Source organism: Helicobacter fennelliae (assembly GCF_900451005.1).
GTDB lineage: Bacteria > Campylobacterota > Campylobacteria > Campylobacterales > Helicobacteraceae > Helicobacter_B > Helicobacter_B fennelliae.
On the sequence record NZ_UGIB01000001.1, the window covers coordinates 919,741 to 977,411 of the forward strand.

Here is a 57,671-nt window from a genome sequence, read left to right on the forward strand (position 1 = left end):
TGCCCTTTCTTCAAGTGTCAAGATTCTATTATTAAGCTCTTTAATTTTTGGTAATTGTGTATTGACATACCATTCTCTTGCGTCTTTATTATTTAAAGATTCTCTAGCTATGCCTTGCATTTCTCTACTTTCTTTTTTCACATACCTATTGCCCTGTATTTCTGATATAAATTTTGTGCCTTTTATTACCAGACCTCTGCCAATCGCTGCTCCAAACCCCACAATATACCCACTTACATCAACAAGCCCCTCCTCTTTGTATTCAATAGGTGCATAGATATGTAGCGTATTGCCCACCTTATGATTGGGATTCTCTATATAGGCATAAATCCTTATTGTTTGATTGAGCCATTCTTGTTTTAGATTTAATATTATTTCTTCTCCTTTAAGTTCATAGTCATCTTTGTTTTTAAGTATCTGAAATGCTACATTATCTTTTACAGGTTGGGATTCATTTGGATTGCCTATGATAATACCCCACTTCGTCTCTTTCTTTTGCTCTTTATAAGCTTGTTTTTGTTTATTGCTTTGTTTATCTTTGTTTGGGATAGTGTCTTGGTTATAGTAAGCTTTGAGATAAATTTGTAAATGATTGATTGCTTGTAGTGCTTCTTGTTCTGCAAATGTATTATTGTCTATATTGTATGTTCTTTTTGGTAGGCATATTGTATTTGCCCTATTATCCTCACAAGTATTTTGTATTTGTTCTCTTATTTCTACATATACATTGCTTACTAAAAGTTTCTCTTGATAGTGAAATTCTAAGGTATGATATTTTCCTCTATGTGCCTCTCTAATACAAAAAGAATCTGTTTTTGGTTTAGAGTGATAATGAGAATGTTGTATCTCTACTTTAAAAGCGTGGCAATCTTTAAGATTCTCTATATCATCTAAAATAACTTCCCCATTTGCACTCTCTTGATTATAGAGAATCTTATCACTTCTTCTTTCAATTATTTTTATAGTAGCATTGTGTATAGGATTATAATACACATCTCTTATTTGTATTTTTATAGGTTCAGAATTAAGCTTTGACATTACAATATCCTATTCATTCCTTTTTCCTTTCCCCTCACTCCGCTTTAATCTCCCCACCTTTAACTATAAGTCCTTTAGAATCTATGACTACTTCTACTCCACCAGCTTTAATAATGATAGAGTTGCCTTTTGCGACAATAGAGGTATCTTTAACTTGAATAGTCGCTTCAGTATTAGCATTAAGAGTATAATTAGAATCTGCTATCATTGTTACATTATCAGCAACCATTATAGCAGCAGTTTCAGATTCTAAACTTAAAGATTGTGGTGAGGATAGATGAATATTTTCATTGGAGTGGATAGCTATTTCGCCTTGTGTTTGGATATTAAGTTTTTGATTGATACTTATATCGCTATCTCCCTCCACCACCTCCCTCTTATTCCCCCCTACATTCCTATTCTCATCTTGCTTAATACTTGTATTGAGGTTTGCTTGTATCTCTACACTCTTATCCTCTCCTACATACTCACTACTATCCTTAGCTACTCTAAGTTTATTACTTGCTCCTACATTTAAAGTATGACTTAATCCTACAATGGTATCTTTAGATAAAGCCACATTTGTATTATATTCTCCTCCAATACTTACAATCTTTGCTAAATCTATGGTTTGCGTATGAATCTTTTTAATCCTTTCATTATATGCTCCCTCTACTATGGAATCTTTATTATTCTGTATCTTTTGAGTGAAGTTATGTTTAATGAGTTCTTCATAATCTCTTTGTGCTTGAAGATAGATTTGTTCTTTCTCTTTTATATTAGAGAGCGTGATTTCATTTAATCCAGATTCTACTATAGAAGAGTTTGTATCCTCTGTCTCTTTTGTATTATTAAGAGTTCTTGCACTTAAACTTGTTTGATGAGCATTTAAAGGCAAAGGAGGCAAGGCAGGATTACTTTGGTTATACAGACTAGCACTGATATAAGGCTTATCTATATCCTCATCAAAGAAACTTACAATCACTTCATCTCCCACTCTTGGAGTATGATACAAACCTGAACTTATACTTGCAATAGGAGAGCTTACTCTAAGATAAGGAGAGTAATGATAAGAGTAGGCTTTCATTTGTGAATTGTTACTATCCACATCATTGTTTGTTGTATGATTTTCTTGTGAGTGTATATTCTCCTCTGTCTGTGTTGTATTGCTTAAAGTATCATTGGTTGTTTGTGTATGAGTGTTAGTATTTCCATTAATGTTTTGAAGAGTGCCTTGTGAATGGTTATTCTCTATATTTTTTCCTTGAACATTATTTTGTTCTTTCACTCTTGCATTATCTATAACCTCTTGAGAAGCAAAGCAATTTATTCGGACCTTTACTCTACCAAAGTTATCTGTATGAATAGTATTTCTTTCTCCATCTATATCCTCACTCTCTCCAATAACAACTCCTAAAGTGCTACTAGGAGCTTTAGGCTTACTCTTTAAAGAGGGAGTATAGCTAAAGGTAATAGGTAAAAGGGTGAGGGTATTACTATAAGAGTGAGATTTACCTAAAGAAGAAGGAGAAGAAAGAGATTCTAAAGCATTAGAAGTATTTTGAGTGAGGGGATTAAAGCTTTCATTCCCTTTGTTTATCTGCTCTGTATTCATTAAAGAAGTAACACTTTCTTTTAAATGTTTTGCATTCTCTTTTTTAATGGCATTATCATTAGAATTAAAGTTATTCTCTAATAAAGATTCATTAATAAGTTCTTGCTCCATTCCTATAATTATAAAATCTCTTAAACTCTCTTTGTTTTCTTTTAAACTTGAGGAGAAGTTTAAAGTAATACTTTCATTTAAAGCTAAATCATAGATATTACTCTGTGCATTGAGACTTTGTTCAATCACTCTTAATCTTTTTTCTTTTAAAGTAATGGGAGTTTTTAAATCACTGCTTTGAGTAAAGGAGGATTCATTGCTATAGTGATGCTCATTTATATGTAAAGAGTGTGTGAAATTATTCTGCTCTCCTTCTTGTAATAAGGAATCACTCTTTAGACTTAAACTTTCTAATGAAAAAGGATTGAGAGCATTCTGGCTACTTTGGCTAAAAGTATGAGCTCTTAAAGATTGAAGTTTAGAGACACTAGAGATACAAGGTTCATTTAAAGTGTTATTCACATTAGGATTAAAAGTAAGTTCTCTACTAGAGTGTCTTTGTGCGCTATCATAAAAGCATATACTCCCTCTCACATCACAAAAGTATATGCCATTATTATGGGCTAATCTTGTGATGAAGTCTAAATCACTCTCCTCATATTGAGAAATAAGTTCTAACTTTGGATAGTGTAAAGCAATCCCAGAGAAATCCAAAGGTTTGATTAAATCGTGTGTATAAAAGTTGAGTGTAGAATGTATGGCTTCTATAACACTCTTATTGGTATAGATTCTATTTGCTTTATTTAAAGACATTCTATAAAGAGAAGAGCAAAGAGTAAGCTTAAAGAAATGCTTATGATTTAAAGAGGGGGTAAGATTACCTCTATGAAACACATTTGCACTACTTTGAGTATTTAATCCTAGATACTCTACAAAGCAGAGTATGCCTTGATATTCTTTTATCCTCCCTAAAGAATCTAAAGATTCTTGAGAGTTTTTAGAATCTTTACTTGTTTGATTATGATGAGTGTCTTTGTTTTTATTCTTAGCACTCTTGATAGTATCTTTAAGAGATTCTAAAGTAGAGGGTAGGGCATTGTTTATAAAATCTAAAGTGTGAGAAGTAGAGTGTGATTGAGGATAGGGATTGCTGATTTTAAAGGTTGCTTGCTTGTTAATTAAAGCATTGGGGTGAAAGTTTAAAGTGCTCTCCTTATGTGGGAAAGAGTTAAAAGTGTTCCCTTGGTCTTTCCTTGAAGAGTTGAAAAAGTCTAAAGTAAAAGGATGCTCTTCTAAGCTTTCTATATATCCTTCACACTCAATTCTCCATAAGGATTCTAAACTCTCTTTAATATGGGCTTTAGTGATAGTAAAAGAGAGGGAATCTATACTCAGTTGTAGATAAGACATAGGGGTCCTTTAAATATGTTTTATCTCTATTACCCGAGCACTTTTGCTAAAGATTCTATAATCAAGTCCAAAGTGAAAGTTATTTTGGTAGTCTTGGTAATTTTGATTGATAATGTAGTATTTGTTTTGTTGTGCTGATTGTTTGATGGTAGTTTGCATTATCTACCCCCAAGACCAATTAATGAAGTGCCATAAAATAAAATAAAAAATGGACTAGCAATTACATTATCTACAAATATAATACAGAATATAAGAAATACAAAAAGAGATTCTAGAATATTCATTTTATGCTTAGAATCTGTGTTTAAAACAGGAAGTAAAGTTAGAGTAATTGTTGTTATCCCTGTGGCTGCAATATTTAGCAACAAAAGCCAATCCCACCCAAAATATAAAATCGCACAAGTTGTGCCTAATAAAATCGTAATAATCCATAGCATAAAAAATCGTTTTGAACAAAATATAGCATTGAAAAACTCTATTTTATTCAACATCCTGATAATAAAAGGCATAATGATAAAATAAAAAATCCAAGTAATGGCTAAAACTAAATTATCAAAATCAGATATTCCCTGCTTGAGCCACATATAAAGCAGCACCATTACAAAACCCCTAATTTCAAATTAACACAATTATTATGTTTTATCTCTATTACCCGAGCACTTTTGCTAAAGATTCTATAATCAAGTCCAAAGTGAAAGTTATTTTGGTAGTCTTGGTAATTTTGATTGATGATGTAGTATAGATTATGCTTTTTACTATATTCAATAGTCCTATTCATATCTTGTTCTATTCTTTGTGCGTCCATACTAGCAAATTTGGCAGTTATAAAATGTGGCAAGTCTTTGTATGCTTTATACATAAGATTATCTCGCCAATATTCCATTATTCATAATACTTTCTTTAAGCATTGCTCCAAGTATTACAAATGGAGAGCAAGCCATTATATCCACTAGCAATAATCCAATCAACAATGAAGTCATAACAAATATAATAATATTTTGTGTCAATCCAAAATGAATACCTGATGTGTTATTGCATAAATGAAATTTTAATAGCATTCCATAGATTTGCATTCCACCACCACTTATAAAAGCAAGTAAAAATAAAGGCATTGTATCTATATCCCTTTTGATGTATATAATATAATATAAGCATACAACTATTATTCCGCACACATATCCCGATAAAAAACTCTTGAGAGCAAATATTTCGTAGAAAAAAACTTTTTGATTTATGTATTTCAACACAGGAAACATAATAAAGAAATAAAATACCCACCCTATTAACAAGATAAGGTAATGTGGGTAGATATGAAAATAAACAAAACTCACAGCTCACCACCCTGAAAGATAATTGTCAAATCCTCATTTTTTAGAATCTCTATTACCTTAGCACTTTTACTAAAGATTCTATAATCTAGTCCGAATTTAAAATGAGTTTGGTAGTCTTGGTAATTTTGATTGATGATGTAGTATTTATCTTGTTGTGCTGATTGTTTCATAATACTTTGCATTTATCTAGCTCCAATACCAAAAAGTGGATTTACTGCATAAAAAAGGAGAAAGGGATTTAGCATAAATATATCTGCAAGTATAACACCACAAATACTCACACTTCCCACAAAAATACCTATCGTTTTACCAAGAGAATATCTTTTTTTATTTTTTTCTTTACAATATATGAGAATTAATACAAGTGGATTATAAAAAGCTCCTGCTAATAAGCTCCCTATAATAAATAGTATCAATACATAATCGATTGATAGCTTCAGAAGTACCACAAAGGCTAATACACAGACAGTGTAAGCTACTAATAAGCCAAATATAAACGCTGTGGAAGAAAGGATATAATGTATAGACTCTATTTTATTCCATCTTGCAATTAATAAGGGAAGAATAAAAGCATAAAAAAGCAATAATATCCATAGAATACATAGAATAATATTTTTATTTGCTTCAGAATACAGAGAAAATACATACATTGCCATTATCAAACCCCTAGTGTTATAGTGATTAAATGATTATTTTTTAGAATCTTAATCATTTTGGCACTCTTACTAAAGATTCTATAATCTAGCCCAAATTTAAAATGGGTTTGGTAATCTTGATAGTTTTGGTTGATGATGTAGTATTTGTTCATCATATATCCTTTATTAATTATATCTAACATTTCGTCCAAACTATCAATAAAGTCATGTTTCTTATATAAGCCCAAATGTTGCATAGCTTCATACTGATTAAACTTTACTTCATTATAATCCCACATACCCACAGGCTGATAGGACTGGTCGCTAAAATCAAAGCTATCATAGATATAGCAAAGCAAAGAATCTATACAGCATTCTAGTAGATTCTCTTGCTTTGTATTTCTTTGTATCGTAAAAGTATGCGGTAGATAATAGATGCTAAATTTCCCTGTGATAGCGTATAGGGCTATGGTGCTTTTAGCATAGGGGGTATTATCTAGGAGTTGGTTAAATTCTTGTTCAGATTTTCTCATTGTTTGAAAGCCTTTTACATAGTTGCTTAATGTCGCTCCCTCTTTCATATCCACCCCCATATACTTGGCAAAAGTCTCGTCTGTTAATGGATAGCTTTGTAGATGTAATCTAGCAAATTCGTGTGGCTGGCAATCTATGAGGAGTTTTACCTTTTGATTATTATAGATAAATGCTTTGCTGCTTTCTTTTGTGATATTTGTATCTATGGGGATAATACCAAAGCAATCTTTAAAAGCAAAGGTATCTTTGAGGCTATTTGCCCTCTCTTGCATTTTATCTAAAAGCATAACCACTTGAAAGGTTTGTTTTTGCACTGATGTATCACTAAAGACTTTTTGTATTTCTTGTGCTTGGTGTGTATTTTGTAAAAACTTCTTTACTTCAACCTTAAAATTGTCTGTAATGATATGCGTAGCTTTATCTTGCATATATATGCCATTATCATTTCTAACGCCTAAAATTTTAGATTCTAAATCCTTTATCATAGGGAATTGTAGATAAAGATTATCCCAATCTAGTTCAGCATAATACTCCATTGTGTCTTGTGCGTTTTGCTTAAAAGAAAGCTTTTGTATCTTTATCTCCTCAAAATCACTTAGAATCTCATATAAATCGTCATCATCAATGACTATGTCTTTGCTACTTGCATAACGTAATCCCTTATTTGCGGCAAATCTATCTTGCTTGACAAAATCGTTAGGATTTTTGGGATTATCATGCCAAAGTCTTTGAAGTAGATAGCTTGTGCCCCAACCTAGAATTTTAGCTTGAATGTTTAGAGTTTGCATTTCTTTTGTGAATTTTTGCTCGCCTTGTGTGAGACTTGTATCCTTTTGCATTCTTAATGTTTCTGCTAAAGTGCCATCAATTACTATTTGTGGATAATCGTCAGTATGTATTATCTGGCATACTTCCCAATGTGGATTATGTTTGTAGGCAAAGATAGCAATACTTTTGTTTTTCCATTCTTGTGTATCTGGTATAGCAAATCCTATACTTTCTGTTTGCAAAAGTTGTAAAATCTCATCATTAGATTGTATTGGTTCTGTAATCTTATCGGTAATAGGAATATTTGTAGGCACATAAGACCTAGCATTGCTAAATAAGATATACTTTACTCCCTCTACCTTACCTGTTTTTTGTATGTGTTGCTCCCCTCTATTAAGTATCTTGTATCCCCATTTAATCTCTTGAGGTTTTACCTTATTCTCATCATACTGAGCTTTAAGCATTACTCTATTGCCTGTTTTATAAAAATTTTTCTTTATTGAGTGTCTAATGTCTTGTAATAAAAATTCATCAGATTCTATAACAACCTTTTGCACTGCAAAATTGGATAATTTATGCTCAAATGTTGCATGGCATAAATGTCCATACTCATAACTTCTACATAGCCTCCTGTAATTATCCTTTGGTTTTGCTTGATAATCTTGGTGGCTTATTCTAATCTCAAAACTTTGTGTGTTTTCTTGCAGTTTTTCTTTACTATCAAACACAACTTCGCCATTTGCATTTGTTTTTTCATCAAGTTCAATATCATACTTAGTTTTATTTTTTATACCAATAAGTCTGACTTTTGCATTAACAATAGGATTATCTTGCATATCTCTAATGCGTATGCGTATAGTCTCTTTGCTATATTCTTGTGTGTTTTGTGTCTTTGACATATATTATTTCCTATTCACTCTTAACTTCTCCACCTTTTACCACTAAACCATTAGAATCTATGACTACTTCTACTCCACCAGCTTTGAGGATTATTGTATCACTTGTTGCGTAAATAGTGGTTTCATTAATCTTTAAATTAATAGTATTACCTGCATTGATAGAATAATCACTTGTTGCTTCTGATACAATATTATCAGCTATAAAAGTAGCATTTTCATCTGTTTCAAGTCCCATAGAAGCATTAGATGTAAATAAAAGATTCCCTTTAGTCCTAAGTGTAGTTTCATTAGTAGATTCTATATTGATACTATCTTCAACTTGCAAATGATATTCTTTACCTACCACCTCCCTCTTATTCCCCCCTACATTCCTATTCTCATCTTGCTTAATACTTGTATTGAGGTTTGCTTGTATCTCTACACTCTTATCCTCTCCTACATACTCACTACTATCCTTAGCTACTCTAAGTTTATTACTTGCTCCTACATTTAAAGTATGACTTAATCCTACAATGGTATCTTTAGATAAAGCCACATTTGTATTATATTCTCCTCCAATACTTACAATCTTTGCTAAATCTATGGTTTGCGTATGAATCTTTTTAATCCTTTCATTATATGCTCCCTCTACTATGGAATCTTTATTATTCTGTATCTTTTGAGTGAAGTTATGTTTAATGAGTTCTTCATAATCTCTTTGTGCTTGAAGATAGATTTGTTCTTTCTCTTTTATATTAGAGAGCGTGATTTCATTTAATCCAGATTCTACTATAGAAGAGTTTGTATCCTCTGTCTCTTTTGTATTATTAAGAGTTCTTGCACTTAAACTTGTTTGATGAGCATTTAAAGGCAAAGGAGGCAAGGCAGGATTACTTTGGTTATACAGACTAGCACTGATATAAGGCTTATCTATATCCTCATCAAAGAAACTTACAATCACTTCATCTCCCACTCTTGGAGTATGATACAAACCTGAACTTATACTTGCAATAGGAGAGCTTACTCTAAGATAAGGAGAGTAATGATAAGAGTAGGCTTTCATTTGTGAATTGTTACTATCCACATCATTGTTTGTTGTATGATTTTCTTGTGAGTGTATATTCTCCTCTGTCTGTGTTGTATTGCTTAAAGTATCATTGGTTGTTTGTGTATGAGTGTTAGTATTTCCATTAATGTTTTGAAGAGTGCCTTGTGAATGGTTATTCTCTATATTTTTTCCTTGAACATTATTTTGTTCTTTCACTCTTGCATTATCTATAACCTCTTGAGAAGCAAAGCAATTTATTCGGACCTTTACTCTACCAAAGTTATCTGTATGAATAGTATTTCTTTCTCCATCTATATCCTCACTCTCTCCAATAACAACTCCTAAAGTGCTACTAGGAGCTTTAGGCTTACTCTTTAAAGAGGGAGTATAGCTAAAGGTAATAGGTAAAAGGGTGAGGGTATTACTATAAGAGTGAGATTTACCTAAAGAAGAAGGAGAAGAAAGAGATTCTAAAGCATTAGAAGTATTTTGAGTGAGGGGATTAAAGCTTTCATTCCCTTTGTTTATCTGCTCTGTATTCATTAAAGAAGTAACACTTTCTTTTAAATGTTTTGCATTCTCTTTTTTAATGGCATTATCATTAGAATTAAAGTTATTCTCTAATAAAGATTCATTAATAAGTTCTTGCTCCATTCCTATAATTATAAAATCTCTTAAACTCTCTTTGTTTTCTTTTAAACTTGAGGAGAAGTTTAAAGTAATACTTTCATTTAAAGCTAAATCATAGATATTACTCTGTGCATTGAGACTTTGTTCAATCACTCTTAATCTTTTTTCTTTTAAAGTAATGGGAGTTTTTAAATCACTGCTTTGAGTAAAGGAGGATTCATTGCTATAGTGATGCTCATTTATATGTAAAGAGTGTGTGAAATTATTCTGCTCTCCTTCTTGTAATAAGGAATCACTCTTTAGACTTAAACTTTCTAATGAAAAAGGATTGAGAGCATTCTGGCTACTTTGGCTAAAAGTATGAGCTCTTAAAGATTGAAGTTTAGAGACACTAGAGATACAAGGTTCATTTAAAGTGTTATTCACATTAGGATTAAAAGTAAGTTCTCTACTAGAGTGTCTTTGTGCGCTATCATAAAAGCATATACTCCCTCTCACATCACAAAAGTATATGCCATTATTATGGGCTAATCTTGTGATGAAGTCTAAATCACTCTCCTCATATTGAGAAATAAGTTCTAACTTTGGATAGTGTAAAGCAATCCCAGAGAAATCCAAAGGTTTGATTAAATCGTGTGTATAAAAGTTGAGTGTAGAATGTATGGCTTCTATAACACTCTTATTGGTATAGATTCTATTTGCTTTATTTAAAGACATTCTATAAAGAGAAGAGCAAAGAGTAAGCTTAAAGAAATGCTTATGATTTAAAGAGGGGGTAAGATTACCTCTATGAAACACATTTGCACTACTTTGAGTATTTAATCCTAGATACTCTACAAAGCAGAGTATGCCTTGATATTCTTTTATCCTCCCTAAAGAATCTAAAGATTCTTGAGAGTTTTTAGAATCTTTACTTGTTTGATTATGATGAGTGTCTTTGTTTTTATTCTTAGCACTCTTGATAGTATCTTTAAGAGATTCTAAAGTAGAGGGTAGGGCATTGTTTATAAAATCTAAAGTGTGAGAAGTAGAGTGTGATTGAGGATAGGGATTGCTGATTTTAAAGGTTGCTTGCTTGTTAATTAAAGCATTGGGGTGAAAGTTTAAAGTGCTCTCCTTATGTGGGAAAGAGTTAAAAGTGTTCCCTTGGTCTTTCCTTGAAGAGTTGAAAAAGTCTAAAGTAAAAGGATGCTCTTCTAAGCTTTCTATATATCCTTCACACTCAATTCTCCATAAGGATTCTAAACTCTCTTTAATATGGGCTTTAGTGATAGTAAAAGAGAGGGAATCTATACTCAGTTGTAGATAAGACATAAGGGTCCTTTAAAAGAGAAATACTACTAAGAATATTGGCTTTACTTTTAGGGAGAGGTAAGGCATAGATAATCCTTAGTAACCTTTTAGGTTTTGATTAATAGTGTTTGGGTTGCCAATCACTAGAAGTATCATCAGTAGATTCTATCTCACCTTTTTCTACAAGCATATTAAGCACATCGCAGAGGTCTTGCATAATTTTTTCTAGTGTTTTATTTTCCGTATTGTCTGGGTTTTCTATAAACTTGGCTCGTATAGTATTTTCCCCTGTTATGACGTCCCATATCCATACATAAGGTTTATCATTGATTGTAAAATTCCAAATGCTCACATCAGGACCCAAAAGATAATCTTCATTTAATACAACATTGTAATGTTTGTATTGTGCCAATGCTTTAATACAAAAAGGACAAACTTCTTCTTCACAATAGAAATTCTCTATTGTGAAATCTAAATGATTAACTCTTTTCCAAAGATACTTTGAATAGGAAATCCTTTTCGTTTCTTTAGTTTTATCCATTATCTTTCTCCTTATCCAATTAAACATAACAATTCATTATTGTGGTTTGATACCAAACTTGCTATTAACATCAGGATTAGTGCGTTGTGAAGCCTCAATGGTATAATTATAAATATCCTCCATTTTTGTCAATCCTTTTCTTTTTTTCACATATTCTATCCATTCCTCCCAAGTTTTGTTTTTTCTGTCATTTTCAAGTTCTTCTGCTTTTTTCCTATCTTTCATAGCGTCTCTTGTGTCCTTTCTAGCTTGATTGCGAAAATTAAAATGAAATCTTGCTCTTTCTTCAAGTGTTATAATTTTATCGCCCAATTCTTTGATTTTTGGTAGTTGCGTATTAACATACCATTCTCTTGCTTCTTTATTGTTCAAAGATTCTCTAGCAATTCCTTGAGATTCTCTATTTTCTCTGCGTACATATCTATTACCCTGCAATTCTGAAGCAAATTTTACACCCTTGATTATTGCATTCCTTCCCACAACCCCTACAATCCCTATTACATACCCACTTACATCAACAAGCCCCTCCTCTTTGTATTCAATAGGTGCATAGATATGTAGCGTATTGCCCACCTTATGATTGGGATTCTCTATATAGGCATAAATCCTTATTGTTTGATTGAGCCATTCTTGTTTTAGATTTAATATTATTTCTTCTCCTTTAAGTTCATAGTCATCTTTGTTTTTAAGTATCTGAAATGCTACATTATCTTTTACAGGTTGGGATTCATTTGGATTGCCTATGATAATACCCCACTTCGTCTCTTTCTTTTGCTCTTTATAAGCTTGTTTTTGTTTATTGCTTTGTTTATCTTTGTTTGGGATAGTGTCTTGGTTATAGTAAGCTTTGAGATAAATTTGTAAATGATTGATTGCTTGTAGTGCTTCTTGTTCTGCAAATGTATTATTGTCTATATTGTATGTTCTTTTTGGTAGGCATATTGTATTTGCCCTATTATCCTCACAAGTATTTTGTATTTGTTCTCTTATTTCTACATATACATTGCTTACTAAAAGTTTCTCTTGATAGTGAAATTCTAAGGTATGATATTTTCCTCTATGTGCCTCTCTAATACAAAAAGAATCTGTTTTTGGTTTAGAGTGATAATGAGAATGTTGTATCTCTACTTTAAAAGCGTGGCAATCTTTAAGATTCTCTATATCATCTAAAATAACTTCCCCATTTGCACTCTCTTGATTATAGAGAATCTTATCACTTCTTCTTTCAATTATTTTTATAGTAGCATTGTGTATAGGATTATAATACACATCTCTTATTTGTATTTTTATAGGTTCAGAATTAAGCTTTGACATTACAATATCCTATTCATTCCTTTTTCCTTTCCCCTCACTCCGCTTTAATCTCCCCACCTTTAACTATAAGTCCTTTAGAATCTATGACTACTTCTACTCCACCAGCTTTAATAATGATAGAGTTGCCTTTTGCGACAATAGAGGTATCTTTAACTTGAATAGTCGCTTCAGTATTAGCATTAAGAGTATAATTAGAATCTGCTATCATTGTTACATTATCAGCAACCATTATAGCAGCAGTTTCAGATTCTAAACTTAAAGATTGTGGTGAGGATAGATGAATATTTTCATTGGAGTGGATAGCTATTTCGCCTTGTGTTTGGATATTAAGTTTTTTATTAATGACTATATCATTATCCCCCTCTATGATTGTCTCACTATTGCCTTTAATAATCATCTGTGAATCTTTCTCAATAGTAGTGTTGTTATTCCCCCCTATCTCTACCCTTTTATCTTCCCCTACACTCTCACTACTATCCTTACCTACTCTTAGTGTGTTATCTCCTCCTACATTAAGGCTATTACTTAATCCTACTAAAGTATCTTTAGAGAGTGTTACATTAGTTAGGTATTCTCCTCCTACTTTGACACTCTTAGTGAGAGTGATATTTTGACTATGGGTTTTGTGGATAGATTCTGTATAGTTACCTAATGTGATAGAATCTTTGTTATTGTGAATAGTTTGAGAGAAGTTATTATTTATAGATTGTGTATAGTCTTTTTGTGCTTTTAGTGTTATGACTTCTTTATTTTTTTCATTGCTTAGAGTGATTTCATTTCTGCCTTGTTCATTTACGCCTATGGTTTTAGAGCTAAGTGTTGTGATATGGTCTTGTATTGGTAAATGTGCTAGGCTAGGATTGGTTAGGTTATAGAGGCTACCTGATATATAAGGCTTATCTATGTCATTATCCATATACGAGATTATGACTTCATCTCCTACTCTAGGTGTATGATAGAATCCTGAACGATTAGAGGCTATGGGAGTAGAGACTCTTAGAAAAGGAGAGTAAGAATAACAATAAGGAGGATTGGTTTGTTTTGCAATAGATTCTTGGGGATTAGCCTCTTTAGAGTGTAGAGAAAGGTGCTTGTATATCATCTTGTGGGCTAAAGCTAGTTTGTGTCCTATATTCGTGTTGGTTATACAGGATAGGAGCAGAATCTATATGATGATGTAGGGATTGTGCATAGAGAGGATAGGCAGCATTGATTGAGCTTTGGCTAAAGCTATTAGGCACAATAGTATCTTGTTTAAAAAAAGAGTGAATACATAATTCATTGAGTGTATTATTGGGATTAGGATTATAGGGAATGGTTGTAGGGAGTGATTGTTTATACTCATCACAAAAATATATGGTGTTAGTATCTTCATAAAAGTATATGCCATTATTATGAGCTATTCTTGTGATAAAGGCTAAATCGGATTCATTGTATTTGTCCTCTATGAGTTCCTTTGGTATCTCACTTTCACTTTGTATGGTGTAGATTCCATATTGCATATCGTATAACTTTGGCATTGCACTATCCTTTACTTTGGTGTGATATGTATAAAATTTTCATAATGGTCTTTTGTGTAGTAGACATCTCCTGTTTGGGTGTCTCTTACAAATCTTGGCGAATCTCGTCCATTTGTTACATCAAATTCCCTATATGTCCCCTCTGGTTTTTTGAGGGAGTATGGAATCTAACCTACTAAATAAATGTTAAAGTCTTTGGGTTCGCCACCAAGACTGCATTCTACAACTTCATAAGCCCAATAGTCGCAAGTGTTTTGAAAATCTGACAAAAGTTCATTTTTTTCTTCTTTACTATCTCTATCTAATGCCTTACTCCAATTCTCCACAATCAAGGCAAAGGAATTAAATCCAGCATCTAAGAGCCAATCTAACTCTTCTATCCAACAATACCAAGGATTCCCCGGTTCATCTAGCCAAAACATACTTTCATCAGTTGGCGTTTGAAAGGCTTTCTTAGCTGTCTTTTCAAATTCATCGTAAGTATGTAATTTTGAGCCATCTAATTTAACGACAAACAAGTCTTTATCATCTTTTAACATTACCTCGTCCATACTTTTGAGAGTATAGACTTTGTTATCTTTTTTATCTTTCATTGTGTAGAGCATATTATCCTACTAAATAAATGTTAAAGTCTTTGGGTTCAACATTGCCAAGACTAGATTCAACAATCTCATATCCCCAAAAATCACAAGTAAATTTAAAATCGTCCAAAAGCCATTCCTCTTTCTTTTTAATATCCCTATCCAATGCCTTACTCCAATTCTCCACAATCAAGGCAAAGGAATTAAATCCAGCATCTAAAAGCCAATCTAAATATTCCATCCAACAAACCCAAGGATTCCCCGGCACATTAAGCCAATGCATACTCTCATCAGTGGGTGTCTGAAAGGCTTTCTTGGCTGCTTTTTCAAATTCATCGTAAGTATGCAATTTTGAGCCATCAAGTCTAACGACAAACAAGTCTTTATCATCTTTTAACATTACCTCGTCCATACTTTTGAGAGTATAGACTTTGTTATCTTTTTTGTCTTTCATTGTGTAGAGCATATTATCCTACCAAATAAATGTTAAAGTCTTTGGGTTCGCCACCAAGACTGCATTCTACAACTTCATAAGCCCAATAGTCGCAAGTTTCTTGAAAATTATATAAAAGAAATTCTTTTTCCTCTTTACTATCTCTATCTAATGCCTTACTCCAATTCTCGACAATCAAGGCAAAGGAATTAAATCCAGCATCTAAGAGCCAATCTAACTCTTCTATCCAACAAACCCAAGGATTCCCCGGTTCATCTAACCAAAACATATTTTCATCAGTAGGGGTTTGAAAAGCAGCTTTAGCTACTTTTTCAAACATATCAAAAGTGTGTAACTTTGAGCCATCTAATCTTACTACAAACAAATCTTTATCATCTTTTAACATTACTTCGTCCATACTTTTTAAAGTATAGATTCTATTGTCTTTTTTGGTGTAGTTCATACTATCCTCCTTATTCTATGATTTTAATGAATGTTTCATAATGGTCTGTGGTGTAATATACATCTCCTGTTTGAGTATCTCTTACAAATCGTCCTGCACTATGCCGATTACTAATATCGAATCTCTTATATGTCCCCTCTGGTTTTTGAGGGAGTATAGAATCTCTATTATGAAAAATTTTGCCTGCTCTCACTTCATTTTTGCTACTTACCCCCTTACCTTGTCCCGGATACATTCCTTGCCACTTATGTGCTTTATAATTATGATAAGTTTCTTGCGTCTCTTTAGGCAGAGTATGGAGCTTGACTTCTTTTATAGGCTTAGATTCTGTTTTTTTGTTTTGTTTATCCTTTTTATCTTTTATAGCAAGTCTCTTGCTTGTGTATGCCCTTGCTTTCTTTGCTATGTTGGCATTGCCTCTTAGCAGTTTTAATCCCCATTTGCCTATATTGAGGGCTATCCTCACGCCTCTTGCAAGAGGGATAAGAGAGATGACTTCTATGGCTACATCTACCCAATCAATTCTTGAATCTTTGTGTAAAAAGAGTTTATCCTCTTTATCCTCATCATACATAATAGTGTAGCTTGTTTCTTGTAGCTCTATATCTACCCCCACATCACTCTTAGGACTCTCTATATACGCAAAGAATCTAACTTGCTTATCCTGCCATTCCTCTTTGTAATAAATGTCTATTTCCTCGCCTAAGAGATAGTCTTTAGATTCTGTGATATTAGAATCTTTGCTTGTGTTATTTGTGCTTTTAGATTCTATACTTGTTGGGTTATTGTGTATGTGTGAAGTATTTGCTTGTGTAGTATGTGTTGTGGATTCTGTATGCGTATTCTTTATATTATTATTTGTAGGACAATATTCTTTAGTGATTCTAATAAATTCTTTGAGTTTTGTTAAGGGAATAGTAGAATCTTTTGTGAGTTCTTTCAGTGTAGAATCTATGTCTTTGTCTTTATCAAAGAGTATATAGCCCCATTTTGTTTGTGTCTTTTGCTCTTTATAAGCTTGTTTTTGTTTATTGCTTTGTTTATCTTTGTTTGGGATAGTGTCTTGGTTATAGTAAGCTTTGAGATAAATTTGTAAATGATTGATTGCTTGTAGTGCTTCTTGTTCTGCAAATGTATTATTGTCTATATTGTATGTTCTTTTTGGTAGGCATATTGTATTTGCCCTATTATCCTCACAAGTATTTTGTATTTGTTCTCTTATTTCTACATATACATTGCTTACTAAAAGTTTCTCTTGATAGTGAAATTCTAAGGTATGATATTTTCCTCTATGTGCCTCTCTAATACAAAAAGAATCTGTTTTTGGTTTAGAGTGATAATGAGAATGTTGTATCTCTACTTTAAAAGCGTGGCAATCTTTAAGATTCTCTATATCATCTAAAATAACTTCCCCATTTGCACTCTCTTGATTATAGAGAATCTTATCACTTCTTCTTTCAATTATTTTTATAGTAGCATTGTGTATAGGATTATAATACACATCTCTTATTTGTATTTTTATAGGTTCAGAATTAAGCTTTGACATTACAATATCCTATTCATTCCTTTTTCCTTTCCCCTCACTCCGCTTTAATCTCCCCACCTTTAACTATAAGTCCTTTAGAATCTATGACTACTTCTACTCCACCAGCTTTAATAATGATAGAGTTGCCTTTTGCGACAATAGAGGTATCTTTAACTTGAATAGTCGCTTCAGTATTAGCATTAAGAGTATAATTAGAATCTGCTATCATTGTTACATTATCAGCAACCATTATAGCAGCAGTTTCAGATTCTAAACTTAAAGATTGTGGTGAGGATAGATGAATATTTTCATTGGAGTGGATAGCTATTTCGCCTTGTGTTTGGATATTAAGTTTTTTATTAATGACTATATCATTATCCCCCTCTATGATTGTCTCACTATTGCCTTTAATAATCATCTGTGAATCTTTCTCAATAGTAGTGTTGTTATTCCCCCCTATCTCCACCTCCTTATCCTCTCCTACATACTCACTACTATCCTTAGCTACTCTAAGTTTATTACTTGCTCCTACATTTAAAGTATGACTTAATCCTACAATGGTATCTTTAGATAAAGCCACATTTGTATTATATTCTCCTCCAATACTTACAATCTTTGCTAAATCTATGGTTTGCGTATGAATCTTTTTAATCCTTTCATTATATGCTCCCTCTACTATGGAATCTTTATTATTCTGTATCTTTTGAGTGAAGTTATGTTTAATGAGTTCTTCATAATCTCTTTGTGCTTGAAGATAGATTTGTTCTTTCTCTTTTATATTAGAGAGCGTGATTTCATTTAATCCAGATTCTACTATAGAAGAGTTTGTATCCTCTGTCTCTTTTGTATTATTAAGAGTTCTTGCACTTAAACTTGTTTGATGAGCATTTAAAGGCAAAGGAGGCAAGGCAGGATTACTTTGGTTATACAGACTAGCACTGATATAAGGCTTATCTATATCCTCATCAAAGAAACTTACAATCACTTCATCTCCCACTCTTGGAGTATGATACAAACCTGAACTTATACTTGCAATAGGAGAGCTTACTCTAAGATAAGGAGAGTAATGATAAGAGTAGGCTTTCATTTGTGAATTGTTACTATCCACATCATTGTTTGTTGTATGATTTTCTTGTGAGTGTATATTCTCCTCTGTCTGTGTTGTATTGCTTAAAGTATCATTGGTTGTTTGTGTATGAGTGTTAGTATTTCCATTAATGTTTTGAAGAGTGCCTTGTGAATGGTTATTCTCTATATTTTTTCCTTGAACATTATTTTGTTCTTTCACTCTTGCATTATCTATAACCTCTTGAGAAGCAAAGCAATTTATTCGGACCTTTACTCTACCAAAGTTATCTGTATGAATAGTATTTCTTTCTCCATCTATATCCTCACTCTCTCCAATAACAACTCCTAAAGTGCTACTAGGAGCTTTAGGCTTACTCTTTAAAGAGGGAGTATAGCTAAAGGTAATAGGTAAAAGGGTGAGGGTATTACTATAAGAGTGAGATTTACCTAAAGAAGAAGGAGAAGAAAGAGATTCTAAAGCATTAGAAGTATTTTGAGTGAGGGGATTAAAGCTTTCATTCCCTTTGTTTATCTGCTCTGTATTCATTAAAGAAGTAACACTTTCTTTTAAATGTTTTGCATTCTCTTTTTTAATGGCATTATCATTAGAATTAAAGTTATTCTCTAATAAAGATTCATTAATAAGTTCTTGCTCCATTCCTATAATTATAAAATCTCTTAAACTCTCTTTGTTTTCTTTTAAACTTGAGGAGAAGTTTAAAGTAATACTTTCATTTAAAGCTAAATCATAGATATTACTCTGTGCATTGAGACTTTGTTCAATCACTCTTAATCTTTTTTCTTTTAAAGTAATGGGAGTTTTTAAATCACTGCTTTGAGTAAAGGAGGATTCATTGCTATAGTGATGCTCATTTATATGTAAAGAGTGTGTGAAATTATTCTGCTCTCCTTCTTGTAATAAGGAATCACTCTTTAGACTTAAACTTTCTAATGAAAAAGGATTGAGAGCATTCTGGCTACTTTGGCTAAAAGTATGAGCTCTTAAAGATTGAAGTTTAGAGACACTAGAGATACAAGGTTCATTTAAAGTGTTATTCACATTAGGATTAAAAGTAAGTTCTCTACTAGAGTGTCTTTGTGCGCTATCATAAAAGCATATACTCCCTCTCACATCACAAAAGTATATGCCATTATTATGGGCTAATCTTGTGATGAAGTCTAAATCACTCTCCTCATATTGAGAAATAAGTTCTAACTTTGGATAGTGTAAAGCAATCCCAGAGAAATCCAAAGGTTTGATTAAATCGTGTGTATAAAAGTTGAGTGTAGAATGTATGGCTTCTATAACACTCTTATTGGTATAGATTCTATTTGCTTTATTTAAAGACATTCTATAAAGAGAAGAGCAAAGAGTAAGCTTAAAGAAATGCTTATGATTTAAAGAGGGGGTAAGATTACCTCTATGAAACACATTTGCACTACTTTGAGTATTTAATCCTAGATACTCTACAAAGCAGAGTATGCCTTGATATTCTTTTATCCTCCCTAAAGAATCTAAAGATTCTTGAGAGTTTTTAGAATCTTTACTTGTTTGATTATGATGAGTGTCTTTGTTTTTATTCTTAGCACTCTTGATAGTATCTTTAAGAGATTCTAAAGTAGAGGGTAGGGCATTGTTTATAAAATCTAAAGTGTGAGAAGTAGAGTGTGATTGAGGATAGGGATTGCTGATTTTAAAGGTTGCTTGCTTGTTAATTAAAGCATTGGGGTGAAAGTTTAAAGTGCTCTCCTTATGTGGGAAAGAGTTAAAAGTGTTCCCTTGGTCTTTCCTTGAAGAGTTGAAAAAGTCTAAAGTAAAAGGATGCTCTTCTAAGCTTTCTATATATCCTTCACACTCAATTCTCCATAAGGATTCTAAACTTTCTTTAATATGGGCTTTAGTGATAGTAAAAGAGAGGGAATCTATACTCAGTTGTAGATAAGACATAGGGGTCCTTTATGTTAAGTGGGAGGGATGGGGGAGTGAATGCAATCAATTTTACTGAATCTAACAATTAAAAATGGCAATACAAAAAAGTAAAATACCAAAAAGAATAATATACTTACACTTCCACGATTGTAGAGAGGGTGGATTTGCCGTGATGTCATAGTAAGCCTTTATTATAAGTCTTTTGCGGTGTAGTTTGCAAGAGCTAAAAAGAGAGTATCGGCGATAATTTGTCTTTTAGCTTGATTATTAAGTTCGTTTTTATCTTTAGTATTGCTTATAAAACCAAGTGTAACAAGAACTGATGGTATATTGGCAAATTTCATTATATACATATTTCCATTATGCTCAAAATTAGCATTATTTTTTCTTGGATTTATTTCTTTTAATCTGGCAATAAATTTTCTCTCTTGCACTGCATATTGTCTGTTATTATAAAAACAACGCATTCCACTTGCTAATCCGCTTTTTTCACTATCAATATGTAAAGACAAAAGAAGTATTTTTTCACTTTGGGAATTATGTTTAATAGCATTAGCAATTTGCACTTTTTGTTTTATATCCATTGTTGAATCGTTGTTTTCTTGCAGCACGATAAGAGCAACAATGCTCTTAACTTTTACTTTTAATTTATCAACAACATCGCTTATTATTTCACTTCTTTTTAGACTGCCTTGTTCATATTGAGGAGCTAATGTGCCACTGCTTCCTATATCCAAAACAACAATAGGCTTTTCTATAAATGCAGTCTTTGCATAAGGTGTTTTTTGTTGAGTATTAAAAAAAGCAAAAAATACAACAACTTTGTTTTCCCAATCTTTTTTAATAGGATATTGAGTTTTTAAGCCATTTCCTAAAGAATTAAGCCCACTCATTTGTCTGTTTTGTAAAGTAATGTTTTTTATGCTCGTATCTATTTGAGTATCTGTTATTTCAAATACCATATAAGCAAATTGTAGATAGGGTTTATATCTACTCTCTTTAAGATTGGTTTCTGGGATAAGTGTAATTGTATTGGTGCTTTTATGGATTTTTAGGCTTAATACTTCACAATCACATTGTAACTTAGCTTGTGGAATATTAAAACTAAAATGAGCCTTTGGAAGTTTTAATTCTTGTGTCTTTTTATGTTTTGTTTGGACATTAGTAATTGATGAATATTGGGCTATGCTTAAATCAAAATTATCCTCACTCAAATTCTCCCTATCCACCACAAAACTTAATCTGTCTATACCTATTTCTTTTCCTACACTCACTTTCTCTACTTGCAATCTCCCTTTATCATCACTCTTACTCTTTGCAACTACTCTTTTAAATCTTTCATTATAGATATAGATTTCTTTTTCTTTAAGTAATTCTGCTTTGCTTGTATCAATACATTTTTCTATATCCAATGTAAGAAGAATAGCGTCTTTTACAGGCTGTATTTTTCTTTCTTGCTTTCCTTGTTCTTTTTCTTCCTCTTGTTTTCTATCAAGGTATTGTGGAAAGCTTAACATTAACAGGATAGTTTTGAAGTAGCTACTATAAATATTGCTAGATTCTTTACAAAGGCTCTCTGCTTCATTAGAATGAGCTAAAGGATTGCCAAATATATCTTTATCAAGCTCCCTTAATTCTACATAATTATTTCTTATAAGATAGTCATTAATGCGATTGATTTTTGATATATAAGTATATTCCAATTGTTTAATTCTTTCATTTTCTACTTTGGCAGATTCTAGGGCTTTATCTTCGTCAGAAAACCACCATTCCTCAGCTTTACCAGCCAACCAAGCTCCAGCAATAGCACCGAGTATTGTGCCACCAACAGGTATCACAGAACCTACTGCACCACCTAAGATTCTACCTGCCATAACGATACCAAGTCTTGAAGTTGTGCGTGTAGCGAGTGTTTTGGCGGTTTTGGCTGTTAATTCATGTGTAGCGATATAACCTACACTTGTTTCAAGTATTACCTCTCCAATAGCTCTCCCATTATCTTTGCCTTCTACTTTTTTAAAGAGATAAGAAAAAATGCCAAAATTTCCCATAAGCTTATATTCATAAATTTTATTTAATTTATTTGAAATTCCTTGATTGTGCATATAATTTTTCATAGACTCAGTTGTGCCAGCTCCTACTATTGCTATAGAATAATTTGTAATATCTCCAGCAATACCCAAATCTCTTCTCTCAATAGGGATTTTCTCAAATTTTTCTTTACAGATACATATATCAAGTGAGATATAGGGTGTGTTATCATTTATCTTACAAGTTTGACTTGACATTTCTTTCCTCTCTAAGTTTATCGATTTTATCTATATCAAATTGTCCGCTTTTGTTTTTGTATAGATTGGTATGGAAGTCTTTGGTTAAAAACATATTTACAAGTATTTTCAACTGTTTATATTCTTCATCGTTTAGGTTGTATAAAAATTCTGTTATATGCGGTTTTAAAATCTCAAAAAGTTTATCAAGATTTTCAATATTCCACTCAACAAGTTCCAGCCAATACTTACTGATATCTGGAAATCTTATAACTTCGATAAGGCTACAAAGCGATAAGGCTGCTAACCAAGAAGGTGAAGTAATCTTTACATAAAAACTTCCCAAAGGAAGCACTATTTTATCACCAATATATCGTTGAATAATAAGATTTTTGTTTGTAAGAAAGATTGATTTTATATTTAATGTTTTATACATTGCTAATGGACTTACCACAAACCACATTACAACCAATACAAGTAAAGCAATTGTGATAGATAAGCTATTATCATCTCTACTTAAATATTTTTGAATCCCTATGATAATGCAATATATTCCACCAAAGAAAACTATGTATCTTACAAGCCACGAATAAAAGAAGCTCAAACTTTTTTTATGTTTCAACTCCCAAATAATCTCATCACCACTAGAATCTAGCTTTATGTTATCTTTGTTTTTAGTGTCGTTTGGTTTTTTAGATTCTAAATAATTAGATTCTAGTATGCTAGAATCTAGCTTTGTAGATTCTATGTTTATAGAAGTTTGTTTTATAGAATCTCGCTTTATAGATTCTGTGGGTTTTATCTCATTGTTAGATTCTAGCATTGTAGGATTTATATGTTTTTGGTTGTTAGATTGTAACTTTATAGTTTCTCTATCATTGCTTATATGTTCCATTTGAGTTTCCTTTTATCTAGTTTATAATTAACTACACTTCCAGTCATTCCTAACTCTCTCCTATAAATTGGAATCTTTTCAAACTCATTACAATTACACTCTAAACCTTTATAGATATTTTTATTTTCAACCATTGTTTTTTTCCTTGCGTAAAATATCAATTTCGCAAAAATTTATATAATTATTTGGCAGCCCATCTTTAGAATTATTTTTGAAGCAATTATAATCATTTTCATTCATTTGTATTAAACTATTCTTAATGTATGGCTTTATGATTTCATATATTTCTTGTATATTTGTATTGCTAAAATCAATAAAAAAATATTTTGGCAAAATTGATTGGATTGTTAATGGTCGTATTGCAATAATGGTATCAAAACTAATCTTAATAATTTCATCTTCTTCACACATATAAAAAGTCCCCAATGGTAAAACCATATCAGACCCTATATATTTTTGAAGTATAAAATTATTTGTAGTGATTTGTATAGTTTTGATATTGATAGACAAGAAGATACCAAACAAATAATAAAGTATTATCAAAATAATGGGCAAAAATATAAAGAAATTCAATTTATCAAAATATGCAAAAATAATATAAACAAGGAAACACGATACGCAGAATCTAAAAAGAATACTCCATAAAAAATTGATACAAAAAAAGATATTTTTTATCCTTTTTAGCTCCCAGAGAGTTTTATCTTTAGCTTCGCTCACACTTTGCTCCTTATTGCTCCACAAGCCACATCTCCTTCTATTCCTAAATCTCTCCTATTAATAGGAATCTTTTCAAACTCATTACAATTACACTCTAAACCTTTATAGATATTTTTATTTTCAACCATTGTTTGTTTGTTCCTCTCTTAGTTTGTCTATTTCTTTGAAACCTCCAAAGAATCTCTTTCCCCTCACTCCGCCCTTACCTCCCCACCTTTAACGACTAATCCTTTAGAATCTATGACTACTTCTACTCCACCAGCTTTAATAGTAACACAATCTCCCTTAGCAGTAATAGAAGTATCTCCTACTTGGTGAATTATAGTGTTACCAGCTTGTATGGCACAATCAGATTTTAATTCCAATGTAGCATTGTCTGCTTGAAGTGAATATTGTTCTTCTATATTATCTTGCATAGATTTTGCATTAGTAGATAAGTTTTCTTTAACATTAGTAGAGTAATTTTCATAAACATTAATAAACATTTCTTTTTCTACATTCTTCGTTAAACTCCCCTCTATATGTGTTTGCACTTCTCCTTTAATCTCTTCGTGTTTATCTCCCTTTATCTCTTCTTTTACACTTCCCCCTATCTCTACCCTTTTATCTTCCCCTACACTCTCACTACTATCCTTAGCTACTCTAAGTTTATTACTTGCTCCTACATTTAAAGTATGACTTAATCCTACAATGGTATCTTTAGATAAAGCCACATTTGTATTATATTCTCCTCCAATACTTACAATCTTTGCTAAATCTATGGTTTGCGTATGAATCTTTTTAATCCTTTCATTATATGCTCCCTCTACTATGGAATCTTTATTATTCTGTATCTTTTGAGTGAAGTTATGTTTAATGAGTTCTTCATAATCTCTTTGTGCTTGAAGATAGATTTGTTCTTTCTCTTTTATATTAGAGAGCGTGATTTCATTTAATCCAGATTCTACTATAGAAGAGTTTGTATCCTCTGTCTCTTTTGTATTATTAAGAGTTCTTGCACTTAAACTTGTTTGATGAGCATTTAAAGGCAAAGGAGGCAAGGCAGGATTACTTTGGTTATACAGACTAGCACTGATATAAGGCTTATCTATATCCTCATCAAAGAAACTTACAATCACTTCATCTCCCACTCTTGGAGTATGATACAAACCTGAACTTATACTTGCAATAGGAGAGCTTACTCTAAGATAAGGAGAGTAATGATAAGAATAGGCTTTCGTTTGTGAATTGTTACTATCCACATCATTGTTTGTTGTATGATTTTCTTGTGAGTGTATATTCTCCTCTGTCTGTGTTGTATTGCTTAAAGTATCATTGGTTGTTTGTGTATGAGTGTTAGTATTTCCATTAATGTTTTGAAGAGTGCCTTGTGAATGGTTATTCTCTATATTTTTTCCTTGAACATTATTTTGTTCTTTCACTCTTGCATTATCTATAACCTCTTGAGAAGCAAAGCAATTTATTCGGACCTTTACTCTACCAAAGTTATCTGTATGAATAGTATTTCTTTCTCCATCTATATCCTCACTCTCTCCAATAACAACTCCTAAAGTGCTACTAGGAGCTTTAGGCTTACTCTTTAAAGAGGGAGTATAGCTAAAGGTAATAGGTAAAAGGGTGAGGGTATTACTATAAGAGTGAGATGTGTTTGAAGCACTCATCTATTAATCTTTCCTATCCACTTTATAATATTTCCTTTTGAATCTATTTCAACACTTAAGTCTTTGTATTTGTTATAAAATCTAGGGGCTAGGATTTCATTAAAGTATTTTGTGCCTTTGGGAGTTTGGGCTACTAGAATATTATATTCACTCCAAAATTCTGGAGTATCCCAAGAAGTTTCTACTATTTCTTTATAGGTATTATCATATTTTCTTAAAAATCTTTCCTCATAAAAGAAGTTATCCCTAAAATATATCCAAGCTTGATATTTATCTTCTTTGTAGTAAGATAAATTTGTGGCGTAGTCTATTCTATCACTATTATCCCACTTGCAAAGAAAGTCAATGTATCCTGCTAAGAATAATTGTCCTATAATGTTAATGTATTCGCTGATGTAAGTCGGTTTTAATGACCTTAAGTCAGTATCTGAAATTTCCCAAAAAATCTCATCACACTCAAACTTGTTTCCATAGTTATAAGAGTCGCAATAGTAGCACAATGCACTCAATTCAAAGAAGTCTAAAATATCTATTTTTGTTAAATTTGGATTGGTTAAAAATATTTCAAATTCACTTCGATATTTTCCTTGCATAAAATCATAATCTGGCAATAGATCTAGATTATCCTTAAATTGTTTGATGGCTTTGTATATCATTAGAGCTATACCCCCTTATCAATGTGTATTTTAATATTAAGCTTTGGATTTCTGTTGTTAATATCTATGGTTTCTCCTCCTGTTTTAGAATCTACCCTATAATTAATATTTGTTCCATCATCTAGCTGTCTTCTATAAATGGGCTTTCCGTGTCTTTTGTCTATTCCAGACTCTAGTTCTTTCTTTGATTTAACAAGCTTTACTCTCTCATTAATATCTCCGTTGGACTTTAAGCCATTAGGCAACTTATCCACCACCTCCAACACCTCTTCTCTCGTCAAACTCCTATTAAAATTTGTTGCTCCTTTATTCACCTTATTAGTTCTATTCTTTGGCTTATATCTACCTCTTGAGATTACAGCTAGTCCCAAATCTAATGCTAAATCTTTTGCAGTATCTAGCCAATCATTTTCTTGTTCTATATCATTGGTATTATTCTCTTCTTGCTCTTCAGGTAAGATAATCTCTATAAACTCATCACTCTCATCTAATGTTTCTATTCTTATAACATTATCAGGGATTGTCGCTTGATAATGCACATCTATTCCCACATCTCTATTTGCTCTCCATATTTTTTATCGTTTCTAGGTTCTATTTTTTTAGCATATTTTGTTAATCTTTTCCAATTATTCGCTACTCTTTCCTCATACCTAGCCCTTACATTCTGTGGCATTTGATTAAGGCTTTGTTGTTATAGGATTAGGTAGATATTGAAAACTTTTAAACGCCCTTGAAAATCAAGCTGCCTCAAGATTCCTCCACAAGAGTTATCATAGTCTCCACTTTCTATAAAATCCTCCAATATCTTTTCCCTTACCTTTTTCCCGCTACTTAAAAAACCCTTACCCACTTCATTCCAATGCTTAAAAACTAAGATAATATTTTTATAGGCTATACCATTTCCATCATCATAAGTAAGCCATTCTAAAACACTCATCCAATCTCTAAAAGCATCGGGATTCCCTACACAATCTTTAGTGTGAAATAAAAAGGCATTTTGCATAATATCCATATAGTCAAATTCATAATCTTTTATATCCTTGCCATTTATCTTGACATAAAAAGTATATTTGTCCTCTATGAGTTCCTTTGGTATCTCACTTTCGCTTTGTATGGTATAGATTCCATATTCCATATCGTATTTAAAGTTTTTTGATTCCTCATCTAAATACATTGTATTCTCCTTTATTTTGGTATCAAATGTATGAAATCATTGTAATGATTGGGTGTATAGTAGATATAGTCATACAACACATTGCCATCTTGACTATGTCCTACTACAATTCGTTCTGCACCTCTACCACTTTGACTACTTGCTATGCTTATATCGTGTTCTTTGTAAAAGATAGGATTGCCCTTAGTGTCTCTCGTAGGTAGTTGTGCTATATCGTTTTTCCATTTTCTACCCGCCTCAAGTTTTTTGTCCGGCACCCCCTTACTTCTTTTCCAATTACTCGCTACTCTTTCCTCATACCTAGCCCTTACATGCTGTGGCATTTGGCTAAGGCTTTGTTTTGGATATTTAGGTTTAGCTACTCTATTGGTAGAACGAGTGATATATTTTGTTATTTTATACTCATATTGTTGAATTGTGATTTTGTTTTGCGTATTTCTTAGTTTTAGAGTTCTTGTTGTGAGTTTCTTACTAGCCCAACGGATAGCAACTTTTGCACCTTCTGCACCGGCTTTAATTACCACACCAGCAGTCCAACCACCCACAGGGATAAAAGCAGCACCTAATGATACAGCATCTATGGTATCCCATAGCTTTTCATTCTCATACCAAGCTTTTTCCTCTTGCTTGGTATGGACTACTTGGATGATATAGCTATATTCTCTTTTTTCCACATCTATTCCCACATCTCTATTTGCTCTCCATAAATAAGCAAAGAATCTTATTTGCTTATTCTCCCATTCTTCTTTGAAAGGAATATTGACTATTTCCCCTTTAATATTTTCTAATTCTTTAAATCTCTTAGAATAAACCAGAGGTTGTGTCTTATTGACTTGCTTTAATGTTTGCTCTATCTCTTCATCTCTATCAAATACAATGTATCCCCATTTAGTTTTATGTTTATATCTTTGTATAGATTCTTTAAGAAGACTTTGTTCATCACCTTGTATATTTTTCTTGTGAGAATCTTTAAGAACATAATGGGCTTGAAGTGTGATAGATTCTATAAGATGATGTTCTAAAGGTGAATTAAAAGAATTGTGATTGTATTCTTGTGGTATATACTCTATGGCATTAACTTTAATATTGGGCTTTATATTGTCATTGAGAGTGATAGCTTTAGGAATGTTTTTCTCAAAGCTTAATCTTTGCTCTAAAAGTTCTCCTACTTGTTTATCCTTTGGTTGGATAGTTTTAGAAGGAGAGATTTTGATATGAAAGTCTTTTTGTTCTTCATCTAAACCATACCTATTTAATACAAAATACAAATCTGAATTAGTCATCTTAGAGCTGACATAAGCATTATGAAATTCTATAAAGCCATTTTCATCACTTTTAGCCCTATCTACAAAAGAATAAAAGTTTGGAGAATACACATAAATCTCTCTATTACTTAAAGCTTCTTTTTTATGATTAAAGCATTGGGCTTTGATGTGTATAGGGAGAGCATCTTTTGGAGTAGAGAGAGAAAGAGAAGAGTTTGTGGAATCTTTAGTGGAATAAGAGTGGGTAGGATAAGCAAGATAGTTTGGAAAAGTATGGAGAAGTGTATCTATATCAAGGGCATTAGAGTTTTTGTTTAAGAGAAGTTCTATAAGGGATTGGTAGTCTTTGGAGGATAAAGTAGGATTTGGCACTAATTCATATTCTAAAGGATTAGAATCAAACATAGAAAAGAAAGATTGGAGTTTGGGTTTTAGATTATCAATAAGAGGTTGTATGAGATGTTCGGCAATTGAATCAGTTACCCATTTGCCTACTTGAGTATTAAGAAATAATCCAATGCCTACTGCGGCAAGGGCAGAGATAGCAACAGCGGGCAAGACAGGTAAAGCTGCTATACTTAGCCCCATTGATGAAGCCATTAAGGATAAACCTATCTTTGTTGCAATATATGTCCCAGCTATTTCTGCTCCAAGAGTTACCCCAGCTTTTAATAAATCCTTACCATTATTGCCATAATTATAAGTTAAACTTACTGAAGCACCCTCTGTTTGAAATAATACACTAGCCAAGATTCTGCCTTTAGTTCCAAGTCCTTTAGTTGATTCTTTGAGTGATTTATCTACCCCATATTTCTCTGCTAATGTTGCCATTGAAGCAAACACTCCACTTAATCCACTCATTAGAGTATCTGCTATGTTACCTTGATATTCTAGCAAATTTGTATTAGATTCTATGACTAAAGTTGAAGTATTATCCTTATTGATAATTTCTTTAGCTGTAATGTTAGAATCTTCATAGGTAAAGGGTTGGTTTGTATTATTTTGGTGTGCAGATTCTGTGTTGGTCGTAGATTCTATATTGTTTTGTTTGTTTAATGTTGTGGCATTTTTTAAAAACTCTTCACAATCAATATTGCACATTATAACTTCTGCAAAAGGAATACGATTATATGTATCTTTAGAATCATAAAGTTTAAGATTATTATTTGGATTATAGGGAGCATTGGGGTTAGAATCTATCATGCCAGCCTTAACATCAAATCCTTTATTACTAGAGTTAGGTAAGCCTATTTTAATACCTGCTGTGTTGGATTCATTGCTATCGTGATTCATTGGTTATTCCTCAACAAAACAAATAAAAAGCGTGTTAAAGCTTATAAATTGAGTATCAATACCTTTAGATTCTAATGCTATTTTACTCTTTGTCCTTATAAAATCCCATATTTCATAAATTTTCCTATCATTCTTTAAGTAAAAATTTAGAAAATGTAAGCGATAAATATTTTTTCGCCTATACCAACCTTTTGCGTTAAATGGAGCAATAAACATTTCGTTGTGATTATATAAAACAAAAACTTGATATTCCCCTATGCTTACTTCTACTTCTCCAAATTTAAAAAATTTTTTTTGGATTCCAAATAGCTTTCTGCGCTCAAAACCTATACCGCTGTTTGTAACATAAAAGCGCACCATTCCAAATAAAATATTATAAATCTGATAAATAGTAAATCCAAAAAATATACTCCATAAAATTTTAACTAGCAATGTTGTAAAAATATCTGTAAATACCCCTATACACAAAAGAATTACACATAATGCAAGAATTATTATATGAGTAAATGTATTGAAAAAATAATATTTGGATTTTACCTCATACACAATCTCATCGCCCTTAGAATCTAACTTTATATTCTCTTGGTTTTTAGTGTCGTTGATTTCTTTAGATTCTGTGTTTGTAATAGATTCTCTTTTAGAAGCTAACTTCTTAGATTCTATATTGCTTTTTAGATTTTTGCTCATTAAACTATCTCCACTTTTAATAAATCCTTACCATTATTGCCATAATTATAAGTTAAACTTACTGAAGCACCCTCTGCTTGAAATATCCAATAAGCAATTCGTCCTTTCACTCCAAACTTTCTAACATTATTTTTGATATGTGAATCTAATTTCTCTGCTAATGTTGCCATTGCCCCAAACACTCCACTTATTCCACTCATTAGTGTATCAGTGGTATTACCTTGATATTCTAGCAAATTTGTATTAGATTCTATGACCAAAGTTGAAGTATTATCCTTATTGATAATCTCTTTAGCTGTAATGTTAGAATCTTCATAGGTAAAGGGTTGGATACTATTGCTTTGTGAAGTAGTAATGCTTATTGGAGATTTTGTATTTTCTTGAGTAGTAATATTAAAATCATCTTGCTTTATTGGTATTGAAGTATTTTGTAAAAACTCTTGACAATCAATATTACACATTATAACTTCTGCGAAAGGAATACGATTATATGTATCTTTAGAATCATAAAGTTTAATATTATTATTTGGAGCAAATAGAGTCCTATAATCTACCCCTCCCTTCTTATATGGCAATCCTTGCAGAAGCAATGGGTCAAAGTTGCTCTTAGCATCTTCCCCTCACTCCGCCTTCACCTCCCCACCTTTAACTATAAGTCCTTTAGAATCTATGACTACTTCTACTCCACCAGCTTTAATAATAACACAATCTCCCTTAGCAGTAATAGAAGTGTCTCCTACTTGGTGAATTATAGTGTTACCAGCATTAACACTATAATTGGTTTGAATCTCTGAATTTGAAGAATCAGCCTCAAGACTTAAATTTTCATTTGTTGTTAAACTCATTGCTTTAGAAGATTTTAATATCGTTTTTTCATTGCTTACGAGAGTATAGTTTTGTGTGGTATTTATATCCATATCTCCCTCTACATTTTGCATCAAAGATTTTTCTATATGTGTTTGCACTTCTCCTTTAATCTCTTCGTGTTTATCTCCCTTTATCTCTTCTTTTACACTTCCCCCTATCTCCACCTCCTTATCCTCTCCTACATACTCACTACTATCCTTAGCTACTCTAAGTTTATTACTTGCTCCTACATTTAAAGTATGACTTAATCCTACAATGGTATCTTTAGATAAAGCCACATTTGTATTATATTCTCCTCCAATACTTACAATCTTTGCTAAATCTATGGTTTGCGTATGAATCTTTTTAATCCTTTCATTATATGCTCCCTCTACTATGGAATCTTTATTATTCTGTATCTTTTGAGTGAAGTTATGTTTAATGAGTTCTTCATAATCTCTTTGTGCTTGAAGATAGATTTGTTCTTTCTCTTTTATATTAGAGAGCGTGATTTCATTTAATCCAGATTCTACTATAGAAGAGTTTGTATCCTCTGTCTCTTTTGTATTATTAAGAGTTCTTGCACTTAAACTTGTTTGATGAGCATTTAAAGGCAAAGGAGGCAAGGCAGGATTACTTTGGTTATACAGACTAGCACTGATATAAGGCTTATCTATATCCTCATCAAAGAAACTTACAATCACTTCATCTCCCACTCTTGGAGTATGATACAAACCTGAACTTATACTTGCAATAGGAGAGCTTACTCTAAGATAAGGAGAGTAATGATAAGAGTAGGCTTTCATTTGTGAATTGTTACTATCCACATCATTGTTTGTTGTATGATTTTCTTGTGAGTGTATATTCTCCTCTGTCTGTGTTGTATTGCTTAAAGTATCATTGGTTGTTTGTGTATGAGTGTTAGTATTTCCATTAATGTTTTGAAGAGTGCCTTGTGAATGGTTATTCTCTATATTTTTTCCTTGAACATTATTTTGTTCTTTCACTCTTGCATTATCTATAACCTCTTGAGAAGCAAAGCAATTTATTCGGACCTTTACTCTACCAAAGTTATCTGTATGAATAGTATTTCTTTCTCCATCTATATCCTCACTCTCTCCAATAACAACTCCTAAAGTGCTACTAGGAGCTTTAGGCTTACTCTTTAAAGAGGGAGTATAGCTAAAGGTAATAGGTAAAAGGGTGAGGGTATTACTATAAGAGTGAGATTTACCTAAAGAAGAAGGAGAAGAAAGAGATTCTAAAGCATTAGAAGTATTTTGAGTGAGGGGATTAAAGCTTTCATTCCCTTTGTTTATCTGCTCTGTATTCATTAAAGAAGTAACACTTTCTTTTAAATGTTTTGCATTCTCTTTTTTAATGGCATTATCATTAGAATTAAAGTTATTCTCTAATAAAGATTCATTAATAAGTTCTTGCTCCATTCCTATAATTATAAAATCTCTTAAACTCTCTTTGTTTTCTTTTAAACTTGAGGAGAAGTTTAAAGTAATACTTTCATTTAAAGCTAAATCATAGATATTACTCTGTGCATTGAGACTTTGTTCAATCACTCTTAATCTTTTTTCTTTTAAAGTAATGGGAGTTTTTAAATCACTGCTTTGAGTAAAGGAGGATTCATTGCTATAGTGATGCTCATTTATATGTAAAGAGTGTGTGAAATTATTCTGCTCTCCTTCTTGTAATAAGGAATCACTCTTTAGACTTAAACTTTCTAATGAAAAAGGATTGAGAGCATTCTGGCTACTTTGGCTAAAAGTATGAGCTCTTAAAGATTGAAGTTTAGAGACACTAGAGATACAAGGTTCATTTAAAGTGTTATTCACATTAGGATTAAAAGTAAGTTCTCTACTAGAGTGTCTTTGTGCGCTATCATAAAAGCATATACTCCCTCTCACATCACAAAAGTATATGCCATTATTATGGGCTAATCTTGTGATGAAGTCTAAATCACTCTCCTCATATTGAGAAATAAGTTCTAACTTTGGATAGTGTAAAGCAATCCCAGAGAAATCCAAAGGTTTGATTAAATCGTGTGTATAAAAGTTGAGTGTAGAATGTATGGCTTCTATAACTTTGCTCCATATTCTTTTATAGAATCTCTAAATTTTTTTTCATAATTTGCTATGGCTTTGGAATCTACTTTTTAACAGGCAATTTTACTTATCAATAAGGCTCAATCCTTTTTTCAATAGCAAGTTTATTCAGCTCATCAATGATAATTTTGATATAGCCTTCAAGTTTATTAAGATTTTCTTCAGTTTCTTTAAATGGAATAATATAATGATAAGCAGGAAAGTCATTAAAAAACCAAGTGCAACGCATATCATTAATGCTAAAATGCCAAATCATAGTTTCTATACAATCTATATAATCTATTAAAACAATATTATAGCCAAATGCCAACCATATATCCTTGCAATATTCAAAGGCATCTTCATAGCCAAAATTCCATAACTCAAACTCCCAACGCATTTTGCCTGTCTCATCTTCGTTATATTCTTTGTCATACCAAATCAAGTGATGAGGGTCTATTGTTTCTCGTGCTTCTCGTGGTGTGGGAACATCATTAAATTCCATATTGTCTCCTTATTTTCTAAGATATTTATCATTCACTTTTCGATTCGTTTTATTGAAGCTATTAATGATATTTTCGTAAATCTTATTACCCTTATAACCTCTCTTTTTTTGTTGTTTTACATAGTATTTAAAAGGTTTTATTTTTGTGCGTGGATTATACTTTAATATCCAAGCCATAATTCTGTCTTCCATAAGTTCTCTTGTCTGCTGTTTAGTAATATTTCTTAATTCACATATTTTTTCGGCTCGTTGTATTAAATCCCTTATCTCTTGGTATGGATTTCCTAGTCTTTTTAATTTTTTATTATACCACTCTCTTGCTTCTTGGCGAGAAAGCGTCTGTATTGGTATTCCATCAATTTTTTCTAACTTATCTCTCCCAATATTTGCAATCTTATTAATTGCATTATAGGTAAAATAGTACACATTTTTTATTCTTGTTCCCACTAAAAGAGCAAACATTTCGCCACTTACATCAACAAGCCCCTCCTCTTTGTATTCAATAGGTGCATAGATATGTAGCGTATTGCCCACCTTATGATTGGGATTCTCTATATAGGCATAAATCCTTATTGTTTGATTGAGCCATTCTTGTTTTAGATTTAATATTATTTCTTCTCCTTTAAGTTCATAGTCATCTTTGTTTTTAAGTATCTGAAATGCTACATTATCTTTTACAGGTTGGGATTCATTTGGATTGCCTATGATAATACCCCACTTCGTCTCTTTCTTTTGCTCTTTATAAGCTTGTTTTTGTTTATTGCTTTGTTTATCTTTGTTTGGAATCGTATCTTGGTTATAGTAAGCTTTGAGATAAATTTGTAAATGATTGATTGCTTGTAGTGCTTCTTGTTCTGCAGATAAATTGCTTTATCAAAAAGTCATAAGCTTTATACAGCATTACTTCACCAAAGCACAAGTTTTTGCTATCACAGACAAAAAGCGCGGTGATAGGTATTTTGAGATAAATACAAACGCAGAAAATGCTATAAAGGTCGGAAAATTTGATTTAGTGTATAGCACACAGCTCAAAACGCAAGGGCGCACTTCAATCCAGCAAAATGTAATCGATAATATCAAATCAAATCTCCGACCCGAGCTTTTACTCAATCAAGAGGGCGGGTTTAATGGATTGCCTTTGATTCTTAGTGATGGGCAAGTGCTTGTAGGCAATCACAGAGCCAAAGCCCTAAGTGAAATCCTAAGCGAGCCAAACAACAGCCTCAAAAGCCAATTAGAGCAAAAATTTGGTGTAAAACTCAAAGATGATGAGATGATTGTGCGAAGACTTGATGATAATCAAGACCTCGACCGCGCAAAAGCCCTTGCCTATCAAAGCAATGTCGGCAGAGAAAGCTCAATCGGCGAGAAAAGCTTAGCTCTTGTAGCAAAGTATAAAGATGATTTTGTGAAATTGCCAGAGTTTATCGATGCGAAAAGCCCAGAAGAAGCCAAAAACATCATCGCCAAAACACTAAGCCCAGAAAACGCAGGGCTCAATCGTGATGAAACAGCCCTAGCACTGCTGACACACCTAAGCAAATCAAACAGCCACTCAAACATCATCGAAGCACTCGATAGCATAAAAGGTAGCGCACAGGACAAAAGCATATTAGTGAATATGTTTGTAGATAATGTCGGAGGATTTTATAATATCGCAAAAGACCCTACACTCAAAAATATCAATCTCAACAACTATCTTTTAGGTGCAATTATCTCTACAAGTAAAAAATCACTTAGCAGGGCTGATGATTATAACGACATAATCGCAAGAATCAAAAACTTTGATGATCTCACAAAAGAAGGCAAAGATACTTCAATGGCACTAAATCCTAGCTTTTTTGATGATCTCAAATCCCAAATCTTAGGCGCAGGGCTTTCAAAATTCCTGCGTCAAGAAAATCCAAGCACCGCGCTTTTTGACTTCCTCAAAAATGCCAAATCTGATCTGCAAGAAATGCTCTCTCCAAGCCTTTTTGATAGCAATGGCAAATCTTTAAGCGATGCGGATATGGAGGATTTTTTAGCTCTACTTATCTCTCAAGGACAAAAAAGCAAAGAGCAAAGCGAGCTTATATCACTACTTCCAAAGCTAAAAGAGCTTGAGGATAATTACAAGTCAAAGCCAAAGCAAAGTATAGCAGCTAATCCACAAAGCAGTGTATCCAAAGTAGAATCTAGCTTAGATATTTCGGCTAAGGCTCAATATCACAAGGGAGTGGAATCTAGTGATATTATTTTTGACTTTACAAAAGGTAAAGAACACACGGTTACAAAAGAAGTGCAACAGCAATGGTTAGAAACTTTTAATCTAAAAAACCTTGATGAAGCTTATATCCCTAACTTTACTCCTGAAGTAAAACAAGCTTTAGATTCTGTATTAAATGGCAAGGATATTGAGCTTAGATTTGGTAGTCTTGTTAAGCTTATAAATAAAGATAGGCTAGATATTATACCAAAGATTAAGGAAGTCTTAGAAACACCTAATAAAGTATTAGATGATGGCAGGGGAATTTTGTTTATAAAAGAATTTGTAGATTCTGATAAAAATCGTTACTTTATGAGTGTAGCTAAAAATTATGATGGTGAATGGATATTTAGTAGTCATGTAAGGCGAGAATTATCTAATATCGAAAATAAGATAAAGCAATCAAAAGTTTTATATGATAAAGGATTTAAGGGCGAGGAAGTTGCTGGCGTGTCTGATATGTTAGAATCGGGCGGAACTACTACTAAGCCCTCTGACTTGCAGATTGAATACCCCGCTAACCATAGTAGTGGCATAAATCCTAAACCTAATCCTACCACAAAAGCAGAAATAAGCAAAGAGCTAGAATCTAAAAGCACTATACCACAAACAACACAAGAAATAATCAAACAAGCAAAGGCAAGTGGCAAAAGTGTAAAAGAGACAAAAGAGTTAATACAAAAGAATAAGGAGCTACAAGAACATAAAGAATCTACCCCGCAAAAAGTAGAATCTAGCTTAGATATTTCGGCTAAGGCTCAATATCACAAGGGAGTGGATTCTAGCGATATTATTTTTGACTTTACAAAAGGTAAAGAACACACGGTTACAAAAGAAGTGCAACAGCAATGGTTAGAAACTTTTAATCTAAAAAACCTTGATGAAGCTTATATCCCTAACTTTACTCCTGAAGTAAAACAAGCTTTAGATTCTATCTTGCAAGGCGAAGATATTAAGCTATATGCTGGAAGCTTAGTAAAGCTTATAAAAGAGAATAGATTAAAATATTTAGATAGGATTAAACCCACACTAGAACAGCCACAAAGAATTATTCTACAAAACGATGGGGCATTGATTTTTGCTAGAAATTTTGGAGAAGAAAAATACTTCACAAGTGTAGCAAGAAATGATAATGGTGAATGGATTATTAGAAGTAACGCACCAAAAGCAGAAAATGGACTAAACAATAAAATATCAGCAGGGGGAAAAGAGATTTATAACAGCCAAGCGGCTAATCAGATTAACGCTCATAACCCTTACGATGATATAGCTAAGTCTAATATCAAACTTGACAACAACATTATACCACAAACAACACAAGAAATAATCAAACAAGCAAAGGCAAGTGGCAAAAGTGTAAAAGAGACAAAAGAGTTAATAGACAAAAATAAGGAGCTACAAGAACATATAGAATCTACCCCGCAAAAAGTAGATAATTCTACCTCTCAAAGCTTAGCCCAAACCAAACTAAGCCCAAGCGCGCAAGCCAAAAAAGCCTTGCGAGCCAAACAAGCCAAGCAAATCTATGAGTTTTTTACCGCCAAAGGCACAAACAAAGACAAAATAACAACTTTAGAAAATTTTAGCGACTTTATGTTTGAGCTTAATAAAAAACTAGATAGGAAATGGCAGTTTCTAGAGCAGCAAAGCCCTAATGACTTAGCTAAATACAAGCAAATCTTAACTGAAGGCATAGAGCAAGCAGAGCAAGTAGGACGCATAAGCCCAAAACAGAAGCAAAGGGCTTTGCAGGATTTGGATTTACTCATAGATAATTTTAGCTACATAAAAGACACTCATATATATAGCTTTCACCCAAGCAAAGTCAGCGAAACCTTACACAAAATACAATACAAAGCTTATGATTTAGAAGATTTAAGCGATGATGAGTTTATGAAAATACTGCTTGATAAAAAGTTGCCTAAAACCTTAGACGAAGACTTTGAGAGGGAATTTAGCAAGAGAAAGGATAGAATATATCCTTTTTTGAAGCCAATGCTAGCAAAAGATAACTACCTTGAATACATAAGCGAACAAAACTTAAAAGACTTCTTTTATAAGGGGGTTTTGAGAGATGAAGCTATACCTGAAATGATAGCCAAAGAAAAAGGTGTCAAAATCCAAGACTTAAGTATCGCAAAAATCCAAGACTTTAAAATAAATAGCCCAAGACAAAGCATAGAACAAGCCCTTGAAATAAAGCCTTTGAGTGAATTTGGCACAAATTACGCGGAGTTTTACAGGGACGGACAAGGTGCTGTGAAAAAACTACTTGCAGAAAAGCAAGGACAAGTCGCAGGAGCGTTTTATAGAGATGATTTAGCAAAATCCACAGGCACAGGGGAGATTGATTTGGTATGGGGAAATAAAGGCTTTGGACTAGAGCATATCATCGCTAAGCACGAGGGCGATTTTAAGGATATAGCAAAAGAGCTAGATGAGATTATACAAAATGGGGAAGTGGTAAAAACACATAACGGCTACAATATCACTCTAGGCGATTATAAAGTAGGCTTAAATATAGGGTGGAATGAAAATGGTGTAAAAATCGGCGAGAATAAATGGGTAGTTACTGCATTTGATAACTCTAAATTACAGAGTGAGAAGCAAGGTAGCAACTCTGCTTCTTTAACAAAAGGCGAGACTCTGCCTTTAAACTCTAGCGACACTATACCACAAAATGCTAACACTATAAATATCTTAAAAGATATGCAAGATAAGGATATAAATGTAAAGTTAGATAATAAAGAATTACTAGAGATTTATGAAAAGTCCAGCCGAGAGGCTTATGATTTTTTAGCACGGAAACTATATTTAGATAGTGTGAAGCAGTATAGAAGCGATGGTTATGCGTTATTTGAAAATTTAAGCTTAGGAGCAGATGCAAAAGGGAGTTTTGAAGCAATTTTAAGGAAAAATATAAGGCAAATACAGTTACAAAACTTTCAAAAACCGCAAAATGTAAAATATGAAATACAAACCGAGCAAGGATTTAAATATTACCTTGATGAGAATAATGATGTTGTAATTAATCACAAAAATGAGCTTGTAGATTTTAAAGGCGGAGTGATAAGAACTAAGCCTGATAAGGACGGCGATATTTTAGAGTTAAATGGGATATTAAGGCTCATAAGTCCTAGAAATGCGGATAATATGTATTTAGCTAAAAGGGACTTGACAAATAATGAATTTTACGATTTTCACGCAAATTTAAGACTTGCAAATTATTATCAAAACGGCTTATTTATAAGTGATGAAAAGCTTTATGAAGTCTTTAAAAATATGCCTCGCAACGCAGATAAACAGGGCTTAGACGATGTTATGGGTATATTAAGAGGTTTAACTAATAGCAAAAATGTAAATATGGCTTACGCACAAGAATTTATCGATAAACATTATGGGCTAGAGGAGGATTATAGAACCCTTGCTAGAGATATATTTAAGAGAGTAGATAAAGAATACAAGAAAAATGGTAATCCTTTTGGCATACTCTTTAACGATCAAAAGGCGATTAAAGACTTAAGGGATATGTATGGCGATGAAATGGCAAGGGACTTTTTTAAAGGTAAAGATGCAGTAGATTTTCTACTTTACACACAAGCAGGACATATAGAAAATGCGTTTTATAAAGAGGGCTTAGGGGAGATTGATTTGGTATGGGGAGAAGTAACAGGCAAAGGCAAAGAAGCTAAAGGCTGGGGACTTGCTAAGATTATAGAAAAGCATTTAAACGCAGGGGATTTTGAAGCATTCGGTAAGGGCGAAGCTGGGCTTATAAATGCTATGAGTGAGATTATAGACAAGGGTAAGGTTATTACTCAAAATGGTGTAGATAGTATTATATTGCGTAAAAATGGAGAAGAATATAGAATTGGTATCTCTAAAGGTTGGGATAATGTTGGCGAAAATAAGTGGATTATCACAAGCTATAAAAATAATAAATACAAGGAAAGTGCCGAGACTTCCTACCACGACACTTTTACTTCTAAAGAACCTTTAGAAAACCTTGCTACCAACATTATACCACAACAAACCATAGAATCTACAATGCAAAAGTTTCATTATGATGAGAAAAAAGCGAAAGACTTATTAGAATGGCATAAAGACAGCAGTCCGATCACTAAAAATGAGGACGGCACGCCGAAAGTTTTTTATCACGGAAGCGGAAATGAATTTGAAATTTTTGATATGTCAAAAAGCAACAACGGCTGGGGTTTTTGGTTTGCTAACAACTATGGAATGGCAAGTGAGTATGATAATTTAGGTAAAGGCAAAATTTATGAAGTGTTTATAAATACCAAAAAACCTTTTAATTTGTTAGATGAAAGCGTAAGTAAGAACGATATAAAAAGGATAATTGGCGATGATTTAATGAATGAAATTTACGATAGACAAGGCTATTTGAAAAATTATGATACTTGGGAAAAAGAGGATATTGTAGAATTAAGAGCAATGTTAATGCCTGATGGACTTGATAACTATATGTATGCGTTAAATGTTAAAGAATTGAAATGGGGCAAAAAAATTAGGCAAAAATTACAAGCCGCAGGATATGATAGCATAATCGGTAGCAAAGATGATCCACGAAAATATATTGTAGTCTTTGATAATAAGCAAATCAAAAGCATTGACAACAAAGACAGTTGGACGGATAGTGCTGGTAAAATCACAAAAGAAAAGCCAAGCGATGAGAGTGCAAGGCATAGCTACTTTAACGCACAAAGTCCTAACATTTTACAATCTAACCCTCACTTAGGAGCGGGTTTAGTAGGCGGAACGCTAAATGGGCTTGAAACGGACGAGGACGGAAACATAACAGGCTTTGACCCTGTAAAATTTGCAATGGGCTTTTTAGGGGGAGCAATGAGTAGTAAAAGCATAGAAAGACTAGCCAAGAATCCTAAAGCAAGGGCGGTAATGGAGAGAATATATTTAAAAAAAGATATAATGCCAAAAATGCAACAAGGCAAAAAAGTGGATACACAAGAAGTTATAAAAATACTAGAGACTAGCCCACAAAAAGGGCGTGATATGGTAGTCATAGGCAAGGAAAATTTCACGCCTGAAGTGGTAGAATATATCTTAAGTGCAAAAGGTGGAAGCAAAAAAGTAGCAGTTGATATACTGCCACAAGAACAAGCTCAAAAATTAGGCTTTAAATACCCACAAAATGTCCGTAGAACCATAGATAAGGCAGAGATGATACACGCATTAAATAGGCACGGAGAAAATGGTGAAATATCTAAAGCAAGAAAACAACCACCACTCACAAAAGAACATTTATCAAAATGGACACAATACGCAGATGAAGCGGATATGCAAGTATTTAGCAAAGATGATTTGGGGCAAGATGTAATCGTAAGCGGAAAACAAATCAATGGACACTATGTTATCGTGGAATCTATCCGCAGGAAGCAAAATGAATTAGGATTTAAAAGTATGTATTTTGAAAGGGGAAGTTTAAAAGATAATCCAGCCTTTGATTTAGCAGTATCCAAAGATACCCCTAGCACTCAAGGTTATAAGCCTGAACTAGAGCAAGGCTAATACAAAGGCTATGCTTTATTCTAGCCTAGCAAAACTTAAGACAAGGTTATAATGAATTTTATGTCGTGATAGAACAGATAAGAAAGGGGCAAAATGAACTAGGCTACAAAAATATGTATTTTGAAAAGGGAATGCTTAATGATGAAACGCTCACAAGAATTTTCAAAAAGTAGTCAGCCTCCCAGCTTCCTCCTAAGTTATGAGCTTAGTGCTATGTTTGGCTGATGAGATTTGATTATAGCAGAACTTTTTTAAAGAAACCTTATAGCTATCTCTCCTTTATGCAATTAGCACAACAAAAAGCCGTTTGTGAAATAAGCCCCCTAGATAGAAACAGGTTAAGGCTTACCACTACGATACATCTAAAAAATTCTACCACAAAAAAATTTCAAAATCAAATTCAAAGGCAAAATAAAAACAAAAATTTTAATCCTTTTTTAGCTTTGTGTTTTTTGTTTAAAATTAGCACAAAAACACACTGAATATTTTGCAAATCCACAAGAAGCTAAGGAATTAAGCGAATTTATAGCACAAAATGCAAGCGTAGGAATTAAGGCGAGTAAAAAAGAGTATGAATTAATTTTTGCAGAAATTAAAGGCGGAAAACATAGAATAAGAAGCGTTTATTTAATGAAAAATATGCAATATAAAAGAAATTATTTGAAGCTAAAAAGCTGGGAGAGCCGATCCTCCAATTCTAGCATGTAAATTTGCAAAGCAAAAACACCCTAGGTCGTGGCAGGTCTCACGAATCCTGCGTTTAGCTTTTTAGTCCAAAAAGCATAGCATAAAATATTACTTTTTGAATATCTCAATAATATTACTTATACTATCTTTCAAAAATTTACCCAAAATACACACAATAAGAAATAAGCCTATTTTGTTTATAAGTCCTATATAAAACTCGCTGTCTTTCTCATTAAAACAATTATAAAAATAGATATTTAAACCAGCATAAGCAACTATCCAAAAGAAAATAAAGTAGATTTTAAGTTTCTTAATTTGGTATTTACCAAAAAACAACCACACAAGATGTTTGCCTAAAGCATTTACAATCTTTGCATTTTCTTTTAATGCTTCTGTATCATCAAGGAGTTTTTCATTTTCTACTTTTTTAATATTTTGCTTTGATAGTTCATTTTGGTATTTTATCTCATCTAGTTTTGCCGTGTTTGTTGCTAAGTCTTTTGCACTAGTTTGCGGAGTGGCATTCTTTGGCATTTGATTAGACATATACATCTACACCTAGTTTATTTAATCGGTATTCCATAGCAAGAGATGAGACACCAAAATAACTCGCCATAGAATCAAGGGTGTATTTATTGCCAGCAAGTCGCAAGACTTCATCTTGTGGCATTAAAAGATTTGCGGCAAAAGTGTTAGCCTCTATCTCTTTTTCATCTAGCCCCAAAGATGAGCTAGTGTCTCTTTTACTAGTATGACTCGTGCCGTCATTGTGCAATATAAAATGTCCTATTTCGTGTGTTATACTAAAAACTTGCCTAGTGATATAATCCGTAGCTTCTACAAAAATCTTTTTTTCTTTATAAAAAATCTGCCCTGATACATCACGGGGCAATGAAGCAGTAAAAACCTCTAAGTCATAAGCCTTAGCCACTAGTATAGGATCAATAGGAAATATATTTGTAACTTTGCTTCTTGCAATGTCCGCTTGAGCAATGACAAACTGCTCCCTTGCATAGTTCATGTTAACCCTCTTTAAGACTTTGTCGTAATAGCGGTGATTATACCACAAAAACACAAGATTCTATAAATACGCTAGAATTTTAAAGTCGCAGGGATTTAGCGCGATGAAAATGCTATGAAAAAGGAAAGCTATGCAGATAAAAAAAGCAGAGATGTAATGGCTATACATAGATTCTTTGCGGAAATAACAATAAAATAACAAGCAACTTCGCTTTTTTTAAATCTTTGTTAAAAGGTTTTGGCGATGGTTACACCACAAATACTCACTCGCCTTTTACGCAAAAATTAAGCCCGCTCTCAAGCTCCTCTGTGTAAATCAGCACGCGCTTTTGATTCTCGATGATGTCATTTGTAGGAATCGGCATTTTTGGCGGATTAATCTCGCATTTAGTCGGCACATACACCGCTTCTTTTACGATTCGCACACAGCCATTAAAAAACCCAAGAGCTATAAAAAGTCCTACCACAAAAATCCAAAAATACAAAGTGCAAGCATAATCTTTCATCTCTCACCTCTCAAAAAAAGTATTTAATTGTGATTCCAAAGCCTTTAGTTTAGCTTCACAACTTGTAGCACCTAAATCTACTTGTATTGTTTTGTAACGCGTGATTATTTTCTCTTTGACTTGCTCTTGTGCTTTTTTGTAATTCTCTACTTCTAAAGCCTTTTGTAGTATCGCTTCATTTTGCATTTGCAAAATAGTATCTCGATTTGCCAAAGCCTCTCTCAATTCTGCAACTTCACTATTTAGCGCGTTGTTTTTGTATGATATGAATCCTACATAAGCTATGAGAGCTAAAACACATACGCCTACAATGATATACACGACATTTTTCATTATGTGCTTTACCAGTCAAGCTTATGCAGCACAAAGTTATCGCGCTTTTGGGCTAATCGCTTTGCATACAAGCTCCAGCCTAAAGGATTTTCACGCACTCTTTGAGGATAGAGGCTCTCACAAAAAGCAAAGCCTTTTGTCTCATCTAAGCTCTTCACACTCTCCAAAGACACAAACACACACGCAAAATTCACGATGTAACCGCCTTTTTCACACGCAAAGATATAATCATCAACATTGCATGGATTATAATCATCACTTCTGTATAAAGGATCGTTGCTTATCGCGTGCGCGGTGATTTTACCCATTTTGAGTGTATCGCTTAGGGTTTGAGCAAGGGATTGCATTTGCTCTCCTGAAAGTGTGCTTTTGCCTATGTCTTCAAGCACAAGGGTGGTGATTTTTTCAAATTGGATTATTTTTGAGTGCATATTTTGCCTTTTTATTAGAAGTGTAGGCAAAGTTTGCGGATTTAAAAGGACTAGAATCTTTATGCCTTTCTAGGTCTTTAGCTTTTTGCGGATTAAATTTAAATTTTTCTTGCTCCTTTAGTATAGGATTTTTAAATTGCATTTTGTCTTTAAGGTTTCTATCACTATAAAATGTTATAATCTCTTCTGCGGATTCAAGGTGTGAGTCGGCGGTTGTGCCACCGCCTTGTATCTTGCTTACTAGTCTAAATCTAACACCCTCTTTATTTTCCCACTCATAAATTCTAGCTTCTTGTCCGCTTTTTTGCTTTTCTACAAAAGGCTCATAATCTTTTAAAAAAGCTCTTAAATCTTTCCCTAGATTCACCAACTCTAAATCTGTAATATAGCCCTGTTTTGTAGGATCTTGTAAATGTTCTATTTTGATATGCTTTGCACCCTTTCCCTTTTGTGAATGCTCTAAATGATAGCCTTGCGTCAATTTTAGGGCTTCATCTACCGCTCTCAAATCCTTTTGTATCAAAACAGCATTTTTTTCATTATATGCGACATTGTAGATTCCCTTTTGCTCTTTTTTCTCTAGCTCACTTATCATCGCTTTTGCTTGGACTATTCTGCCACTTTCATTCTGCACGATGTATCTAGGCTCTAGCATACTTAAAAGCGGATATTTTTGCCTTGCTTTCTCAAATCCTTGCGCTAGTGTGTTTGCTAATTCCCTTGCTACTGCTTCTTTTAGCTTTGGATTATTTTTTAAGTATGTAAAGCCTTGAGTTACCGCCTTGCTTCCCACTGCTCCGCCTAAAAAGCCCATTGCAAATTTCGCAGGGTCAAAGGTTAGATTCCCATTTTCATCGCGTTCAATCCCGCTCACACTCCCACCTACTAATCCACTTCCTAAATGGGCGTTAGATTGTAGTTTAATAAATTTATGGTATAATCTAGCTGTCTTTAAGCCTTGCTATACGCCTTAACCCAATACTACTAGGGGGCATATAGCTAAACACGCTCTCATTGGGTAGATTGTGAGAGAGAGGTGAGGCTTAAAGGTTTTCTTGCACATATACGATTTTAACCTTATCACTCATCAGTATTTCTTTTAATCTATTTCTCTTTTTATCAAAATAATATGTTTTAAAATCTACATTTCCACTAGAATCTATTCCTATTCCAAACAAATTCATTAACTTTTTATTCTCATCATAAAATGGCTTATAGAAATACACACTAGGACTACTTTGTCAGGACTACTTTGTCCTTCTCGTGCTTGTTCTACGATAAACAATGGGTCTTTAAAAGTCTTAAAGAAACCGCCTTTTATGTTTTCTCTATCTGTATTGTGCGTATTATAAGTAAAATGCTTCCACGCACTCTTTATATCCGCTTTCACTTCCTTATAAGGTGTTTGCATAATTCCTTTATTACCACTTACACTATCAAACAAAGCAGCAAACTCTTCTTTATTTCTAAACTGCGCCTTTGGCATTACTTCCACCTTGCCATTTTGCAAGGCAGATTCTATGGCTTGTGCTAATTCTTTGTTAAAAATATCCTTGCTTACTTCTTCCACTTGCTTTTTGCCTTTTAAAAAATCTCGTGTGTCAATCTTTTGCATTATTTTAGCAAACATTATAGGATTCTTTTCACTCAAAGCCTTATAGTCTTGTTGAATGCTTTTAATAGCTAGTGTAGCGTGTCTTTGTGCGGACTTATTATTATAAATCTTACTCACCGCTTTGCTTCCTAAGCTTCCGCCTAAAAAGCCCATTGCAAATTTTACAGGGTCAAAGCCTGTTATGTTTCCGTCCTCGTCCGTTTCAAGCCCATTTAGCGTTCCGCCTACTAAACCCGCTCCTAAGTGAGGGTTAGATTGTAAAATGTTAGGACTTTGTGCGTTAAAGTAGCTATGCCTTGCACTCTCATCGCTTGGCTTTTCTTTTGTGATTTTACCAGCACTATCCGTCCAACTGTCTTTGTTGTCAATGCTTTTGATTTGCTTATTATCAAAGACTACAATATATTTTCGTGGATCATCTTTGCTACCGATTATGCTATCATATCCTGCGGCTTGTAATTTTTGCCTAATTTTTTTGCCCCATTTCAATTCTTTAACATTTAACGCATACATATAGTTATCAAGTCCATCAGGCATTAACATTGCTCTTAATTCTACAATATCCTCTTTTTCCCAAGTATCATAATTTTTCAAATAGCCTTGTCTATCGTAAATTTCATTCATTAAATCATCGCCAATTATCCTTTTTATATCGTTCTTACTTACGCTTTCATCTAACAAATTAAAAGGTTTTTTGGTATTTATAAACACTTCATAAATTTTGCCTTTACCTAAATTATCATACTCACTTGCCATTCCATAGTTGTTAGCAAACCAAAAACCCCAGCCGTTGTTGCTTTTTGACATATCAAAAATTTCAAATTCATTTCCGCTTCCGTGATAAAAAACTTTCGGCGTGCCGTCCTCATTTTTAGTGATCGGACTGCTGTCTTTATGCCATTCTAATAAGTCTTTCGCTTTTTTCTCATCATAATGAAACTTTTGCATTGTAGATTCTATGGTTTGTTGTGGTATAATGTTGTTAGTATTTGTTGAAGTAGCCTTTTCAACTTCGCTTTGCGAGCTAGGCAAGTTAGTCCTGCGTCTAGCGATACTCTCATCGTTGCCGCTTGTAGAGAGATTGTTTCCACTCTGCACTTTGTTAGCGACTTGGTCGAAATTCTGCGCTTGGCGGCTTCTTTGATATGCTGTTATTATCCATTGATTATCGCCTGCACCATTAAAGCCTTTTGATAAACCTACTCTAAATTCATCATTTCCGATTTTGTAAATAATCGTATTTACACCTGCATTTTCTACGATTTTACCATTTGCGATTATTTCGCCCAAAGCGTTTGCAAGTTTGTCTTGTGCCGTGTCGCCTTTAAAGTCTGCAAAATCGCTTAAATGTTTCTCAATTATCTTTTTAAGTCCTATTTTTTCATCCCCCCAAACTAAATCAATCTCCCCTGTGCCTGTGGATTTTGCTAAATCATCTCTATAAAACGCTCCTGCGACTTGTCCTTGCTTTTCTGCAAGTAGTTTTTTCACAGCACCTTGTCCGTCCCTGTAAAACTCCGCGTAATTTGTGCCAAATTCACTCAAAGGCTTTATTTCAAGGGCTTGTTCTATGCTTTGTCTTGGGCTATTTATTTTAAAGTCTTGGATTTTTGCGATACTTAAGTCTTGGATTTTGACACCTTTTTCTTTGGCTATCATTTCAGGTATAGCTTCATCTCTCAAAACCCCCTTATAAAAGAAGTCTTTTAAGTTTTGTTCGCTTATGTATTCAAGGTAGTTATCTTTTGCTAGCATTGGCTTCAAAAAAGGATATATTCTATCCTTTCTCTTGCTAAATTCCCTCTCAAAGTCTTCGTCTAAGGTTTTAGGCAACTTTTTATCAAGCAGTATTTTCATAAACTCATCATCGCTTAAATCTTCTAAATCATAAGCTTTGTATTGTATTTTGTGTAAGGTTTCGCTGACTTTGCTTGGGTGAAAGCTATATATATGAGTGTCTTTTATGTAGCTAAAATTATCTATGAGTAAATCCAAATCCTGCAAAGCCCTTTGCTTCTGTTTTGGGCTTATGCGTCCTACTTGCTCTGCTTGCTCTATGCCTTCAGTTAAGATTTGCTTGTATTTAGCTAAGTCATTAGGGCTTTGCTGCTCTAGAAACTGCCATTTCCTATCTAGTTTTTTATTAAGCTCAAACATAAAGTCGCTAAAATTTTCTAAAGTTGTTATTTTGTCTTTGTTTGTGCCTTTGGCGGTAAAAAACTCATAGATTTGCTTGGCTTGTTTGGCTCGCAAGGCTTTTTTGGCTTGCGCGCTTGGGCTTAGTTTGGTTTGGGCTAAGCTTTGAGAGGTAGAATTATCTACTTTTTGCGGGGTAGATTCTATATGTTCTTGTAGCTCCTTATTTTTGTCTATTAACTCTTTTGTCTCTTTTACACTTTTGCCACTTGCCTTTGCTTGTTTGATTATTTCTTGTGTTGTTTGTGGTATAATGTTGTTGTCAAGTTTGATATTAGACTTAGCTATATCATCGTAAGGGTTATGAGCGTTAATCTGATTAGCCGCTTGGCTGTTATAAATCTCTTTTCCCCCTGCTGATATTTTATTGTTTAGTCCATTTTCTGCTTTTGGTGCGTTACTTCTAATAATCCATTCACCATTATCATTTCTTGCTACACTTGTGAAGTATTTTTCTTCTCCAAAATTTCTAGCAAAAATCAATGCCCCATCGTTTTGTAGAATAATTCTTTGTGGCTGTTCTAGTGTGGGTTTAATCCTATCTAAATATTTTAATCTATTCTCTTTTATAAGCTTTACTAAGCTTCCAGCATATAGCTTAATATCTTCGCCTTGCAAGATAGAATCTAAAGCTTGTTTTACTTCAGGAGTAAAGTTAGGGATATAAGCTTCATCAAGGTTTTTTAGATTAAAAGTTTCTAACCATTGCTGTTGCACTTCTTTTGTAACCGTGTGTTCTTTACCTTTTGTAAAGTCAAAAATAATATCGCTAGAATCCACTCCCTTGTGATATTGAGCCTTAGCCGAAATATCTAAGCTAGATTCTACTTTTTGCGGGGTAGATTCTTTATGTTCTTGTAGCTCCTTATTCTTTTGTATTAACTCTTTTGTCTCTTTTACACTTTTGCCACTTGCCTTTGCTTGTTTGATTATTTCTTGTGTTGTTTGTGGTATAGTGCTTTTAGATTCTAGCTCTTTGCTTATTTCTGCTTTTGTGGTAGGATTAGGTTTAGGATTTATGCCACTACTATGGTTAGCGGGGTATTCAATCTGCAAGTCAGAGGGCTTAGTAGTAGTTCCGCCCGATTCTAACATATCAGACACGCCAGCAACTTCCTCGCCCTTAAATCCTTTATCATATAAAACTTTTGATTGCTTTATCTTATTTTCGATATTAGATAATTCTCGCCTTACATGACTACTAAATATCCATTCACCATCATAATTTTTAGCTACACTCATAAAGTAACGATTTTTATCAGAATCTACAAATTCTTTTATAAACAAAATTCCCCTGCCATCATCTAATACTTTATTAGGTGTTTCTAAGACTTCCTTAATCTTTGGTATAATATCTAGCCTATCTTTATTTATAAGCTTAACAAGACTACCAAATCTAAGCTCAATATCCTTGCCATTTAATACAGAATCTAAAGCTTGTTTTACTTCAGGAGTAAAGTTAGGGATATAAGCTTCATCAAGGTTTTTTAGATTAAAAGTTTCTAACCATTGCTGTTGCACTTCTTTTGTAACCGTGTGTTCTTTACCTTTTGTAAAGTCAAAAATAATATCACTAGATTCCACTCCCTTGTGATATTGAGCCTTAGCCGAAATATCTAAGCTAGATTCTACTTTGGATACACTGCTTTGTGGATTAGCTGCTATACTTTGCTTTGGCTTTGACTTGTAATTATCCTCAAGCTCTTTTAGCTTTGGAAGTAGTGATATAAGCTCGCTTTGCTCTTTGCTTTTTTGTCCTTGAGAGATAAGTAGAGCTAAAAAATCCTCCATATCCGCATCGCTTAAAGATTTGCCATTGCTATCAAAAAGGCTTGGAGAGAGCATTTCTTGCAGATCAGATTTGGCATTTTTGAGGAAGTCAAAAAGCGCGGTGCTTGGATTTTCTTGACGCAGGAATTTTGAAAGCCCTGCGCCTAAGATTTGGGATTTGAGATCATCAAAAAAGCTAGGATTTAGTGCCATTGAAGTATCTTTGCCTTCTTTTGTGAGATCATCAAAGTTTTTGATTCTTGCGATTATGTCGTTATAATCATCAGCCCTGCTAAGTGATTTTTTACTTGTAGAGATAATTGCACCTAAAAGATAGTTGTTGAGATTGATATTTTTGAGTGTAGGGTCTTTTGCGATATTATAAAATCCTCCGACATTATCTACAAACATATTCACTAATATGCTTTTGTCCTGTGCGCTACCTTTTATGCTATCGAGTGCTTCGATGATGTTTGAGTGGCTGTTTGATTTGCTTAGGTGTGTCAGCAGTGCTAGGGCTGTTTCATCACGATTGAGCCCTGCGTTTTCTGGGCTTAGTGTTTTGGCGATGATGTTTTTGGCTTCTTCTGGGCTTTTCGCATCGATAAACTCTGGCAATTTCACAAAATCATCTTTATACTTTGCTACAAGAGCTAAGCTTTTCTCGCCGATTGAGCTTTCTCTGCCGACATTGCTTTGATAGGCAAGGGCTTTTGCGCGGTCGAGGTCTTGATTATCATCAAGTCTTCGCACAATCATCTCATCATCTTTGAGTTTTACACCAAATTTTTGCTCTAATTGGCTTTTGAGGCTGTTGTTTGGCTCGCTTAGGATTTCACTTAGGGCTTTGGCTCTGTGATTGCCTACAAGCACTTGCCCATCACTAAGAATCAAAGGCAATCCATTAAACCCGCCCTCTTGATTGAGTAAAAGCTCGGGTCGGAGATTTGATTTGATATTATCGATTACATTTTGCTGGATTGAAGTGCGCCCTTGCGTGCCTCCAAAGTCAAATTTAGGCTTAATATCATTGATATTGATGATTGCATAATGCGCGTTGAAAGGCTGGGTATTATCAAGCGCTATGCTTGTCTCTTTTAGTGGTGTGTAGGGTATATCATCTTGCTTTGTAAGCATTGTAGCTTCAAGCACACTTTTGCCTTCAGCCTGCTCTTTGTCGCGCAAAATCTGTGCGCGTTTGTCGGCTATAGCTCTAGCGTTTTGTCGCTCTCTAGCTTCTTTTGCCTGTGCTTCTAGCTTTTGGGCTTGGAGTTGGTTAGGATTTAGTTTTTGGAATACACTTTTTTGAGCTTTTGTGGTAGAATTTTTTAAATCGCCACTAGCCTCACTCACGCTTGAAGGGCTAGTATTAAGTCCGCTTTCGGTGCGGTTAGGCTGAAGTGGAGGCGATTGATAATTATCGGACGCTGTTGTTATCCATTTTTTCTCTTGCTCTTTGTAGTCAAGTGCTATTAAAGCTGTTTTATCTGCGGTTTCTAAAAAAGCTCTATTTTCACCCATTCTTAAATTTGCATTTTCTATCAACTCAGGCAAAGAATTCACAAAGTCTAAAGCCTTGTTTTTTGCCTCACTATCGCTTAAGCCTTGTGTTTTGTAATCCTCTTTCCTGCGTTTAAGTATATGAGCTAGCCCTTTTTATTTGCGTGCGAATATAGCACAATCGCTTATAAAAAAAGTGATAAAAATGATATGTCTTGATAAATTGCAACACACACTCAATAAATACGCTCATAAGCCAAATTTTAAGGAACTTCGGACATTAAGAGCAGAGTTAGAGCAGAAGCTAGAGCCACTTTTGCATAAAGAAATCATTAATGAATCAAGCGGACAAATTGCCTCAATCTCAAAAACAACTCTCAAAAAAATAGGCTCAAACCAAGCTCTCCAAAAAAGCATTGATAATGGATTTAGCAAAGAAGAGCATTTTTTAGCAGGCAAAAATATTGATAGCCTTTATGAAAAATCTTTTTTGCAACAAACAACAGGAGACCTAAAAAATAACGATAAAGCAATAAAAATACATCGTTTTTTGGCAAACGCAACACTTAATGATAAGCCAGCTCAAGCAAAAATACTTGTAAAAGAAAGTATGGATAAAGATACAAAAAGAATCTATACACTAGAGTTAGAGGAATTAAAGCCAACTAGCTTAGATCCTACCACCCCGCGAGTAGAGCTAGTCGAAAATACCTCAAAGTCTAAAGACAAAAGCGGAGCAACTTTTGCGCCCGATGAAGTATCAGCTAATCCTACCACAAATTCTTTGACTTGGAATCAAAGTGGCAATGTTTTGCAGGCGGTGCTTGAGCTAGGCGAGTCTAAAATCTTGCTCCAAAAAGATGGCTTTGGCAATATCTATGCACGTAGCAGTAGAGCCACACAGCCAAAAAGCTATGATGAAGCACAGCAAATCGCACTCATCAATGCAAGCGAACAAGCGCGCTTAGAGCAAGAAATCGCAAATCACATACAAGCCCAAAGCTCTACTCAAAATCCATTAAATCCGTCATTGCGAGGAGGCGAAGCGAGCGATGCAATCCGTCCAGAAAGCCAAAGTGGAGGACTGCGCGATGAAATCGCTCGCAATGACAAAGAGCTAGGCAATCCTTTGGCAGAGTTTGGGACAAATTACCCGCAATTCTACCACAAAGGCGCGCAGGCAGTGGAGCACTTGCTAAAGACAAGAAGCGGACAAGTGGCAGGAGCGTTTGAAAAAGAGGGCTTGGGGGATATTGATCTTGTTTGGGGAGATGAGAAAAAGGGTTTCCACCCCCTAGAACTTGCCAAAAATTCCTAAAAACCGATACAATCAAAAACAAAAACTCTGGAATTTAGATTCTATTTTTGATTATTACTTGCGAGTAGATTTAAAAGCTTGTATGGCAATTTATCAAAAAAACTTTGCGTGCGAGTGAGAGATTTTGTTCTCTCACAAAAGCTAAAAAAGTTTTAGAAAATTGTCTGCTTGAAGCGGGCGGTGGTTATTTGGTTTGGATATGGTTAAAAGAGCAAAAGCCCCTATATCTTAGGTTTTTAGGGCTTGTGGCACTTAGCCTATGATATAGTTGCCACTCCAACCTCAGAACTTTGGCAGAGTTTTTGTCAGCCATGGGGTTTTTTATTGTTTTTCTCTTTTGTGGGTATATTTTTAGATGGCTTTAAGCCCGATAGATATGACTTTTTAGACGTTCTTTTGTCTTAATATGGGCGTTTATCATGTGTTTTTCACACGCAGGATGCAATATATAGTATTGATTTGTTAAAATACCAAGAAAATTAGGAGCAACAAATGAGTGTTTTTGCCTATGACCACAACTTAGGCACCGATAATAATCCCGCCACACATTTTCACATCTTAAACCAAGATTGTAGAAAAGCTTTTAAGGATTTAAAGGATAGTTCTATTGATTTTATAGTAACCGATCCGCCATATTTCATTGATGGTATGGGGAGCGAATGGAATGATACAAATTTACAAAAAAAGGCGAGTAAAAGTGGTGTTATAGGTAGTTTGCCTGTTGGAATGAAATTTGATAGAATGCAAGGTGTGAGGTTGCAAGAATTTATGCAACCTTTATGTGAGGAATTTTTTAGAGTATTAAAACCCGGTGGTTTTTGTGTGGTGTTTTCCCAAGCCAGACTTTATCATAGAATGGCAATGCCTTTAGATTTAGCAGGTTTTGAAATTAGAGATATGCTTGCTTGGAAATATGAAGGACAGGCAAAAGCCTTTTCGCAAGTGCATTTTATAAAAAAAGATAAAACATTAAGCAAGGAACAAAAAGAAAGGCTCATTGCTGAAATGCAGGATTTAAAAACTCCTCAGCTAAAACCTCAAATAGAGCCTATGGTTTTGGCTCAGAAGCCTCGCATTGGCACTTTTGTTGAAAATTATCAAGTTTATAAACTTGGACTTATAAATAGCAAAGAAAGTTTAGATGGCAAATTTCCGGGCAATGTTATGGAGATTTCTAAACATATAAGAGATAATGAAAGCGGTGAAAAAATAGCTCATCTTACAAGAAAACCAGTTGCTTTGATTTCACACTTGATAAAACTTTTTACTCAAAAAGGACAAGTCGTGCTAGACCCATTTTTAGGCAGCGGTTCCTCAGCCCTAGCAGCTTTACAAAATGAACGCAAATTTATAGGTTTTGAGATAGAAAAAAAGTATTGTGATATGGCTTTACAAAGAATACAAAACGAGCTTGCAAAATGACTGAGCAAGAAATATATGAAATTTACAAAATCATCAGCGAAAATTATGAAAAATATCTTAAAGACTTGGGAGTAAAACAAGTTAATTTAAAAGATAAAAGTGGTAGCTTTACTAAAGATGCTTTGGTGCTTGTGTATCTTGCCAAAGATTATCCAAATACAAAAGCAGTATCCAAGCAAGAACTTACAGAATTTGTAAGAAAAATTTATCCTGAAGTTAGTGATGTGCAACAAGCAAGACATTTAAGTAAGCAAAAAGGATATAATATCATTTCAGGCACAATGAGGTGATATAAATGAAAAAATAGGAGCAGGATTTTATAAACTTTTAGATTTAAAATCAGCTTATCCTTCTTATAAACCAGATAGAAGGGAAGGAATTGAGGCGGAGGATTTTGAAGAGCTTAAAAAGGCTTATAATTATAAATGTGCAAGTTGTGGTAGCATAGAGGGTAAGCCTCATCATATAAGAACTAATGAACTTGTCAAGCTTCAAGCAGGACATATGAATCCGGCTTTACCTTTAGAAATGGGTAATATTATCCCACAATGTCAGGTTTGCAATCGCCCAGATAGAGATAGGTGGATTTATGATAAAACAGGTAGAGTTATTGAGATAGCTGATAGTGATGATGGAAAAAGAGTAGTGGAAAAATATCTTAAAAAAGTGAGTAAAAATACTAAAGAGTATTTTTTAGAATTTATTAAAAAGTTTTTGGGTCAAAATAATCCATAGAATACAAGAAACATACTTTTAAAACATGAAGTATAATTGTGCTCTGCAATCCCATTATTTTAAGGAAAGAATTTGATGAAGCGAGTGATTTTTACACTTTGTGTATTTTTGAGTATATATTGCCTTAATGGCGCAGATTTTCTAAGCCAAGAAATCTTAGATTCCAAAGACTTAGAATCTCTCGCACAGCGCGCGCAAGAGGATATGCTAGATTCTGTATTTTTCAAAGACATCAGCACGCCCCAAGTCATCGCCTTGAGTGATTTTGCCAACCTCACGCACTTTGAGCTAGACATTCAGACGCTCGCGCGCTCGCCGCTTGTCTCCTTGCGCGATAGTGGGAAGTTTAGCCTTACAGGCGCGATTTCAGGCAATGCGCTAAATGCCGACCCGCTGCTTGATGGTATCCGCGCACAGCGCAACAAAGCGGAGTTCCAAGACATTATCCCCAAAGGCGCGCTACTTGCGCCTACTTATTCACTCTCTGCGCGCATTAGCGATAGCCTCGCGCCGCTAGATTCTGGGGCGGATTCTAAAAACGCGCAGAATCCACAAAAAGTGCGCACCAACCTTAGCTTTATTTTCAGCATTACTAACCTCAAAACCGGGCTTATCGAGTGGGATTATATCGCGCATATCTCTAAAGAAGCACAGATTGAGGGCTATTACAAAAGCCAAAATGAGCGCGCTTGCCTTGCAGGCGGGAATGGTGCGAGTGTGAAGTAGGCGTGCGAAATGGCTATTATTGAGATTTGGAGTGGCGATTTTAGTGGCATTGTGCGCCACAAGCTCAAAGATTTTATGCTCTATGTGCAAAAAAGCAAAGGGCTAGATTCCGCGCTTGCATACCGCGCGCTTGGCTTAAGCGCAAAGCTTGGCGTAGGAAGCGAACAGGACTATAAAAAAGCGCTCAAAGCCTTTGAATCTGCCTGCAAAATGAGCGATGGCGGGAGCTGCTACAATCTTGCGCTCATGTATAAAAACGCCCAAGGTGTGGCGCAAAACTTTGGGCGGGCAAAGCAGCTTCTAGCGCGAGGCTGTGAGCTAGGCTATAATGAATCCTGCGAAGTGGCGCGCGAGATAGAGGGCAGGCTAGATGATGAGAGTTTAGAATCCATGCACCCAGAAGTGCGCGCCGCGACACAGGAGTGCCTCAATAACCTCAGCTATCGTGAAAGCAGCGATGAGCGCGCACTCACACACGATGCGCCAAACCCAAATCACAAGCTCACAAACGCCCAAAGGGCGCAGTCTTGCGCCACGCTTGGCTTTCACTATTGGCACGGGATAGAGGGCTATGTGCCAAAAAATGTGAGTAAGGCGCTCTCTGCCTACACAAAGGGCTGCGATGAGCTTGAGGATGGCTACAACTGCTACCAAGTCGCGCTCCTAAAGATGCTAGGGCAGGGTATCCCGCGCGATATGAAAGCCGCGCTGCATTACGCGCTGAAGGGCTGCGAGCTAGGCAATCCCTACTCCTGCCAGAGCGTGGGCAATATCTATGAACTCGCCGGGCAGCTTGATCAAGGAGGCGCGATAGAGCCAGATTCTACCAAGGCGCTCAAATACTACAAAAAGGCTTGCGATGAGGGCGTGCAAGTAGCGTGCGGAAGCTATGAAGCGCTACGCCAAAATGTGCGGTGAAGCATGAAATTTGTAAAAAATGTAAATATTATAAATACACTTCTTTTTGGCTAAGTTGTTGATTACTTCGCGCAATATCTAAATATCTAAATATCTAAATATTTATAATGTT

At 33.9% G+C, this 57,671-nt stretch carries 48 protein-coding genes and 3 pseudogenes (1 of these 51 running past the window's edge); 8 read left to right on the forward strand and 43 right to left on the reverse strand.

Translation table 11 applies throughout. The features are described 5' to 3' along the window. The 36 genes and pseudogenes from DY109_RS11960 to DY109_RS04715 form a co-directional block, all read right to left on the reverse strand. Nucleotides 1-1,038, reverse strand: partial view of a hypothetical protein gene (locus DY109_RS11960; RefSeq protein WP_244916646.1) — the 5' portion only. Its footprint begins 240 nt before the window's first position; the window shows 1,038 of its 1,278 coding nt (coding positions 1-1,038); its start codon is at nucleotides 1,036-1,038; its stop codon lies beyond the left edge, outside the window. Nucleotides 1,039-1,072: 34 nt separating this feature from the next. Then, nucleotides 1,073-2,491: a bacteriophage T4 gp5 trimerisation domain-containing protein gene (locus tag DY109_RS12545; protein WP_425323549.1), complete on the reverse strand. Its 1,419-nt coding sequence runs from the start codon at nucleotides 2,489-2,491 to the stop codon at nucleotides 1,073-1,075. Between the two features lie 369 nt (nucleotides 2,492-2,860). Beyond that, nucleotides 2,861-4,033, reverse strand: a pseudogene (locus DY109_RS12550) (contractile injection system protein, VgrG/Pvc8 family); the annotation flags it as partial. A 9-nt stretch (nucleotides 4,034-4,042) separates the two neighbouring features. After that, nucleotides 4,043-4,192 (reverse strand): hypothetical protein, encoded by a 150-nt coding sequence (locus DY109_RS11380; protein ID WP_181894617.1) that lies wholly within the window; start codon nucleotides 4,190-4,192, stop codon nucleotides 4,043-4,045. Continuing rightward, nucleotides 4,192-4,632, reverse strand: coding sequence for a hypothetical protein (locus DY109_RS04555; protein ID WP_115737793.1), 441 nt, complete (start codon nucleotides 4,630-4,632; stop codon nucleotides 4,192-4,194). The genes DY109_RS11380 and DY109_RS04555 overlap by 1 nt, the downstream gene beginning before the upstream one ends. Next, a complete protein-coding gene (locus tag DY109_RS11965) occupies nucleotides 4,632-4,916 on the reverse strand; it encodes a hypothetical protein (protein ID WP_244916647.1) in 285 nt (94 codons plus the stop codon). The genes DY109_RS04555 and DY109_RS11965 overlap by 1 nt, the downstream gene beginning before the upstream one ends. Beyond that, a complete protein-coding gene (locus tag DY109_RS04565) occupies nucleotides 4,897-5,145 on the reverse strand; it encodes a hypothetical protein (RefSeq protein ID WP_115737794.1) in 249 nt (82 codons plus the stop codon). Before DY109_RS04565 ends, DY109_RS11965 begins: the two co-directional genes overlap by 20 nt. Nucleotides 5,146-5,360: 215 nt before the next feature. Continuing rightward, a complete protein-coding gene (locus DY109_RS04570) occupies nucleotides 5,361-5,546 on the reverse strand; it encodes a hypothetical protein (RefSeq protein ID WP_034316733.1) in 186 nt (61 codons plus the stop codon). Continuing rightward, on the reverse strand, nucleotides 5,547-6,020 hold the full coding sequence (locus DY109_RS04575; protein ID WP_115737795.1) for a hypothetical protein: 474 nt from the start codon (nucleotides 6,018-6,020) through the stop codon (nucleotides 5,547-5,549). Nucleotides 6,021-6,022: 2 nt separating this feature from the next. Continuing rightward, the gene (locus tag DY109_RS11700) at nucleotides 6,023-8,200 is read right to left on the reverse strand and encodes a DUF6402 family protein (RefSeq protein ID WP_220313935.1); all 2,178 of its coding nucleotides are present in this window, start codon (nucleotides 8,198-8,200) and stop codon (nucleotides 6,023-6,025) included. A 10-nt stretch (nucleotides 8,201-8,210) separates the two neighbouring features. Beyond that, a complete protein-coding gene (locus tag DY109_RS04585; protein WP_115737796.1) occupies nucleotides 8,211-11,171 on the reverse strand; it encodes a type VI secretion system Vgr family protein in 2,961 nt (986 codons plus the stop codon). A 97-nt stretch (nucleotides 11,172-11,268) separates the two neighbouring features. Next, complete coding sequence (locus DY109_RS04590) at nucleotides 11,269-11,691, reverse strand: hypothetical protein (RefSeq protein ID WP_015453674.1); 423 nt, start codon at nucleotides 11,689-11,691, stop codon at nucleotides 11,269-11,271. Between the two features lie 36 nt (nucleotides 11,692-11,727). Then, the gene (locus tag DY109_RS11970) at nucleotides 11,728-13,005 is read right to left on the reverse strand and encodes a hypothetical protein (protein WP_244916648.1); all 1,278 of its coding nucleotides are present in this window, start codon (nucleotides 13,003-13,005) and stop codon (nucleotides 11,728-11,730) included. A gap of 34 nt (nucleotides 13,006-13,039) precedes the next feature. After that, nucleotides 13,040-14,107, reverse strand: a complete 1,068-nt coding sequence (locus DY109_RS04605; protein WP_244916649.1) for a bacteriophage T4 gp5 trimerisation domain-containing protein — start codon at nucleotides 14,105-14,107, stop codon at nucleotides 13,040-13,042. After that, a complete protein-coding gene (locus DY109_RS04610) occupies nucleotides 14,076-14,525 on the reverse strand; it encodes a contractile injection system protein, VgrG/Pvc8 family (protein ID WP_015453670.1) in 450 nt (149 codons plus the stop codon). The genes DY109_RS04605 and DY109_RS04610 overlap by 32 nt, the downstream gene beginning before the upstream one ends. A gap of 11 nt (nucleotides 14,526-14,536) precedes the next feature. Beyond that, nucleotides 14,537-14,692: a ribonuclease domain-containing protein gene (locus DY109_RS04615; RefSeq protein ID WP_081445339.1), complete on the reverse strand. Its 156-nt coding sequence runs from the start codon at nucleotides 14,690-14,692 to the stop codon at nucleotides 14,537-14,539. Then, nucleotides 14,693-15,064 carry a hypothetical protein gene (locus DY109_RS04620; protein ID WP_244916650.1) on the reverse strand — a complete coding sequence of 124 codons (372 nt, stop codon included), beginning with the start codon at nucleotides 15,062-15,064 and terminating at the stop codon, nucleotides 14,693-14,695. 67 nt (nucleotides 15,065-15,131) lie between these two features. After that, nucleotides 15,132-15,572 carry a hypothetical protein gene (locus tag DY109_RS04625; RefSeq protein ID WP_023947232.1) on the reverse strand — a complete coding sequence of 147 codons (441 nt, stop codon included), beginning with the start codon at nucleotides 15,570-15,572 and terminating at the stop codon, nucleotides 15,132-15,134. Nucleotide 15,573: 1 nt separating this feature from the next. Continuing rightward, nucleotides 15,574-16,002: a hypothetical protein gene (locus DY109_RS04630; protein ID WP_002957650.1), complete on the reverse strand. Its 429-nt coding sequence runs from the start codon at nucleotides 16,000-16,002 to the stop codon at nucleotides 15,574-15,576. Between the two features lie 10 nt (nucleotides 16,003-16,012). Continuing rightward, nucleotides 16,013-17,548, reverse strand: a complete 1,536-nt coding sequence (locus DY109_RS04635; RefSeq protein ID WP_115737798.1) for a ribonuclease domain-containing protein — start codon at nucleotides 17,546-17,548, stop codon at nucleotides 16,013-16,015. 34 nt (nucleotides 17,549-17,582) lie between these two features. After that, nucleotides 17,583-19,001 carry a bacteriophage T4 gp5 trimerisation domain-containing protein gene (locus tag DY109_RS12555; protein WP_425323550.1) on the reverse strand — a complete coding sequence of 473 codons (1,419 nt, stop codon included), beginning with the start codon at nucleotides 18,999-19,001 and terminating at the stop codon, nucleotides 17,583-17,585. A 369-nt stretch (nucleotides 19,002-19,370) separates the two neighbouring features. Next, nucleotides 19,371-20,543: pseudogene (locus DY109_RS12560) on the reverse strand (contractile injection system protein, VgrG/Pvc8 family); the annotation flags it as partial. 173 nt (nucleotides 20,544-20,716) lie between these two features. Continuing rightward, nucleotides 20,717-22,813: an N-acetylmuramoyl-L-alanine amidase family protein gene (locus DY109_RS04645; RefSeq protein WP_115737800.1), complete on the reverse strand. Its 2,097-nt coding sequence runs from the start codon at nucleotides 22,811-22,813 to the stop codon at nucleotides 20,717-20,719. Beyond that, nucleotides 22,794-23,687 carry a hypothetical protein gene (locus DY109_RS04650; RefSeq protein WP_023950138.1) on the reverse strand — a complete coding sequence of 298 codons (894 nt, stop codon included), beginning with the start codon at nucleotides 23,685-23,687 and terminating at the stop codon, nucleotides 22,794-22,796. The genes DY109_RS04645 and DY109_RS04650 overlap by 20 nt, the downstream gene beginning before the upstream one ends. A 126-nt stretch (nucleotides 23,688-23,813) precedes the next feature. Further along, nucleotides 23,814-24,125, reverse strand: a complete 312-nt coding sequence (locus DY109_RS11120) for a hypothetical protein (protein ID WP_147277927.1) — start codon at nucleotides 24,123-24,125, stop codon at nucleotides 23,814-23,816. 470 nt (nucleotides 24,126-24,595) lie between these two features. Next, on the reverse strand, nucleotides 24,596-26,065 hold the full coding sequence (locus DY109_RS04660) for a bacteriophage T4 gp5 trimerisation domain-containing protein (RefSeq protein WP_115737801.1): 1,470 nt from the start codon (nucleotides 26,063-26,065) through the stop codon (nucleotides 24,596-24,598). Then, entirely contained in the window at nucleotides 26,062-26,721 is a 660-nt protein-coding gene (locus DY109_RS04665) for a hypothetical protein (protein WP_115737802.1), read from the reverse strand. The genes DY109_RS04660 and DY109_RS04665 overlap by 4 nt, the downstream gene beginning before the upstream one ends. Nucleotides 26,722-26,726: 5 nt before the next feature. Continuing rightward, on the reverse strand, nucleotides 26,727-27,272 hold the full coding sequence (locus DY109_RS04670; RefSeq protein ID WP_023950075.1) for a hypothetical protein: 546 nt from the start codon (nucleotides 27,270-27,272) through the stop codon (nucleotides 26,727-26,729). A 140-nt stretch (nucleotides 27,273-27,412) separates the two neighbouring features. Further along, entirely contained in the window at nucleotides 27,413-27,895 is a 483-nt protein-coding gene (locus tag DY109_RS04675; RefSeq protein WP_002957589.1) for a hypothetical protein, read from the reverse strand. 11 nt (nucleotides 27,896-27,906) lie between these two features. Further along, complete coding sequence (locus DY109_RS11975) at nucleotides 27,907-30,453, reverse strand: ribonuclease domain-containing protein (protein WP_244916651.1); 2,547 nt, start codon at nucleotides 30,451-30,453, stop codon at nucleotides 27,907-27,909. A gap of 3 nt (nucleotides 30,454-30,456) precedes the next feature. After that, a complete protein-coding gene (locus DY109_RS04695; RefSeq protein WP_014667014.1) occupies nucleotides 30,457-31,140 on the reverse strand; it encodes a hypothetical protein in 684 nt (227 codons plus the stop codon). Continuing rightward, the gene (locus tag DY109_RS04700) at nucleotides 31,140-31,601 is read right to left on the reverse strand and encodes a hypothetical protein (protein WP_244916645.1); all 462 of its coding nucleotides are present in this window, start codon (nucleotides 31,599-31,601) and stop codon (nucleotides 31,140-31,142) included. Before DY109_RS04700 ends, DY109_RS04695 begins: the two co-directional genes overlap by 1 nt. Before the next feature lie 159 nt (nucleotides 31,602-31,760). Continuing rightward, nucleotides 31,761-33,179 (reverse strand): bacteriophage T4 gp5 trimerisation domain-containing protein, encoded by a 1,419-nt coding sequence (locus DY109_RS12565; protein ID WP_425323544.1) that lies wholly within the window; start codon nucleotides 33,177-33,179, stop codon nucleotides 31,761-31,763. A 369-nt stretch (nucleotides 33,180-33,548) separates the two neighbouring features. Further along, nucleotides 33,549-34,025 (reverse strand): annotated as a pseudogene (locus DY109_RS12570) (contractile injection system protein, VgrG/Pvc8 family); the annotation flags it as partial. Nucleotides 34,026-34,173: 148 nt separating this feature from the next. After that, a complete protein-coding gene (locus tag DY109_RS04710) occupies nucleotides 34,174-34,587 on the reverse strand; it encodes a hypothetical protein (RefSeq protein ID WP_002957695.1) in 414 nt (137 codons plus the stop codon). Nucleotides 34,588-34,596: 9 nt separating this feature from the next. Next, entirely contained in the window at nucleotides 34,597-35,121 is a 525-nt protein-coding gene (locus tag DY109_RS04715; RefSeq protein WP_034550003.1) for a hypothetical protein, read from the reverse strand. A 295-nt stretch (nucleotides 35,122-35,416) separates the two neighbouring features. Here DY109_RS04715 and DY109_RS04720 point away from each other — a divergent pair, with 295 nt between their 5' ends. Beyond that, on the forward strand, nucleotides 35,417-42,382 hold the full coding sequence (locus DY109_RS04720; RefSeq protein ID WP_115737803.1) for a portal protein: 6,966 nt from the start codon (nucleotides 35,417-35,419) through the stop codon (nucleotides 42,380-42,382). A gap of 795 nt (nucleotides 42,383-43,177) precedes the next feature. Here DY109_RS04720 and DY109_RS04730 read toward each other — a convergent pair. The 7 genes from DY109_RS04730 to DY109_RS11985 form a co-directional block, all read right to left on the reverse strand. Continuing rightward, complete coding sequence (locus tag DY109_RS04730) at nucleotides 43,178-43,615, reverse strand: hypothetical protein (RefSeq protein WP_023948299.1); 438 nt, start codon at nucleotides 43,613-43,615, stop codon at nucleotides 43,178-43,180. Then, nucleotides 43,608-44,090, reverse strand: a complete 483-nt coding sequence (locus DY109_RS04735; RefSeq protein ID WP_023948297.1) for an ImmA/IrrE family metallo-endopeptidase — start codon at nucleotides 44,088-44,090, stop codon at nucleotides 43,608-43,610. Before DY109_RS04735 ends, DY109_RS04730 begins: the two co-directional genes overlap by 8 nt. A gap of 262 nt (nucleotides 44,091-44,352) precedes the next feature. Beyond that, nucleotides 44,353-44,595, reverse strand: a complete 243-nt coding sequence (locus DY109_RS04740) for a hypothetical protein (RefSeq protein ID WP_023948296.1) — start codon at nucleotides 44,593-44,595, stop codon at nucleotides 44,353-44,355. Nucleotides 44,596-44,598: 3 nt separating this feature from the next. Further along, nucleotides 44,599-44,928: a hypothetical protein gene (locus tag DY109_RS04745; RefSeq protein ID WP_023948294.1), complete on the reverse strand. Its 330-nt coding sequence runs from the start codon at nucleotides 44,926-44,928 to the stop codon at nucleotides 44,599-44,601. Nucleotides 44,929-44,936: 8 nt separating this feature from the next. Further along, the gene (locus DY109_RS04750) at nucleotides 44,937-45,359 is read right to left on the reverse strand and encodes a hypothetical protein (protein ID WP_023948292.1); all 423 of its coding nucleotides are present in this window, start codon (nucleotides 45,357-45,359) and stop codon (nucleotides 44,937-44,939) included. Continuing rightward, a complete protein-coding gene (locus DY109_RS11980; protein ID WP_023948290.1) occupies nucleotides 45,334-46,233 on the reverse strand; it encodes a hypothetical protein in 900 nt (299 codons plus the stop codon). Before DY109_RS11980 ends, DY109_RS04750 begins: the two co-directional genes overlap by 26 nt. Before the next feature lie 309 nt (nucleotides 46,234-46,542). After that, the gene (locus tag DY109_RS11985; protein ID WP_244916653.1) at nucleotides 46,543-52,503 is read right to left on the reverse strand and encodes an ADP-ribosyltransferase-containing protein; all 5,961 of its coding nucleotides are present in this window, start codon (nucleotides 52,501-52,503) and stop codon (nucleotides 46,543-46,545) included. 142 nt (nucleotides 52,504-52,645) lie between these two features. Between DY109_RS11985 and DY109_RS04770 the strand changes: the two genes are divergently transcribed. The 7 genes from DY109_RS04770 (at nucleotide 52,646) to DY109_RS04795 (ending at nucleotide 57,559) form a co-directional block, all read left to right on the forward strand. Continuing rightward, entirely contained in the window at nucleotides 52,646-53,758 is a 1,113-nt protein-coding gene (locus tag DY109_RS04770) for an LPD3 domain-containing protein (RefSeq protein ID WP_023946269.1), read from the forward strand. Nucleotides 53,759-53,862: 104 nt separating this feature from the next. Next, a complete protein-coding gene (locus tag DY109_RS12575) occupies nucleotides 53,863-54,021 on the forward strand; it encodes a YnfA family protein (protein WP_023946264.1) in 159 nt (52 codons plus the stop codon). Between the two features lie 229 nt (nucleotides 54,022-54,250). Beyond that, nucleotides 54,251-55,180: a DNA-methyltransferase gene (locus tag DY109_RS04780; protein ID WP_023946262.1), complete on the forward strand. Its 930-nt coding sequence runs from the start codon at nucleotides 54,251-54,253 to the stop codon at nucleotides 55,178-55,180. Beyond that, nucleotides 55,177-55,470 carry a hypothetical protein gene (locus DY109_RS11405; RefSeq protein ID WP_023946260.1) on the forward strand — a complete coding sequence of 98 codons (294 nt, stop codon included), beginning with the start codon at nucleotides 55,177-55,179 and terminating at the stop codon, nucleotides 55,468-55,470. The genes DY109_RS04780 and DY109_RS11405 overlap by 4 nt, the downstream gene beginning before the upstream one ends. 214 nt (nucleotides 55,471-55,684) lie before the next feature. Then, nucleotides 55,685-55,915, forward strand: a complete 231-nt coding sequence (locus tag DY109_RS11410; RefSeq protein ID WP_023946258.1) for a hypothetical protein — start codon at nucleotides 55,685-55,687, stop codon at nucleotides 55,913-55,915. Nucleotides 55,916-55,990: 75 nt separating this feature from the next. Beyond that, the gene (locus DY109_RS04790; RefSeq protein ID WP_023946257.1) at nucleotides 55,991-56,641 is read left to right on the forward strand and encodes a hypothetical protein; all 651 of its coding nucleotides are present in this window, start codon (nucleotides 55,991-55,993) and stop codon (nucleotides 56,639-56,641) included. A 9-nt stretch (nucleotides 56,642-56,650) separates the two neighbouring features. After that, a complete protein-coding gene (locus tag DY109_RS04795; RefSeq protein WP_023946255.1) occupies nucleotides 56,651-57,559 on the forward strand; it encodes a tetratricopeptide repeat protein in 909 nt (302 codons plus the stop codon). The last annotated feature ends 112 nt before the right edge of the window (nucleotides 57,560-57,671 follow it).

Coding starts and splice junctions, on each gene's coding strand:
- DY109_RS11410 (WP_023946258.1), top strand. CDS start 55,685: ATGAATCCGGCTTTACCTTTAGAAATGGGTAATATTATCCCACAATGT.
- DY109_RS04735 (WP_023948297.1), bottom strand. CDS start 44,090: ATGAACTATGCAAGGGAGCAGTTTGTCATTGCTCAAGCGGACATTGCA.
- DY109_RS04630 (WP_002957650.1), bottom strand. CDS start 16,002: ATGAACTACACCAAAAAAGACAATAGAATCTATACTTTAAAAAGTATG.
- DY109_RS04575 (WP_115737795.1), bottom strand. CDS start 6,020: ATGGCAATGTATGTATTTTCTCTGTATTCTGAAGCAAATAAAAATATT.
- DY109_RS04625 (WP_023947232.1), bottom strand. CDS start 15,572: ATGCTCTACACAATGAAAGACAAAAAAGATAACAAAGTCTATACTCTC.
- DY109_RS04635 (WP_115737798.1), bottom strand. CDS start 17,548: ATGTCAAAGCTTAATTCTGAACCTATAAAAATACAAATAAGAGATGTG.
- DY109_RS04780 (WP_023946262.1), top strand. CDS start 54,251: ATGAGTGTTTTTGCCTATGACCACAACTTAGGCACCGATAATAATCCC.
- DY109_RS04665 (WP_115737802.1), bottom strand. CDS start 26,721: ATGATATACAAAGCCATCAAACAATTTAAGGATAATCTAGATCTATTG.
- DY109_RS04710 (WP_002957695.1), bottom strand. CDS start 34,587: ATGGAATTTAATGATGTTCCCACACCACGAGAAGCACGAGAAACAATA.
- DY109_RS04700 (WP_244916645.1), bottom strand. CDS start 31,601: ATGTGTAATATTGATTGTCAAGAGTTTTTACAAAATACTTCAATACCA.
- DY109_RS04770 (WP_023946269.1), top strand. CDS start 52,646: ATGATATGTCTTGATAAATTGCAACACACACTCAATAAATACGCTCAT.
- DY109_RS11380 (WP_181894617.1), bottom strand. CDS start 4,192: ATGCAAACTACCATCAAACAATCAGCACAACAAAACAAATACTACATT.
- DY109_RS04555 (WP_115737793.1), bottom strand. CDS start 4,632: ATGGTGCTGCTTTATATGTGGCTCAAGCAGGGAATATCTGATTTTGAT.
- DY109_RS11700 (WP_220313935.1), bottom strand. CDS start 8,200: ATGTCAAAGACACAAAACACACAAGAATATAGCAAAGAGACTATACGC.
- DY109_RS04675 (WP_002957589.1), bottom strand. CDS start 27,895: ATGTATTTAGATGAGGAATCAAAAAACTTTAAATACGATATGGAATAT.
- DY109_RS04695 (WP_014667014.1), bottom strand. CDS start 31,140: ATGAGCAAAAATCTAAAAAGCAATATAGAATCTAAGAAGTTAGCTTCT.
- DY109_RS11975 (WP_244916651.1), bottom strand. CDS start 30,453: ATGAATCACGATAGCAATGAATCCAACACAGCAGGTATTAAAATAGGC.
- DY109_RS04570 (WP_034316733.1), bottom strand. CDS start 5,546: ATGCAAAGTATTATGAAACAATCAGCACAACAAGATAAATACTACATC.
- DY109_RS04660 (WP_115737801.1), bottom strand. CDS start 26,065: ATGAGTGCTTCAAACACATCTCACTCTTATAGTAATACCCTCACCCTT.
- DY109_RS04590 (WP_015453674.1), bottom strand. CDS start 11,691: ATGGATAAAACTAAAGAAACGAAAAGGATTTCCTATTCAAAGTATCTT.
- DY109_RS04620 (WP_244916650.1), bottom strand. CDS start 15,064: ATGTTAAAAGATGATAAAGACTTGTTTGTCGTTAAATTAGATGGCTCA.
- DY109_RS04740 (WP_023948296.1), bottom strand. CDS start 44,595: ATGAAAGATTATGCTTGCACTTTGTATTTTTGGATTTTTGTGGTAGGA.
- DY109_RS04750 (WP_023948292.1), bottom strand. CDS start 45,359: ATGCACTCAAAAATAATCCAATTTGAAAAAATCACCACCCTTGTGCTT.
- DY109_RS04745 (WP_023948294.1), bottom strand. CDS start 44,928: ATGAAAAATGTCGTGTATATCATTGTAGGCGTATGTGTTTTAGCTCTC.
- DY109_RS11970 (WP_244916648.1), bottom strand. CDS start 13,005: ATGTCAAAGCTTAATTCTGAACCTATAAAAATACAAATAAGAGATGTG.
- DY109_RS04730 (WP_023948299.1), bottom strand. CDS start 43,615: ATGTCTAATCAAATGCCAAAGAATGCCACTCCGCAAACTAGTGCAAAA.
- DY109_RS04790 (WP_023946257.1), top strand. CDS start 55,991: ATGAAGCGAGTGATTTTTACACTTTGTGTATTTTTGAGTATATATTGC.
- DY109_RS04795 (WP_023946255.1), top strand. CDS start 56,651: ATGGCTATTATTGAGATTTGGAGTGGCGATTTTAGTGGCATTGTGCGC.
- DY109_RS11120 (WP_147277927.1), bottom strand. CDS start 24,125: ATGGTTTTACCATTGGGGACTTTTTATATGTGTGAAGAAGATGAAATT.
- DY109_RS04650 (WP_023950138.1), bottom strand. CDS start 23,687: ATGGAACATATAAGCAATGATAGAGAAACTATAAAGTTACAATCTAAC.
- DY109_RS04610 (WP_015453670.1), bottom strand. CDS start 14,525: ATGCCAAAGTTATACGATATGCAATATGGAATCTACACCATACAAAGT.
- DY109_RS04565 (WP_115737794.1), bottom strand. CDS start 5,145: ATGCCTTTATTTTTACTTGCTTTTATAAGTGGTGGTGGAATGCAAATC.
- DY109_RS04585 (WP_115737796.1), bottom strand. CDS start 11,171: ATGTCTTATCTACAACTGAGTATAGATTCCCTCTCTTTTACTATCACT.
- DY109_RS11965 (WP_244916647.1), bottom strand. CDS start 4,916: ATGGAATATTGGCGAGATAATCTTATGTATAAAGCATACAAAGACTTG.
- DY109_RS11405 (WP_023946260.1), top strand. CDS start 55,177: ATGACTGAGCAAGAAATATATGAAATTTACAAAATCATCAGCGAAAAT.
- DY109_RS04605 (WP_244916649.1), bottom strand. CDS start 14,107: ATGATATACAAGCACCTTTCTCTACACTCTAAAGAGGCTAATCCCCAA.
- DY109_RS04645 (WP_115737800.1), bottom strand. CDS start 22,813: ATGTCAAGTCAAACTTGTAAGATAAATGATAACACACCCTATATCTCA.